This is a genomic window from Rhodanobacter soli (genome assembly GCF_040548735.1).
In the GTDB taxonomy this organism is placed as follows: domain Bacteria; phylum Pseudomonadota; class Gammaproteobacteria; order Xanthomonadales; family Rhodanobacteraceae; genus Rhodanobacter; species Rhodanobacter soli_A.
This window is the reverse complement of the sequence record NZ_JBEPSD010000003.1, coordinates 285,263-342,933: the sequence shown is the minus strand read 5'-3', so window position 1 is coordinate 342,933 and position 57,671 is coordinate 285,263. Positions and strand designations below refer to the sequence as shown.

General features: G+C 68.3%; 43 protein-coding genes (2 of these 43 running past the window's edge). 17 read left to right on the top strand and 26 right to left on the bottom strand.

Annotated features, from left to right (window positions below):
* The 7 genes from ABIE04_RS15565 to ABIE04_RS15535 all read right to left on the bottom strand — a co-directional run.
* On the bottom strand, positions 1–623 hold the 5' portion of the coding sequence (locus tag ABIE04_RS15565) for a class I SAM-dependent methyltransferase (RefSeq protein WP_354552226.1). 250 nt of this gene lie to the left of the window's left edge; only the first 623 of its 873 coding nucleotides appear in the window; it begins with the start codon at positions 621–623; its stop codon lies off the left edge, out of view.
* A gap of 46 nt (positions 624–669) precedes the next feature.
* Positions 670–1,362: a tRNA (adenosine(37)-N6)-threonylcarbamoyltransferase complex dimerization subunit type 1 TsaB gene (gene tsaB / locus ABIE04_RS15560; protein ID WP_354552222.1), complete on the bottom strand. Its 693-nt coding sequence runs from the start codon at positions 1,360–1,362 to the stop codon at positions 670–672.
* The gene (gene creD / locus ABIE04_RS15555; RefSeq protein ID WP_354552218.1) at positions 1,359–2,708 is read right to left on the bottom strand and encodes a cell envelope integrity protein CreD; all 1,350 of its coding nucleotides are present in this window, start codon (positions 2,706–2,708) and stop codon (positions 1,359–1,361) included. Before creD ends, tsaB begins: the two co-directional genes overlap by 4 nt.
* Positions 2,709–2,876: 168 nt before the next feature.
* Positions 2,877–3,581, bottom strand: coding sequence for an alpha/beta hydrolase (locus ABIE04_RS15550; protein WP_354552214.1), 705 nt, complete (start codon positions 3,579–3,581; stop codon positions 2,877–2,879).
* Entirely contained in the window at positions 3,578–4,390 is an 813-nt protein-coding gene (locus ABIE04_RS15545; RefSeq protein WP_354552210.1) for a dioxygenase family protein, read from the bottom strand. The genes ABIE04_RS15550 and ABIE04_RS15545 overlap by 4 nt, the downstream gene beginning before the upstream one ends.
* A gap of 72 nt (positions 4,391–4,462) precedes the next feature.
* Entirely contained in the window at positions 4,463–4,852 is a 390-nt protein-coding gene (locus ABIE04_RS15540; RefSeq protein ID WP_354552206.1) for a DoxX family protein, read from the bottom strand.
* Between the two features lie 40 nt (positions 4,853–4,892).
* Entirely contained in the window at positions 4,893–5,525 is a 633-nt protein-coding gene (locus ABIE04_RS15535) for an NADPH-dependent F420 reductase (RefSeq protein ID WP_354552204.1), read from the bottom strand.
* A gap of 123 nt (positions 5,526–5,648) precedes the next feature.
* On the opposite strand from ABIE04_RS15535, the gene ABIE04_RS15530 reads away from it, so the two are divergent.
* A complete protein-coding gene (locus ABIE04_RS15530) occupies positions 5,649–6,563 on the top strand; it encodes a LysR family transcriptional regulator (RefSeq protein WP_354552201.1) in 915 nt (304 codons plus the stop codon).
* 211 nt (positions 6,564–6,774) lie between these two features.
* Complete coding sequence (gene lepB / locus ABIE04_RS15525) at positions 6,775–7,449, top strand: signal peptidase I (protein WP_354552199.1); 675 nt, start codon at positions 6,775–6,777, stop codon at positions 7,447–7,449.
* Positions 7,450–7,647: 198 nt separating this feature from the next.
* On the opposite strand, the gene ABIE04_RS15520 is transcribed toward lepB, so the two are convergent.
* The gene (locus ABIE04_RS15520; RefSeq protein ID WP_354552196.1) at positions 7,648–8,085 is read right to left on the bottom strand and encodes a DUF4440 domain-containing protein; all 438 of its coding nucleotides are present in this window, start codon (positions 8,083–8,085) and stop codon (positions 7,648–7,650) included.
* Positions 8,086–8,219: 134 nt separating this feature from the next.
* The gene (locus ABIE04_RS15515) at positions 8,220–8,489 is read right to left on the bottom strand and encodes a metal/formaldehyde-sensitive transcriptional repressor (protein ID WP_354552194.1); all 270 of its coding nucleotides are present in this window, start codon (positions 8,487–8,489) and stop codon (positions 8,220–8,222) included.
* 55 nt (positions 8,490–8,544) lie between these two features.
* On the opposite strand from ABIE04_RS15515, the gene dmeF reads away from it, so the two are divergent.
* The gene (gene dmeF, locus ABIE04_RS15510; RefSeq protein ID WP_354552770.1) at positions 8,545–9,480 is read left to right on the top strand and encodes a CDF family Co(II)/Ni(II) efflux transporter DmeF; all 936 of its coding nucleotides are present in this window, start codon (positions 8,545–8,547) and stop codon (positions 9,478–9,480) included.
* Positions 9,481–9,510: 30 nt separating this feature from the next.
* Here dmeF and ABIE04_RS15505 read toward each other — a convergent pair whose 3' ends face one another.
* On the bottom strand, positions 9,511–9,879 hold the full coding sequence (locus ABIE04_RS15505; protein ID WP_354552191.1) for a VOC family protein: 369 nt from the start codon (positions 9,877–9,879) through the stop codon (positions 9,511–9,513).
* A gap of 46 nt (positions 9,880–9,925) precedes the next feature.
* Positions 9,926–11,875, bottom strand: coding sequence for an ATP-dependent DNA helicase (locus ABIE04_RS15500; protein ID WP_354552189.1), 1,950 nt, complete (start codon positions 11,873–11,875; stop codon positions 9,926–9,928).
* Positions 11,876–11,986: 111 nt separating this feature from the next.
* Here ABIE04_RS15500 and ABIE04_RS15495 point away from each other — a divergent pair, with 111 nt between their 5' ends.
* From ABIE04_RS15495 to ABIE04_RS15485, 3 genes are all read left to right on the top strand, one after another.
* Positions 11,987–12,535, top strand: coding sequence for a redoxin domain-containing protein (locus ABIE04_RS15495; RefSeq protein ID WP_354552187.1), 549 nt, complete (start codon positions 11,987–11,989; stop codon positions 12,533–12,535).
* Positions 12,536–12,607: 72 nt separating this feature from the next.
* On the top strand, positions 12,608–12,997 hold the full coding sequence (locus tag ABIE04_RS15490; protein ID WP_354552185.1) for an MAPEG family protein: 390 nt from the start codon (positions 12,608–12,610) through the stop codon (positions 12,995–12,997).
* Positions 12,998–13,193: 196 nt separating this feature from the next.
* Positions 13,194–14,192 carry a hypothetical protein gene (locus ABIE04_RS15485; RefSeq protein ID WP_354552183.1) on the top strand — a complete coding sequence of 333 codons (999 nt, stop codon included), beginning with the start codon at positions 13,194–13,196 and terminating at the stop codon, positions 14,190–14,192.
* Positions 14,193–14,216: 24 nt separating this feature from the next.
* On the opposite strand, the gene ABIE04_RS15480 is transcribed toward ABIE04_RS15485, so the two are convergent.
* The 5 genes from ABIE04_RS15480 to ABIE04_RS15460 form a co-directional block, all read right to left on the bottom strand.
* Positions 14,217–14,741, bottom strand: coding sequence for a tetratricopeptide repeat protein (locus tag ABIE04_RS15480; protein ID WP_354552180.1), 525 nt, complete (start codon positions 14,739–14,741; stop codon positions 14,217–14,219).
* 2 nt (positions 14,742–14,743) lie between these two features.
* Positions 14,744–17,092 (bottom strand): penicillin-binding protein 1B, encoded by a 2,349-nt coding sequence (gene mrcB / locus ABIE04_RS15475; RefSeq protein ID WP_354552178.1) that lies wholly within the window; start codon positions 17,090–17,092, stop codon positions 14,744–14,746.
* Between the two features lie 107 nt (positions 17,093–17,199).
* Complete coding sequence (locus tag ABIE04_RS15470; RefSeq protein ID WP_354552176.1) at positions 17,200–18,039, bottom strand: SDR family oxidoreductase; 840 nt, start codon at positions 18,037–18,039, stop codon at positions 17,200–17,202.
* 7 nt (positions 18,040–18,046) lie between these two features.
* On the bottom strand, positions 18,047–19,750 hold the full coding sequence (locus tag ABIE04_RS15465) for a hypothetical protein (RefSeq protein ID WP_354552173.1): 1,704 nt from the start codon (positions 19,748–19,750) through the stop codon (positions 18,047–18,049).
* 86 nt (positions 19,751–19,836) lie between these two features.
* Positions 19,837–21,975, bottom strand: a complete 2,139-nt coding sequence (locus ABIE04_RS15460; protein WP_354552171.1) for a bifunctional (p)ppGpp synthetase/guanosine-3',5'-bis(diphosphate) 3'-pyrophosphohydrolase — start codon at positions 21,973–21,975, stop codon at positions 19,837–19,839.
* Positions 21,976–22,127: 152 nt separating this feature from the next.
* Here ABIE04_RS15460 and ABIE04_RS15455 point away from each other — a divergent pair, with 152 nt between their 5' ends.
* Together ABIE04_RS15455 and ABIE04_RS15450 are read left to right on the top strand one after the other, a co-directional pair.
* Complete coding sequence (locus tag ABIE04_RS15455) at positions 22,128–22,667, top strand: hypothetical protein (RefSeq protein ID WP_354552169.1); 540 nt, start codon at positions 22,128–22,130, stop codon at positions 22,665–22,667.
* Positions 22,668–22,797: 130 nt separating this feature from the next.
* Positions 22,798–23,274, top strand: coding sequence for a hypothetical protein (locus ABIE04_RS15450; protein WP_354552167.1), 477 nt, complete (start codon positions 22,798–22,800; stop codon positions 23,272–23,274).
* Positions 23,275–23,283: 9 nt separating this feature from the next.
* Here the strand turns inward: ABIE04_RS15450 and hrpA are convergent, their stop codons facing one another.
* A complete protein-coding gene (hrpA, locus tag ABIE04_RS15445) occupies positions 23,284–27,414 on the bottom strand; it encodes an ATP-dependent RNA helicase HrpA (protein WP_354552164.1) in 4,131 nt (1,376 codons plus the stop codon).
* 144 nt (positions 27,415–27,558) lie between these two features.
* On the opposite strand from hrpA, the gene ABIE04_RS15440 reads away from it, so the two are divergent.
* Positions 27,559–28,026, top strand: coding sequence for a Dps family protein (locus ABIE04_RS15440; protein ID WP_214557607.1), 468 nt, complete (start codon positions 27,559–27,561; stop codon positions 28,024–28,026).
* Positions 28,027–28,078: 52 nt separating this feature from the next.
* Here the strand turns inward: ABIE04_RS15440 and ABIE04_RS15435 are convergent, their stop codons facing one another.
* Positions 28,079–29,959, bottom strand: coding sequence for an LTA synthase family protein (locus ABIE04_RS15435; RefSeq protein WP_354552161.1), 1,881 nt, complete (start codon positions 29,957–29,959; stop codon positions 28,079–28,081).
* A 479-nt stretch (positions 29,960–30,438) separates the two neighbouring features.
* On the opposite strand from ABIE04_RS15435, the gene ABIE04_RS15430 reads away from it, so the two are divergent.
* The 4 genes from ABIE04_RS15430 to ABIE04_RS15415 all read left to right on the top strand — a co-directional run bounded on the left by ABIE04_RS15430 (position 30,439) and on the right by ABIE04_RS15415 (position 40,949).
* Positions 30,439–33,039: a glycosyltransferase family 2 protein gene (locus tag ABIE04_RS15430; RefSeq protein ID WP_354552159.1), complete on the top strand. Its 2,601-nt coding sequence runs from the start codon at positions 30,439–30,441 to the stop codon at positions 33,037–33,039.
* 158 nt (positions 33,040–33,197) lie between these two features.
* The gene (locus ABIE04_RS15425; protein WP_354552156.1) at positions 33,198–34,973 is read left to right on the top strand and encodes an autotransporter assembly complex protein TamA; all 1,776 of its coding nucleotides are present in this window, start codon (positions 33,198–33,200) and stop codon (positions 34,971–34,973) included.
* Positions 34,974–35,046: 73 nt separating this feature from the next.
* A complete protein-coding gene (locus ABIE04_RS15420) occupies positions 35,047–38,796 on the top strand; it encodes a translocation/assembly module TamB domain-containing protein (RefSeq protein WP_354552154.1) in 3,750 nt (1,249 codons plus the stop codon).
* Between the two features lie 101 nt (positions 38,797–38,897).
* Positions 38,898–40,949 (top strand): M13 family metallopeptidase, encoded by a 2,052-nt coding sequence (locus ABIE04_RS15415; RefSeq protein WP_354552152.1) that lies wholly within the window; start codon positions 38,898–38,900, stop codon positions 40,947–40,949.
* Positions 40,950–41,050: 101 nt separating this feature from the next.
* Here the strand turns inward: ABIE04_RS15415 and ABIE04_RS15410 are convergent, their stop codons facing one another.
* The 6 genes from ABIE04_RS15410 to ABIE04_RS15385 all read right to left on the bottom strand — a co-directional run bounded on the left by ABIE04_RS15410 (position 41,051) and on the right by ABIE04_RS15385 (position 50,211).
* The gene (locus tag ABIE04_RS15410) at positions 41,051–42,220 is read right to left on the bottom strand and encodes a lipase family protein (protein WP_354552149.1); all 1,170 of its coding nucleotides are present in this window, start codon (positions 42,218–42,220) and stop codon (positions 41,051–41,053) included.
* A 30-nt stretch (positions 42,221–42,250) separates the two neighbouring features.
* On the bottom strand, positions 42,251–42,802 hold the full coding sequence (locus tag ABIE04_RS15405) for a DUF6795 domain-containing protein (RefSeq protein WP_354552147.1): 552 nt from the start codon (positions 42,800–42,802) through the stop codon (positions 42,251–42,253).
* Positions 42,803–42,942: 140 nt separating this feature from the next.
* Positions 42,943–44,298 carry a UDP-N-acetylmuramoyl-L-alanine--D-glutamate ligase gene (gene murD, locus ABIE04_RS15400; RefSeq protein ID WP_354552144.1) on the bottom strand — a complete coding sequence of 452 codons (1,356 nt, stop codon included), beginning with the start codon at positions 44,296–44,298 and terminating at the stop codon, positions 42,943–42,945.
* The gene (gene murL, locus ABIE04_RS15395) at positions 44,298–45,638 is read right to left on the bottom strand and encodes a UDP-N-acetyl-alpha-D-muramoyl-L-alanyl-L-glutamate epimerase (RefSeq protein ID WP_354552142.1); all 1,341 of its coding nucleotides are present in this window, start codon (positions 45,636–45,638) and stop codon (positions 44,298–44,300) included. The genes murD and murL overlap by 1 nt, the downstream gene beginning before the upstream one ends.
* A gap of 152 nt (positions 45,639–45,790) precedes the next feature.
* A complete protein-coding gene (locus ABIE04_RS15390) occupies positions 45,791–48,406 on the bottom strand; it encodes a bifunctional aspartate kinase/diaminopimelate decarboxylase (protein ID WP_354552140.1) in 2,616 nt (871 codons plus the stop codon).
* Between the two features lie 287 nt (positions 48,407–48,693).
* Complete coding sequence (locus tag ABIE04_RS15385) at positions 48,694–50,211, bottom strand: fumarate hydratase (RefSeq protein ID WP_354552137.1); 1,518 nt, start codon at positions 50,209–50,211, stop codon at positions 48,694–48,696.
* Between the two features lie 323 nt (positions 50,212–50,534).
* On the opposite strand from ABIE04_RS15385, the gene ABIE04_RS15380 reads away from it, so the two are divergent.
* From ABIE04_RS15380 to ABIE04_RS15365, 4 genes are all read left to right on the top strand, one after another.
* A complete protein-coding gene (locus ABIE04_RS15380) occupies positions 50,535–51,416 on the top strand; it encodes a PhzF family phenazine biosynthesis protein (RefSeq protein ID WP_354552135.1) in 882 nt (293 codons plus the stop codon).
* A gap of 72 nt (positions 51,417–51,488) precedes the next feature.
* Positions 51,489–52,808, top strand: a complete 1,320-nt coding sequence (locus ABIE04_RS15375; RefSeq protein WP_354552132.1) for an APC family permease — start codon at positions 51,489–51,491, stop codon at positions 52,806–52,808.
* 51 nt (positions 52,809–52,859) lie between these two features.
* Positions 52,860–53,393 (top strand): (2Fe-2S)-binding protein, encoded by a 534-nt coding sequence (locus ABIE04_RS15370; protein ID WP_354552130.1) that lies wholly within the window; start codon positions 52,860–52,862, stop codon positions 53,391–53,393.
* The gene (locus ABIE04_RS15365) at positions 53,390–55,648 is read left to right on the top strand and encodes a xanthine dehydrogenase family protein molybdopterin-binding subunit (protein WP_354552127.1); all 2,259 of its coding nucleotides are present in this window, start codon (positions 53,390–53,392) and stop codon (positions 55,646–55,648) included. The genes ABIE04_RS15370 and ABIE04_RS15365 overlap by 4 nt, the downstream gene beginning before the upstream one ends.
* Positions 55,649–55,657: 9 nt before the next feature.
* Here the strand turns inward: ABIE04_RS15365 and ABIE04_RS15360 are convergent, their stop codons facing one another.
* Positions 55,658–55,906, bottom strand: coding sequence for a DUF1272 domain-containing protein (locus ABIE04_RS15360; RefSeq protein ID WP_354552125.1), 249 nt, complete (start codon positions 55,904–55,906; stop codon positions 55,658–55,660).
* A gap of 465 nt (positions 55,907–56,371) precedes the next feature.
* Positions 56,372–57,671, bottom strand: the 3' portion of a protein-coding gene (locus tag ABIE04_RS15355) for a hypothetical protein (RefSeq protein WP_354552123.1). 299 nt of this gene lie beyond the right edge of the window; 1,300 of the gene's 1,599 nt are visible here — the last part of the coding sequence; the start codon falls outside the window, past its right edge — the gene reads right to left on this strand; its stop codon occupies positions 56,372–56,374.

Here is a 57,671-nt window from a genome sequence, read left to right as displayed (position 1 = left end):
TCGAGGTTCAGCGCCTGCGCACAGCGCCGCGCAGATTCGACATAGGCCGCTTCCCATTCGATGCCGATGCAGCGTGCGCCGGTGCAGATGGAAGCCAGCAGTGGGACATGGCCCAGCCCCGAGCCCAGATCGATCAGCACGTCATGCTGATCGAGTGCGCTGCGCGCAAGCATGTCGAAGATATGCCGTGCCGGCGTGGGCTGATAGAACACCATCTCCGCCGCCAACCCGACCAGTGGGGACTCCGGTTCGTCGATCTGCAGGACACCGCTGACCAGCGCATCGAGATGGTCGTAGCTGTCGCCGCGGGCGTGCGCCTCAGCATCGCGATCCGGATCGGCTGCACGCACCCATTCAAGCAGCCTGTGCGCACCCGCGCCATGCGGGATGTCCTGGCGAATGCCCTGGTAAAGCCGGCCATCGATGGCTTCGAACTCGGCGCACAAGGCCTCGACGCGATCACGCAGTCCCGCTTCCACGGCAGGCGCATCAGGCGGCTGCCCGCAGAAACGCCAAGTCTCAAGACGCTCGAGCACATCGCTGCGCTCGCGCAATCGACTCGGCTCGCGCAGCGCACGGTCCTGCTCCAGCGCGCTGATGAACGCCTGCAGCGCGCGGCTCATCCGTCGCCCATTCCCGCGCCCGGCGGGGGACAGGACAACCGGCAACTCACGCCTTGCCCTGTTCCACCAGCGTCAACGCCACCTTGTCGCGCAGATACACCGGAAGCGCCAGTTCGGGCGCCTGCATGTGGCCGGCCTGGAACTCGCGCAGCGCCAGCTCCGCGACGTGGGCGGCCTGCGGGTAGCGCAGGCCATCGGCAGAATGCAGGATGCCGGTGAGGCGCTGGCTCAGCGCGGTGGCATAGGTGGCCCAGCCGGTGCCGACCACCTGCCACGCGGCGGCATCCGGCAACAGCAGCGATTCGGCGGTGCAGATGCGTTCGTCGTCCAGCGCGATCAGGCCGCCGCTGTCGTCGCGGCGGTAGCAGGCGGCGTAGATCTCGCCCATGCGCGCGTCGATCACGGCGAGGATCGTGGTGCCCTCCTCCTCCGGAGCCTCCAGCGCCAGTGCCGCCAGCGAGGAAATGGTGATCACCGGCAGATCGAGCGCCAGCGCCATGCCTTGCGCCAGCGAGACGGCAAGGCGCACGCCGGTGAAGGCGCCCGGTCCGCGGCCCACCGCGATCGCGTCCAGCGCATGGCGGCCGATGCCGGCTTCGGCCAGCAGCTCGTCGGCCATCGGCAGCACCAGTTCGGTGTGCCGGCGCGGCGCGATCTGGCTGCGGGCGATCAGCTCGTCGCCGTGGATCAGGGCGACGGAGCAGGCTTCGGTGGCGGTTTCGATCGCAAGCAGGTTCATGGTTGCTCCATGATAGCGGCTGGCGGCTCGGTCGACGTGGGTACGTACGCGTACCAGTCGATACGGCGGGTCAGGTACATCATCAAGCCGACCATCGCCAGCAGCACCAGCGCGCCGATCAGCAGCGCGTACTGTTCGGCCGCGATCAGCCCATACAGCATCGCGTAGATCAGCCCCAGCACGCCGCCCAGCAGCAGGCCGGCACGCCGCGCGCGCAGCACCGCCATCGCATAGCCGCCGACCAGCACGGCGACTGCCGCGGCCGCCAGCGCGTAAGCCGGGCCGAAACCGATCTGCTCGGACAACGCCAGCAGCACCACGTAGAACGTGGCCAGCGCGGCGCCCACCAGCAGGTACTGCACCGGATGCACGCGCAGCCGCTTGAGCACTTCGAACAGGAAGAACGCCACGAAGGTCATCGCGATGAACAGCAGCCCGTATTTCCCCGCACGCACGTTGCGCTGGTACACGTCGACCGGCTGGTAAAGCTGCACGCCGAAGGTGGATGCCTGCAGCGCGGCGCTCATGTCGCTGTCGACGTCCGTCCAATGCTGGCCGTAACTGCGGTTGAGGTCGAGCAGGTGCCAGTGCGCGCTGAAGCCGGCGGCGTCGATCTTGTGCTCCAGCGGCAGCGCGGCGCCGATGAAGCTGGGATCGCTCCAGGACGCGTGCATCGTCACGTCGGTACTGCGTGCCAGCGGCAGCAGCTGCAGCGCTTCGGTGCCGGCCAGCTTCAGCGTGATCTGCACGTCGATCGGCCGATCGCTCAGCGTGTCGAGGTCGACCGGCACCACCACGTTCGGCCACGGACCGAGCCGCTCGGCCGATGACTCGAAGCGCGCCGGCTGGCCGTTGATGCGCAGGTCGCTCACTTCCTGCAACCCGCGCAGGTCGCCGATCGGCAGGCGCAGCTCGGCCTTGCCGCCCTGCCATGGCGCATTGCTGGCGCGACGGAACTGGGCCAGATCCTGCGCGCGGAACTGGCCGCCGAGTTTCACCGTGGCGACGAACACCGGCGCGGCATAGATGCCGTAACTGCGCGTCTCCACCGCCATCGCCACGTCCAGCTTCAGCGCGTCGGCCAGCATGCTCTCGCTGCCGGCGCGCCACTGTGATGGCTGGTTCTCCGCCACGGCTACCTGTTGCAACGTGGGCACCACCAGCACCGGTCCGCCCAGCACCTGCTTGCCGCCCCAACCCTGCGCAATCTGCGCGATCGCACCCTCGCGCAACTGCTGACGCTCACTGACCAGGCCGCGCACCTGCAGCAACGGTATCGTCATCAACAACGCCAGCACACCGACGCCCAGTACCTTGGCGGTGACTGTCTGTGTCCACTTGCCCATAGCCCCAGCACTCCCTTGATCCGGAGTGTCGATCACAACAGCACCAGCGGCGCAGCAGCGGGCAGACACAGGCGAAACGCGGGCAGCCGGGCGACCATTGCCTGTCCGCACGCCGTGCCCGCCGCCGCGCTGAGCCTGCGATGGTGGGCGCGCTTGCCAGGTTTGGGTCTATTGCCCGATGCCGGGCCGGTTCCAGCGCTGGTCGTTCCGGGCCAGCCAGGCGAGGAAATCGGCGCGCATCGCCGTGCCCAGTTCGTGCCCGGTTGGATAGAACTTCGTCAGGTGGTCGACGCCGAGGCGGTCGAGCCAGTCGCTGGCCCGCTGCGCCCAGCTCACCGGGAGTTTGTCGTCGTACGTGCCATGCGCGATGTAGCCGCGCAGCGCGGACAGGCGTCGCGCGTCGGCGAGCTGTGGCTCGAGTTCCGGCAGGATCCGGCCGGCCAGCACGGCAAACGCGGCGACGCGTTCGGGCGCGGTCAACGCCAGGCTGGCACTGAGGATGCCGCCCTGGCTGAAGCCGGCGACGACGGTATGCGCCGCGTCGATACCGTGCGCCTGCTGCAGTTGCCCGATGAAGTCGATCAAGGTGCGGCGGCTGGCGTCGGCCTCGGCTTCCACGATCTGCGGACCGTTGCCGGTGAAGGCGACGCGGAACCAGCCGAACGCTTCCGGCCCCAGCGTGATCGGACCGCGCGGCAACACCACCAGCGTGTCGCTGCCGGCCCCGGCGCCGAGTGCGGCGAGATTGCTCTCGTTGCCGCCCACGCCGTGCAGCAGCACCAGCAGCGACGCCGGCTTTTCCGGTGGCGGTTGCAGCGTGCGGAACGCCAGCGCGAAGGCGGGATCGAGCGACAGCGGTGACAAGGTCTTCATGCGGCATCCTCCAGCGCGGTATGGGCCGCCTCCGGAAGGCCGAACGCGAACGAATCCATCGACAGCACGCCGTAGGTCATGCCGCCTTCGACCAGGCGCGCCGCGTCCGTGCCAAAGCTTGCGCCCGCGGCCACCAGCAGCGGCAGGTAGTGTTCCTCGGTCGGATGCGCGCGCTCGGCATGCGGCGCGCGGCGACGGTAGTCGACCAGCGCCGCGACATCGCGCGCGGCCACGGCATCGCGAACCCAGTCGGCGAAGTGCTGCGCGTACTCCGGGTCACGGATGTGCTGGCGGAATTCGTACAGGTTGTGGGTGAGGCTGCCGGAACCGACCACCAGCACGCCGCGCTCGCGCAGCGGCGCCAGCGCCTGGCCCAGTCGCAACGCGCCGGCCGCATCGATGTCCTGCGGCAGCGACACCTGGAACACCGGCATGTCGGCCTGTGGAAACAGGTAGCGCAGCGGCACCCACGCGCCGTGGTCGAGGCCGCGGCGTTCGTCGAGCGTCACCGCGAAGCCGGCCTGCTCGAGCAGGCGCGCGGCGTCCTGCGCCGGTGTCGGCGCGCCCGGCGCGGGGTATTGCAACTGGTACAGCGGCGCGGGGAAGCCGCCGAAGTCGTGGATCGTCTCCGGCGCGGCACTGGTGCCGACGCGCACGCCCCGGGTCTGCCAGTGCGGCGACACCACCAGCACGGCGGTGATGCCACGCAGCGCCTGGCCGATGGCGCGCAGGTTCGGACCGAGCTGGCCCGGCTCCAGTGCGAACATCGGCGAACCGTGGGAGATGAAGAGCGAGGGGGCGGTGGTCATGGCGGCTCCTGCTGGGGCAGCGGGCGTGGTGCGCCCGCTGCGGTGGAATGGCAAGGATCGACGCAGCGGCGGTCAGGCGTCGCGGCGTTTGTTCCAGACATGGTCGAGGCTAAGCATGCCGGCACCGTGGGCGGCGAGCATCAGGAAGCCGCCGGCCATCGCCACGTTCTTCCAGAAGTTGATCGCCTGCGCGGCATCGCCGAAGTTGGCGTGAAACAGCGCGGCACTGGCAAGCGAGAACGCGGCGAGCGCGAGCGCGATCCAGCGGGTGAACGCACCCATGAGGATGGCCAGGCCGCCGCCGAGTTCGAGCGCGATCACCAGCGGCAGCAGCGCGCCAGGTACGCCCATCGCCTCCATGTACTGCTGGGTGGCGACGTAGCCGGCGATCTTGCCCCAGCCGGAAATGATGAAGATGAGCGAGAGGCCGATGCGGCCGAGCAGCGCGAGTGGAGCGTTCATGAGGATTCCTTGGAGATGGGAAGTGGGTGCTGCGGTCGGGTCAGGCCTTGCTGATCCAGGTCGGCGCGATCGCGGTGCCCAGGCCGGCGCCGTAGCCGAGATAGATGTTCAGTGCGGCCAGCGGCTCGAGGTAGCGCGCGTTCTTCAGCGGGCCAGCATCGACCGGCGTGAAACCGAGGCTTTCGATCAGCGCCTTCGCAGTCTGCTTCGCCCGTTCGCTGTCGCCGGCAAAGAACGCCGGAGCAACTTGGCCGTCGGCAAACTGCGGGCCGTCGGCCAGCACCTGCGCGAACAGGGTGTTGAACGCCTTGACCACCTCGGCTTCGGGCAGCGCCTTGGCGATCTCTTCGGCGGCCGAGGTGTCATAACCGAGGGTCAGGCCCATGAAATCGGCGGTCAGCGGGTTGGTGATGTCGATGACGACCTTGCCCGCCAGCGAACCCAGCGAACGCAGTGCCGGCACCGCATCGGCGTAACCGGTCGCAACGATGACCACATCCGAACCGGCCAGCGCGTCGGCGGGGACCGCGGCCACGGCGCCAGGGTTCGCGGCGGCGAGGGCCTGGGCCTTGGCCGGATCGCGAGCAGTGATGCGCACGACATGGCCGGCGCGGGTGAGTTGCTTGGCAAGCGCCGAGCCCATGTTGCCGGTGCCGATCAGGGTGATGTTCATGGAAGTCTCCGTCAGGTACCCGGGGTATCCGGGCATGGAGGTACCCTATTGATCAGCCAGATACGGATAAACTGACCTTGGATTGACTCACTGTCTCGCCAAACGAGGCAATAGGGCGACACCATGGACAAATTCCAGGAAATGGCCAGCTTCGTCGCCGTGGTCGAAGCCGGCAGCTTCGTTGGCGCCGCGGACGCGACCGGCCTGTCCAAGGCGGCGGTGTCGCGGCATGTCGCCGAGCTCGAACAGCGCCTCGGCGCGCGCCTGCTGCACCGGACCACGCGCCGTCTGTCGCTGACCGACGACGGCCAACTGTTCTTCACCCGGGCCAAGGAGATGCTGGCCGCGATCGACGAGGCGGAATCGGAAATCAGTTCGCGCAGCGGCGAGCCCAGCGGACTGCTGCGGATCAACGCACCGCTCACCTTCGGCGTATTGCACCTGGCCCCGCTGTGGGGACGCTTCGCGCAGCTGTACCCGAAAGTGTCGCTGGACATCGAACTGAGCGATCGCGTCGTCGACCTGGTCGAGGAGGGTTACGACCTGGCCGTGCGCATCACCAACCTGCCCAACTCGCAACTGGTCAGCCGGCGACTCGCGTCGACCCGCATGGTGGCCTGCGCGTCGCCGCAGTACCTGGCGCTGCACGGCACGCCTGCGCACCCGGACGAACTGGCGCAGCACGAGGTCATTTCCTACAGCTACTGGGCGGCCAGGAACGAGTGGACGTTCACCGCACCCGACGACAGCCTGGTCACCGTGCGCACCCACGCGCGCATCCACGCCAACAACGGCGACACCTGCCGCGCGGCGGCGCTGGACCACCAGGGCATCATCCTGCAACCGGATTTCCTGGTCGCCGACGATCTGCGCCGCGGCGACCTGGTCGAACTGCTGCCGACCTACCGGGCGATGACGCTCGGCATCCACGCGGTGTACCCCTCGCGCAAACACCTGCCGATCAAGACGCGCCGGCTGGTCGACTTCCTCGTCGAGGCGTTTGCGGCGCCCGTCTGGGACACACTGCCAGCCGCCTGAATGTCCGCTCCCGCCGTCGAAAGCAGACGGCGGGCAACAAGTCAGCTGCTATCAAAGTGGGTCAGCGTGAGATGGCCTGGTTGGCTTCGGCACTGCTGCGGACAATGGCAGAGCGGCAACGGACCGCAAGAAGGCGCACCGCTGACGGCGAAACTTCGCATCAGTGGCGCGGTCACTACTGGACCGGCCATCCGGCCGCAGGGGGAATGCCATGCGCGCGATCGCGAAATTCCTGCTCCGCAACCGTGGCTTCATCACCTTCTTGCTGTGCATGATCGTGTTCCGCAGCGCGGTGGCCGACTGGAACGTGGTGCCGACCGGCTCGATGCAGCCCACCATCCGCATCGGCGACCGCATCCTGGTCGACAAGCTGGCCTACGACGTGCGCCTGCCGCTGACCCACATCTCACTCGTGCACCTGGCCGACCCGCAACGCGGCGACATCGTGGTGCTGGATTCGCATGCCGCGCGCGAACGCCTGGTAAAGCGGGTGATCGGCCTGCCCGGCGACCAGGTTGCGATGCGCGGCAACGTGCTCTTCATCAACGGCCATGCGGCGCGTTACGTCACCGGCAGCTATAGCGGCATCCATGACGATATGCGCGATCCGGCGCACTACGAAATCGAACATTACGGCGTGATGCGCCACGCGATCCGCCTTTCCGACTACCGCCCCAGCGCGGCCAGCAACTTCGGCCCGGTGCAGGTACCCGCCGGCCAGTACCTCCTGCTCGGCGACGACCGCGACAACAGCATGGACTCGCGCTACTTCGGCTTCTTCCCGCGCAACGCGATCGTCGGCCGCGCCCGCCACGTGGTTGTCTCGCTCGATCCCGAACATCACTACCTGCCGCGTGCGGACCGCTTCGGCGCGGCGCTGGACTGACGCGGCCACCATCCGTCAGGGAATCCCGAACCGCCATGTTTCAAGCCGGCCGTCCCGCATAAGGCAGGGGCCCGGGGAATCCAGAGTCATTGAAGTGCAACGGCGATCCCTGCTGGCGACGCGTCGCGAGCAAGGGTCATCTTGCGCCTGCTGACCGTTGGCGGGAGCACACGTCGAGCAGCGGGCCAAAGGCGGTCCCTAAAGTACCCTGACCAGCGTCCCCTGATGGAACACGATCTGCCACTCGTCGCCTGCGCGCCGCCAGACCGTACTCCGCCGGCTCACCCGCTCGCCCTGCTCCAGGGTGTAGGTGAGCAGGTAGGTATCCGGCCCGAGTTCGCGGCAGTGGAAATCGCGGGTTTTCCAGCTGTGTTCGGCGGGATCGGGGGCGCGGTGTTCCAGTACGTCGAGGACGTGGGCGCGGCTGTAGCGGCGGCCGGAAGCGCCGATTTCCCAGAATTCGGTGGCAGCCATGCGTTCGAATTCGGCGCGAGTACTGCCGAACTCGGGGCGATGGAAGATCGGCTCGCGCCGGCGCAGCGCTTCCAGCACGGGCAGCAGCCCGGGTGGCGTGACCAGTTCGGGTTCGGCGGGATCGGACGCCTGCTGTCGATCGCGATTCGATGTTCGGCTCACGGCTTCTGCTCCGCTGCGACGAAGACGCCCGCTACTTTGACCGGTGCCGCGGCCCGATGCGAGTGCCTTGGCGTCGATGATCCGTCGGCACGCTCCCCGGCAGACGGACTTCCTGCCGGCAAGCCGATCGGCAGCTACTTGAGATAGCTCTTCAGCACGGCAAGCACCGGCAGCAACTCGTCCTGCTGCTTCGTGTTGCCGGCGTCGGCCACGTGGGAGCGCAGGTGGCCCTCCATCACCTGGAGGATCAGGCCATTGACCGCGCCGCGCACGGCGGCCAGCTGTTGCAGCACGGCGCCGCACTCTTCGTCGCCTTCGATGGCGCGTTCGAGCGAAGCCACCTGGCCGCCGATGCGGCGAACCCGGGCGACCAGTTTCTTCCGATTTTCCTGGATGTGGGACATGGCGACGGCCTGGTGGTCATATACTACGGGGGAGTATATGACCCGAGAACGAACCATGCCCGCCCCCGACGTCTCGCCATTCACGCACAGCCACCAGTTCAACCACGTCGACGCGAAGGCGGAGCGCAATACCCGGCGCGTGGTGTTCATCACCGCGGCCATGATGGTCGTGGAAATCGCGGGCGGCTACTGGCTGAACTCGATGGCCCTGCTGGCCGATGGCTGGCACATGAGTTCGCACGCGCTGGCGATGGGGCTGTCCGTCATGGCCTACGTGTTCGCCAGGCGCTACGCGAAGGACCGGCGCTTCGCCTTCGGCACGTGGAAGATCGAGATTCTCGGCGGCTACAGCAGCGCCTTGCTGCTCGCCGTCGTCGCCGCGCTGATGATGATCCAGTCGATCGAACGGCTGTTCGCGCCCGCCGCGATCCACTACGACGAGGCCATCCTGATCGCGGTGATCGGCCTGGGAGTCAACCTGTTGTGCGCCTGGCTGCTGAAGGGAGAGCACGGGCACGAGCATGGCCACCATCACGGGCATGGGCACGACCACGGGCACGACCATCACCATGATGTGAACCTGCGCGCAGCCTACCTGCATGTCATCGCGGACGCGGCAACCTCCGTGCTCGCCATCGTCGCGCTGGTCGGAGGGAAGCTTTACGGCGCCTCCTGGCTCGATCCGGTCATGGGCATCGTGGGTTCGATCCTGGTGGCGCGATGGGCCTGGGGCCTGCTGCGCGAGTCCGGCAAGATTCTTCTGGACGCCGAAATGGACCAGCCGGTGGTCGAGGAAATCCGCGATGTGGTGAAAGAGCATTTTTCGGCGGCGGCCGTCAGCGACCTGCATGTCTGGCGCGTCGGTCGCAACAGCTACGCCTGCATCCTCGGACTGGTCGCCAGCTCGGCCATCAGCGCCGAGGAAGTCCGCCGGCAACTGGCCATCCACGAGGAGCTGGTGCACGTGACGGTCGAGGTCGCGGTGGCCTGATCGACCGCACGACAGGGCGGGATCGCCTTGCTACGCAGGCGGCTGCCACAACTCGATGCGGGTGCCCTCGGGGTCGACGATCCAGCCGAAGCGGCCGAACTCACTCTGGTCGATGCGTTCGTCCACCTCGACGCCGGCGACGCGCAGTTGCGCCAGCAGCGCGTCGAGGTCGTCGACGCGGAAGTTGATCATGTAGGGCTGTGCGCCGGGTCCGAAATAACCGGTGTCGGCGGCGAAAGGGGACCACAGGGTGTAGCCGGGGCGCTGGGCGTCCTCGTTGAAGCGGACGCCACCCCACTCTTCGACGTTGAGGCCGAGGTGCCGTGCGTACCATGCGCCGAGCGCGGCGGGGTCGCGTGATTTGAAGAAGATGCCGCCGAGTCCGGTGACCTTGGCCATGTTGCTGTCCTCTCTCGATCGGGTTTGCCGGCGGGCTGCGCTACGCTCAGGACGAACGGGCTTCTGCAGTATCGAAGAACGCCTGCACATCCGCCAGCTCGCGCGTGCGCGGCATCGGCGGCAGGCTGGCGAGGAAAAGCTTGCCATAGCCCTTGCTGGTGAGGCGCGGGTCGCACAGCACCAGCACGCCGCGATCGTGCATGTCGCGGATCAGGCGGCCGGCGCCCTGCTTCAACGCGATCACCGCGCTGGGCACTTGCCAGCCCATGAAGGGATTGATGCCGGATTGTTCCAGTGCGGCGAGGCGCGCCATCAGCACCGGATCGTCGGGCGCGGCGAACGGCAGCTTGTCGATCACCACCACGCTGAGCGCCTCGCCGACCACGTCGACGCCTTCCCAGAAACTGGCCGCGCCGAGCAGCACGCCGTGGCCGCTGGCGCGGAATTCCTCCAGCAGTCGTGGACGCGGCGCGGTGCCCTGCACGAACAGCGGCCATGGCACCTTGTCCTGCAGCAGTTCGGCGGCGCGGCGCAGTGCGCGATGCGAGGTGAACAGCAGGAAGGCGCGGCCGTTGGAAGCGTGCAGCACCGGCAGCACGGTCTCGATCACCTGCTCGGTGTAGTCGCGGGCGTTCGGATCCGCCAAGCCCGACGGCAGGTAGCACAGGCCCTGGTGCGCGTAGTCGAACGGGCTCTCCAGGCTCAGTGTCTGCGGCTCGTCGAGGCCGAGCTGGCGCGCGAAGTGGTCGAAGTTGCCGGCCACCGACAGCGTGGCCGAAGTGTGGATCCAGGCCGCCTGGGTGCGTTCGCGCAAGCCGCGCATCGGCACCGCCAGGTCCAGCGGCGTGGCGTACAGCGCGAAGCCGCGCGGGAAGGTTTCGTACCAGCGCACGTCGTGGTCGCCATGCGATTCGACGATGCGGTCCAGCCGCTCGGTGAACAGCTCGGCGCGTTCGTGCAGGTTGGCGAAGCCACGTGAGCGCTCGGCCTGCGAGGCGAGCAGTTCGGCCAGCGTGGCGAGCAGTTCGCGCGCGTCGTGCAGCGAGGTGCGCACGTCGGTGCGGTCTTCCAGCAGATGGAATGCACCGCGCGCGGGCAGCGGCTCCAGCGCCAGGCGCAATTTGCGCAACGCGTCCTGCAGCGCTTCCACCGGTTCCAGCAGCAGGCCGATCGCGCCGGTGACGCCGTTGCATTCGGTCAGCGCATCCTGCGCCAGCTCGGTCAACTGGCGCGCGCTGATGCTCTGCGAGAAGAACTGGCCAGCCAGCTCCGGGATCTGGTGCGCCTCGTCGAGGATGAACGCCGCGGCGCCCGGCAGGATCTCGCCGAAGCCTTCCTGCTTCAGCGCCAGGTCGGCGAACAGCAGGTGGTGATTGACCACCACCACGTCCGCTTCCAGCGCTTCGCGGCGCGCCTTCACCACATGGCAGTCGTCGAAGAACGGGCACTCCACGCCGAGGCAGTTTTCCGGCGTGGAAGTGACACGCGGCCACAACGGCGATTCCTCCGGCACCTCGGCCAGCTCCATGCGGTCGCCGCGGCGCGTGCGCGCGGACCACGCGCGGATCGTCGCCAGCTGCGCTGCCTGCGCGCGCTCGAAGGTGGCGCCCTCGCGCACGGTCTGGTCGAGCCGATACAGGCACAGGTAATTCGCGCGCCCCTTCAGCAGCGCGGTCTTCAGGCGCGCGCCCAGCACCGAACGCACCTTCGGCAGGTCGCGGAAGTACAGCTGGTCCTGCAGCGCCTTGGTGCCGGTGGAGATGATCACCCGTTCGCCCGACAGCAGCGCCGGCACCAGATACGCATAGGTCTTGCCGGTGCCGGTGCCGGCTTCGGCGATCAGCGTGTCGCGTCCGGCAATCGCCTTCTGCACCGCGCGCGCCATCGCCTGCTGCGCCAGCCGCGGCGCGAAGTTCGGCAGTTCGCGCGCGAACGGGCCGTCGGCACCGAGCAGGGCGCCGACGTCGCCGGACTCGGTGTCATCGAGGTCGTTCATCCGTCAAGTATGGCGGAGCGGCAGCGCTCGACAAAGCGGCAGCGGGAACCTCGGCCGGCGCCGGCGCATCAACTTGGCAGCCATGCGCCCGCCTACCGAAGGAGAACCGACATGAGACTGTTCGCACCCGAGCCGGCACCCGCGCTCGACCTGGTCGACATCCATGGCCAGCCGATCATGACCAGCAGCCGCGGTCGCCTCACCCTGCTGTCGTTCTTCCGCGACGCCGCCTGCCCATTCTGCAATTTCCGCATCTACGAACTGACCCATCGGCACGCGGAACTGGCCGAGCGCGGACTGGACATCGTCGCCGTGTTCAGCGCCTCGCAGGCGGACGTGCTGCGCTTCGCCGGACACCGGCCGCGCCCGTTCCAGATTGCCGCCGATCCCACTTCGAGCGCACACGAGCTCTACGGCATCGAGCGTTCGCTGTGGCGCAAGCTGAAGGCGATCGTGACGCGCGCGCCGACCCTGCTCAAGGGCATGCGCCTGGTCGGCCTGGCCGGCCTCAACACCGGCAACCTGATGCCGGCCGACTTCCTGGTCAACGAGCACGGCCGCATCGTCGAGGCGTACTACGGCCGCGATGCCGGCGATCGCATCCCGCTGGAGCGGGTCGAACAGTTCCTCTCCCGCCCCCGGGCCAGGCGCGCGGCGTAGCGCCCGCCGCGGCTACTGGCGGCAGCACCGGTCATGGTTCACCATGCCGGCACCGCCACGGGGAGACGCATCATGACGACCGAACTGTGCATGCTGGTGTGGAGCGTCGTGCTGGGACTGGTGCAGGTCGCGATTACCGCGACCTGCATGGTCGGCCAGCGCGGACTGGGCTGGGCCGCCAGCCCGCGCGACGAGATCAAACCGCCGCTCAGCGGCATCGGCGGCCGGCTGGACCGCGCCCGCGCGAATTTCCTGGAAACCTTTCCGCTGTTCGTCGCCGTGGTGCTGGCCGCGCACCTGCTGCAACGCCACGACAACATGACTGTGCTCGGCGCCCAGCTCTACTTCTGGGTCCGGCTGGCCTACGTACCGGTATACGCCGCCGGCATCCCCTACCTGCGCACCCTGCTCTGGGCGGCGAGCATCGCCGGCATCGTGCTGGTGCTGATCCGCCTGCTCTGACGGCCGCATCACCGCCGGCGAGCATGACGCGCGAAACCGGTCCGTCGATTTGTCGGGATAGCCGCACACGTCGAGCGGTCATGCGCTGACTCATTGCACTCGCGGCTCCGTGCTAAAAAAGCGAGCGAGGCGCGTCTCCCGAATCCGCGTCGCACCAATTGGTCATCCGTCATTCTCTTGCCGGCGAGAACCTCCCATGATTGCGGACGCGTCCTTTTACGACTACGTGCATCCCGGCCACTTCATGCTCTTCGTCGAGGCGGCCAGGAAGTTCGACTGCCATATCCTGGTGCGCAAGACCGGGGCCGCTTCGATCAGCTGGATGGGCAAGCCCGGCTACACCGGCAAGCGCGGCGATCTGAAGGCCAAGACCGCCGACCTCAAGGCCGGTCGCCATCCGGTCGCGGGGCTGGTCTGCTCGCCGCTGCTACGGCCGGATGCGTTCACCTCGGATCGACTGAACACGGCCAGGAAGCTGTGGATGGAGAGCCGCTACCTGATCACCGAGACCGGCGACCACGCGGGTTTCGACGACCGGCAACAACCCACCGGCTGCCGCACGCCCTACCTGGTGCAGACCAACCCGAACCATCCGCACTACGGCTGCGTCGCGCTGGTGGAAAGCGGCCTGTTCGCGCCCCGCTACGTGCACGGCGACTACGACCTGTTCGCGATCATCCCCGCCGGCAAGCCGTTCGATGTGGAGAACGCCCACCGGCATGCCCACGAAGTCCGCATGGGCACGACCGTGGCGCCGGGTCAGATGGGCCTCGCGCAGCGCGAGAAGCGGCTGGCGGCAAATTTCGAGGGGCCATTGGTCTTCAGGGTGTCGACCTTCCTCAACGTCCGCATCGCGGCAACCCATCCCGACCCTGGCGCGCTGATGGTGAACCACGGCGAGGTGGTCAGCTGGCGAAAGAAGATGCCCGACCCCACCGCGGTCTACCTCGCGAACGGACGGCGCAACAAGGAAGACATCCTCGAGCCCGCGGTCAAATGGCGAAAGAATGCAAGCGTGCCCGACCCCACCGCGATCTATCTCGCGGACGGGCGACGCAACAAGCCGGACATCGAGGTACCCGCCGAATACGAGGACGTGCTGGCGGTCATGCCGCGCATGGTCAACGGCCAATGGGGCACGATCCTCCCGAAGAACAGCCAGCAGGCGTTCGAGGACTTCTACCTCGACGCCTGATCCGGCGCTGCGGCAAAGCTCGCCTCAGTAGCGCGGAATCCCCGCCTTGTGGCACTGCCCCACCCACTTGCGGGCCGTGGCGGCGCCGTTCGCATCGCGTGCCTGCAGGCGCATCTCCACGATGGTCTGCCAGTTGCGTGCGCACAGCGGACCCAGCCTGGGGCCGAGTGACCAGGACTTGTGGGCCAATTTTTCGGCCGCGGAGAAATCCTTCAGGCGCACTGCCATCTCGGCGCGTTCCTGCAGCAGGTCGGGCGAATCCGGGTTGAGCTTCAGCGCCTGATCCAGCTTGGCCGCGGCGTCAGCGTACTTGCCGGCCTGCTCGTCGCGCTGGGCGGCGTCCTGCAGCGAGGTGATGCCGGGATCGCGCAACGGGCTCACGTCGATGATGGATTTCTCGCGGTCGCCGGCGGCGCGAATGGCGGCCACTTGGTCATAGGTCGGCAACGGTGGACGCGTATCCGGCGGCGGCGTGGTGGCGAACATGCCGCAGCCGGCCAGCAGGCCCGTCGCCAGCAACAGGGAAAAACCTTTGCCCAGGGAGTGCATGATCAATTTCCGCTCGGTGCGCCGGGCGCGGCAGGTACGGCGCCGGAGGCAGATGGAGGTGGATTGTCGCTGCCGCCGAACAGGCTCTGGATGCCCTGCCAGAAACAGCCTTCGGTGTCGGCCGACACGGTGCCGGCGATCACCGGCACCTGCTGCGCGCCTTCGCACTGCGGTTCGGTGCGCCTGCCGCTGACCGGGTTGATCCAGGCCATCTCCAGCCCCTCGCCGGGCGCGGCCGACAACGGCCGGCTCGGCAGCTTGGCGAACAGGTCGCGCCATGCGCGCAGGCCGCCGCTGGCGCCGAACAGGGTGGTCGGCTTGTTGTCGTCGCGGCCCATCCAGAACACCGCCAGATGCTCGCCGGTGAAGCCGGCAAACCAGCTGTCGCGCATGTCGTTGCTGGTGCCGGTCTTGCCGGCGGCGTGCAGCGAAGCCAGCGCGGAATTGCCCAGCGCGCTGGCGGTGCCGTACTCGGCCACCTGCTGCATCGCCCAGGTGGTCAGGCGCACTGCGTCCTGGTATTCACCGCGACCGCTCTGCACCTGGTAGCGCTTGATCGTGCGGCCGTTGCCGTCGAGCACGCCGCGCACCGCCACCAGCGGCAGCGCGTGGCCGTCGGCGGCGAGGTACTGGTACAGCTGGGTCAGCTGCAGCGGCGCCAGATCGAGCGCGCCGATCAGCAGCGACGGGCTGGGATTGATGTCGCCGATGCCGAACGATTTCAGGAACGCCTGGATCCGCGGCAGGCCCACCTGCAGCCCGAGGTGGATCGTCGCCAGGTTCCACGAGTGCGCCAGCGCGTCGACCATGATCAGCGGATCGTGGCTGCGGTGGTCGTCGTTCTGCGGTGTCCAGTAGCTGCCGTCGGGCTGGCGCAGGCTGATCGGGCCGTCGTCCATCATGCTGGCCAGGTTCCAGCGCTCCGGCTGGGTCAGCGCGACCAGGTAGACGAACGGCTTGATCGTCGACCCGATCGGCCGGCGCGCATCGAGCGCGCGGTTGAAGCCCGGGTCGCCCGGGATCTTGCTGCCGACCACGGCCAGCACGCTGCCGCTGTGCGCATCGGTCACCACCGCGGCTGCCTGCACGCCGTCGCCGCGCTTGCCCAAGCCCTTCAACGTGCTGGTGATCGCCTGCTCGGTGTACAGCTGCGCGGCCGGATCGAGCGTGGTGAAGATCGAGAGGTTGCCCTCGCGCAGCGCCTGTTCGTCGAAGTCGGCGGTGATCTGCTTGCGCACCAGGTCCACGAAGGCGGGGAAGCGGTTGTGCGGCAGCTGGCCGTTCTTGACGATGTCCAGCGGCGCCGCCTGCGCGGCATTGAGTTGCCCCGCGCTGATCAGGTTGGTCTCGAAGAATTCCTGCAGCACCAGGTTGCGCCGGGTCAGCGCGCGTTGCGGCGAGCGGCGCGGGTCGTAATAGCTCGGTCCCTTCACCATGCCTACCAGCAGCGCGATCTCTTGCGGCCGCAGGTCTTCCAGCCGGCGTCCGAAGTAGAACTCCGACGCCGCCGCGAAACCGTGCACCGCCTGGCCGCCCTGCTGGCCGAGGAAGACGTCGTTGACGTAGGCCTCGAGAATGCGCCCCTTGCTGTAATGCGCCTCCAGCAGCAGCGACATCAGCGCCTCGTTGATCTTGCGCGTGAGGTTCTGGTCGCGGCTGAGGAACAGGTTGCGCACCAGCTGCTGGGTCAGCGTGGAGCCGCCCTGCACGGTATGCCCGGCGCGCAGGTTGGCGAACGCGGCGCGAGCGATCGCGCTGACGTCGATGCCGATGTGATGGTTGAAGTCGCGGTCCTCGACCGCCTGCAGGCCGCTGACCAGCAGTGGCGGCACGTCGGCCAGGCGCACGAAGCGGCGTTCCTCCTGGCTGGCGCCGTACAGGGTGGCGATGCGCGCCGGGTCCAGGTGGGCCAGCTCGATCGGCTTGCCGCTGGCGGCGTCCTGCACCGACTGCACCATGCCCCGACCCAGCGTGACGCGGATGCGCTTGGGCAGCTCGCCGCCATCCGGACCGGCGTAGCCGCGCGAGGCGATCGTGTAGCGCGCGCCCTGCTTCACCCAGCTGCCGGCGACCTGGCCCTTGCCGTCATTGCTGTAGCCGGCGAAGGTCAGTTCCAGTTCCAGCGCCGCCGGCGTCATCGGCGTACCGGCGGCCAGCGGCAAGGGGCGTGCGTAGACCTTGGTGGGCACCGCGAACACCAGCTCGTTGAAGCGGTCCTGCACCCGCTTGTTCAGTACCAGCGTGTACGGCAGCACGAAGCCGAACAGCAGGCCCATGCCGATCCAGAACGGGATGCGCAGCCACGGCCAGCAGCGGCGCGCAAACGAGCGAGTACGGGTCATCAAGGCCAACGTGGGGGAATCCGGCTATCGGGTGGTCGATCATAGGGCCTGCTACCCGGCGGGCATATGAACGCAGCGGGCGGTTTCGGGGCGAAACGCGGGCAAGTGACGCATGGCTAGCGCGGCGATACCCACATCGCGGGGTCGGGGCGGAACGGTCGCGGACGGATGCCGAGCAGGCGCTGCAACTCGCCATTGTCGGCGACCAGGTCGCTGTCGAGCCGGCTCAGCGGGCCGCGCAACGGCGGCAGCGCGCGCTGGCCCAGCCGCAGCAGCCAGGCCGGCAACGGCAAGGGCACGGTGCTGCGCGACAGGCTGCTGCGCACCCGCGCGAACATCTCGCCGGAGCGCAGCCGTTCGCCGCCGCCGATCGGCAGGATCCTGCCGGCCGCGGCCTGGCATTCCAGCGCGGCCAGCACCGCCTGCGCGATGTCGTCCGCGTGCACCGGCTGGCGCAGGCCGCGCCCGGCCGGCAGCGGAAACAGCCGCAGCCGCATCGCACGCCGGGCGATCGGGGTGAGGCTCTTGTCCAGGCCGGCGCCGTAGACCAGGGTCGGCCGCAGCACGGTCCACGCGCAGCCGTGCCGCTCGCAGGCGGTGGCCAGCGCGGCCTCACCGTCGCGCAGCTGGCGCGCAAGGGCGCGCTCGGCCGGCACACTGGAATCGCGTTTGGTTTCGGCGCTCATCGAACTGGTGGCGATCACCCGCGGCGCGTCCGCCAGGGTGGCCTGCGCCAGCCAGTCGGCCAGCCCCTGCAGCGGGCCGAAACTGATGATTGCCGACAGCGGCGGCAGCGCCGGCACGCGGTCGGGCAAGGTTCCCTGCAGCCATTCCACGCCGGCTTGCGCCGGTCGCGGCTGCCGGCTCAAGGCCAGCACCGGCTCGCCGCTGGCGAGCAGGCGCGGCAACAGGAAATGGCCGATCTGGCTGCTGCCCCCGAACACCAGTACCGTCATGCCGCGCTCACCCGCCACCCTGCAGGCGGGCGCCGAGATCCAGCACGCGCGGGTTGGAAGGGGACAGCTTGCGCGCGCGCTCCAGCGACTGGCTGGCGCCGATGCGGTCGCCGCGCGCCAGCTGCTGCTCGGCCTGGTCGAGCCATGCGCTGGCCAGGCGGTTGCTCAATGCGTCCTGCACGGCATCGCCCGGCGCCAGCTCGGCCAGGTTCGCCAGCATGTCGCCGGCCTTGCCCAGGTTGCCGGCGGCGAGCGCCTGGTTGAATTGCTGTATGACCTGCCTGGGCAAGGTCTGCAGGCCGTGCAGAGCCGCTTCGTTGTTGCCGTCGATCGCCAGCGCGCTGCGGTACAGGTCGTACGCGCTGCCACCGGGCGGCATCATGATGTCGCCGTTGCTCGTGGCCACCTGCGCACGCTGCACCAGTCGCGCCACTTCCGCACTCTGCTGGGGCGACACGACGGGAGCCGACGGCTCCGGCTCCCGCTCCGCGGCCGCGGGTGCGGGTGCGGCGGGTGCGGCCGGCGTCACCGACACCTTGTCCAGGCGCGCACGCGCCGCGGCGAGGTCGGCCGATTTCGGCGCCAGTTCCGCCGCCCGGTCGAGCAGCTTGGCCGCCTGCTGCTTGTCGCCGTCGTCGAGCGCGGCATTCGCCTGCACGGTCAGCGCCTGCGCCACCTTGCCGAGGCCGGCGCGGGCCTGCGCGTTGTCCGGATCGAGCTTGAGCGCGGCCTGGAAGCGGGCCAGCGCGGTGTCGTCGCCGCTGCCGTCGATGCGGCCGGCGCGCAACGCATCCTGGCCGGCGTTGAGCACCGCCTCCAGCGCGCTGTTGTCCTGCTTGCGCGTCTGCGCCTGCAGCGCGCGCAGTGCCGGCAGCGCACCGTTGTTCGGCTGCAGCGCGGCCAGTTGCTCGATGCGCGCATCGGCCGTCGTGCCGTCCTTCGCATCCAGCGCCGTGCGCGCCTGCACCGCCAGCGCATAGCCGACCTGGTCGAGCCCGTGTGCCGCCACGGCATTGTCGGGATCGGCGCGCAGCACGCGCTGGTACAACGCACCGGCGCCCTCGGGGCCGTCCAGCTTGCCGGCGGCCAGCGCCTGCTGCGCCTGGTCGACCAGGTCCACCGTGTGCACCTGCGCCCCGCGGGCGCTGGCGATCGCGCGATCGAGCCGGTCGATGTCGGTGCCGCCGCCGAGCAGTTCGCGGGCCACCGCCGCCTGCTGCGCGGCCTGGCCCAGCTGGCCGGCCTGCAGCGCGGCATCGGCCTGCGCCAGCATGGCCTGGCCAACCTGGCGCAGACCCTCGCGGGCGCGGTCGTTGTCCGGCTCCAGCGCCGCGGCGGCCTGGAACAGCTCGCGCGCACTGGTGCCGTCCTGGCCGTCCAGACGGCCATCCTGCAAGGCCTGCTGCGCCTGCACCAGCACCGTGTTGAAGTCGGTACGCGGCAGCATCCCGCGCAGGCGGTTCTGGTTGAGCCACAGCATGCCGACCGCCGCGAGCGCCAGCAGCAGCAACAGCAGGGCGCCCCTGCCGCGGCGATGCTTGTGCCGCCGCGACCCGGTCGCCTTGGCATGCGAGCGGCGCGGTTCGACCGATACCTGCGGCAGGCCGTCCATGCTCGGCGCGCGCGGAGCATCCAACCGGTCGAAGTCACCCAGGGTGGGCTCGGTGCGAATCGGTGGATGTTCGTCGTGCTGGTCTCGGCTTCCGCTCATGATCCGTGGCTGTAAAGACTGTTGGTGCAGCTTAACATCGGCCCGCCAGCCGCCGTTCCGCCCGCTGGCGGACATTGCGCGGTCATTCAGCCGACGCCGACCCGGCGCGCGTCGATCACGTTCGGCAATGCCAGCAGCTTGCCGAGCAGGGTCGACAGCTGCTCGAAATCGCGCACGCGCAGGGTGAAGCGCATTTCCACCTCGCCGGTATGCACGAACAACCGGCTGGACGAGGCGATGATGTGGGTGCCGGCGTTGCTGACGACGCTGGTGACGTCCTTCTGCAGACCCTTGCGGTCGTAGCCGCGCAGCTCGATGTCGACCTCGTAGGCCTGCGCGGCGGCGCTGCCCCAGCTCACCTCGATCACCCGGTCCGGGTCGCGCCGCGCCAGCCGCGCCAGGCTGCCGCAGTCGGCGCGATGCACCGAAACGCCGCGGCCCTTGGTGATGAAACCGCGCACCGGGTCGCCGGGCAGCGGCTGGCAGCAACGCGCCAGCGTGGTCAGCAGGTTGCCGATGCCTTCGATGCTGAGCGCACTGTGGTCGAGCGTGGCGTGGCGCGAGGCCACCGGCGCGCTCGACTGGGTGACCTCCGGTTCCGGCGGCTGCGCCGCTTCCTGCAGCACGCGGGCGATCTGGCCGGGAGTGATCTCGCCCAGCGCCAGCGCGATCAGCAGCTCGTCCTGGTTCTTCAGGTGGAAGTGCGCCGGCAGCTTGCCCACGTCCGCGTTCGACAGAGCGAGCCGCTTCAGCTCGCGCTCGAACATGCCGCGGCCGACCGCGAGGTTCGCGTCGTGGGCGATCCGGCGGAACCACGCGCGCACCTTGTCTTTCGCCCGCGCGGTGTTGAGGTAGCCGTGGTGCGGCGACAGCCAGTCGCGGCTGGGCTCGGCCACCTTCGCGGTGAGGATCTCCACCCGGTCGCCACTTTGCGGCTGGAACGTCAGCGGCACGATGCGGCCGTTGACCTTGGCCCCGCGGCAACGGTGGCCCACCTCGGTGTGCACCAGGTAGGCGAAGTCCAGCACGGTGGCGCCGCGCGCCAGGTCGAACACCTCGCCTTTCGGGGTCAGCAGGTAGACGCGGTCTTCCAGCAGCTCGGTCTGCAGCTCGGCGGCCAGCGTGCTGTCGTCCTCGCTGCGCGTATCCAGCAGCTTGCGCATCCAGGCGATCTTCGCCTCGAACTCGGCGTCGCTGCTGCCGCCTTCCTTGTAGCGCCAGTGCGCGGCCACGCCCAGTTCGTTGGCGCGGTGCATCTCGTGGGTGCGGATCTGCACTTCCAGGGTCTTGCCGGCCGGCCCCAGCACCGCGGTGTGCAACGACTGGTAGCCGTTCGCCTTGGGCCGCGCGATGTAATCGTCGAACTCGCCCGGCAGGTGCGGCCACAGCGAATGCACCACGCCCAGCGCGGCGTAGCAGTCGGTGATGTTGTCGACCAGCACGCGCACCGCGCGGATGTCGTACAGGTCGGAGAAATCCAGCGACTTGCGCTGCATCTTCTTCCAGATCGAATAGATGTGCTTCGGCCTGCCGGCCAGCTCGGCATGGATGCCGGCCGCTTCCAGCGCGCGCTGCAGTTCGTCCAGCGAGTCGCGGATGAACGCCTCGCGATCGGTGCGCCGCTCGTCGAGCAGGTTCGCGATGCGGCGGTAGGTTTCCGGCTGCAGGTAGCGGAACGCCAGGTCTTCCAGCTCCCACTTCAACTGCCAGATGCCGAGCCGGTTCGCCAGCGGGGCATGGATGTCGCGGGTCAACCGTGCCAGCGCCTGGCGTTCGGCCTCCGGCGCGGTCGCCGCCGCGCGCATCCGCGCCAGCTGCCGCGCCAGCAGCACGAACACCACGCGCAGGTCGCGCACGATCGCCAGCAACAACCGGCGCAGGCCCTCCGCCGCACCCTGCGGCGGCCGCTGCGCATGCAGCGCCCATACCTGCTCGGCCGCCTGCTGGCCGTCCACCAGCCGCTGCAGCTCGGCCGGCAACTTCGCGCGCCGCTCCGCCCACCATGCCGGGTCGACCCGGGCCAGCTCGAACCACACCGCCGCCGCCTGGGTCCGCGCGTCGCAGCCGAGCATGCCGAGCAGGTCCAGCACATCGGCGCACTCGGCCTGATCCACCGCACGGGTGGCGCAGGCATCCAGCGCGTCGGCCAGTACCGGCGGCAGCGTGCCGGCGCGGTCGCGCCATGACTGCAGGCCAGGAGTGGCGATGGAAACAGCTTGAACCATGAAACGATCTTCCTCACCGGCCCGCGGCACCGCAGGCATTGCGCTCGCCGCGACTGGGCTGGCTGGCATGTTCCGCCAATGCCTGGCGCACGGCCAGCTTACCGCGCAGAATCGGCGTTCACCCGCGGCACGCCGCCCTACGGATTCGCATCATGAAACCACGCCCGCTCCTGCTGTTGCCATTCCTGCTGGCCCTGTCGCTGGGCTGCACGTCGCTGCATGCCCAGCAAGCCATCGTGCTGCAACAACAGATGGGAACCGCGGATTTCAGGCAAGCCGGGCTGGACAAGCTGAACCCGGCCGAGCTGCAGCACCTGCAGCAATGGCTGGCGAAGCATGCGACGGAACTGGCGGCGGCGGTGCCCGCGTCCGAGGCGGCCTCCGCTAACGTGGCAGCGGACAAGCGACCCAGCCGCAGCAATGGCTGGTTCGGGCACACACCGGATACCGCCGGCAAAAAAGCCAACCACACCGTCATCAGTCCGCTTGCCGGCAGCTTCAACGGCTGGCGACCGGGCAGCATCCTCACTCTGCAGAACGGCCAGAAATGGCGGGTCAGCGACGACAGTTCGCTGACCGCGACCAGGCCTGTCGACAGCCCCGTGGCGACCGTGAAGCCCGGCGCGCTCGGCGGCTGGATACTCAAGATCGAGGGTTACAACACCAGCGCGCGGGTCGAGCCGGCGAACTGAGCCCGGGATGCATCGGAGACGCCGGCTGCTGTGCGGTTGAACCAACAGCCACGGCCACCGCGATGTCTGGCCGGGGAGCGGTTTATCGCGCAGAATCGTTCCGCCTGTTCCCTGCCCGGAGGATGCACCCATGTCGACCCGCCCGCGTCACCTGATCCGGTCGCTGCTGCTGGCGCTGCCGCTGTGCTGCCTGTCCGTGCAGGCGCAGCAGGCCGACCTGCAGCAACGCATGAGCAGCGCCGAATTCAAGGCGGCCGGACTGGACAAGCTGTCGACGCAGGAACTGCAGAACCTCGACGACTGGTTGCGCAAGCACGACAAGCCCGTCACCAAGATGGTCGACGCCAGCGGCAAGCCGGCGTTCTATTCGGAGACGCAAAAGCGCAGCAAGATCAACGCGCATATCGCCGGCCACTTCGACGGCTGGCATGGCCATAGCCAGTTCATGCTGGACAACGGCCAGATGTGGGAGCAGGTCGGCACGGACACGCCCTCCTGCATGAGCTCGGACAACCCCGCGGTCAAGGTCAAGCCGTCGATGCTCGGCAACTGGCTGATGTACGTGGACGGCTGCAACGATTCTGCCCACGTCAAACGCGTGCGTTGACCGGAAGATTCAGCCCAGCGCCGCCAATGCCTTCGCCAACCGCTTTGCCGAGACCGGTTCGGCGGTCTTCAGTTCCTGCGCGAACAGCGATACACGCCACTCCTCGATCAACCAGCGCAGCTCGGCCAGGCCTGTCGCATCGGCACCGGCAGCGCGGTGCTGCAGGTACGCGCGCCAGTACGGCATCACCTGCAGCATGCGCTGCTGGTCTTTCGCCGGATCCTGGCGCAGGCGTTCGGCGCGCAGGCGCATCGCCTTGAGGTAACGCGGGTAGTGCGCCAGCCGCGCCGGCGGCAATTCGCGCAGGAAGCCGGGCGTGAGCAGCGCGTCGAGCTGTTCGCGCAGGTCGTCGTAACTGGCACGGGCGAAGCCCAACAGCGGCGGCTGCAGCCACGGTTTCAGCTCGGCCTGCGCCTCGATCACGGGTTCGGCCAGTTTCAGCCGTTCGACACCGGCGCCGAATAGCTCGCGCGAAAACTGTGTGCGCAGCTTCTCGAACGCAGCGGCGGTGCGCACGTCCAGCTCGTGCTGTTCGAGCAGGTCGCCGAAGCCGCCTTCGAGCAGGTCCTCGCGCAGTCCGTCCACGCCGCCAAGCGGCGCGTACTTCAAGGCCAGCGCATTGCCGATCGGCAGACGCCGACGCGCCTGCTTGGCGTCACTGGCCAGCGCGTTGCGCAGCAGCCGCACCACGCCTTGCCGGTGTGCCGCGCGCGCCTCGTCGCTGCGCTCGAACACGCGCAGCGCCACCGCCTCGCCCAGGTCGACCAGCGCCGGGAACGCGGCGAGGCCGCCGTCGGATCGCACCTGCGCGGGAACCTCCTCGAAATCCCAGCTGGTCACGTCTTCGCGGGTCAGCTCGATATCGGTCTTGCGCGAGAACGCCTCGCGCGCCTGGCCTTCCCACTGCCCGCGCAATGCGGCCAGGTCGCGACCGCTGGCCAGCGTCTTGCCGCGCTCGTCGTGCAGGCGGTAGCGCATCAGGAAGTGCGGCGGCAGTTCGACGGCGGCGAATTCGCCCGCGGCTATGTCGACGCCGGTGGTGCGCTTCAGGAACGTGGCCAGCACCTTCGCCAACGGCTCGTCGCGCGCTACCTCGGCTTCGACGAAGGCGCGCGCGAAATCCGGCGCGGGCACGAAGTTGCGGCGCAGCGCTTTCGGCAGGCCGCGGATCAGTTCGGCCACCTTGTCGGCGAGCAGGCCGGGCACCAGCCATTCGCAGCGGGCCGGCGGCAGCGCGTTCAACATTGCCAGCGGCAGGTGCAGGGTGACGCCATCGGCTTCGTCGCCAGGGACGAAGCGGTATTCGAGCTTGTAGTGTTGTGGCGGTATCTCCAGCGGCCGCTCTTGCGCGTCCTGCGCTCGCGGCACTCGGACATCCATGTCCAGCGCTGCGGGAAACGCCTTCGCATCCAGCCCCGCGCCACCGACCATCACGTCATCCAGCGACCAGCGCAGCGCGGCCTGGTCGGCGGGGCGCGCCTTGCGGTACCACGCATCCAGCGCGCGGCTGCTGGCGATCTCTTCGGGTAGCTTGCTCTCGAAGAAGGCGACCAGATCGTCCTCGTGACGGATCAGACCCTCGCGACGCTGTTTAGCCTCGATGCCGAGCGCTTCCTCCAGCACGCGCTGATTCGCGCGCACGAAATCCGTCTTGCTGTCGATATCGCCGCGCACCAGCGCTTCGCGGAGGAAGATCGCGTGGGCCAGCGCGGGGTCCTGCTGCTGGAAGGTGACCGGCCGCTTCTCCACCAGCACCAGGCCGAACAGGCCGACCTGCTCGTACGCCACCACGCAGCCGCGCTTTCTCGACCAGTGCGCGTCGCGGCAACTCGTGCGCAGCAGGTGCGCGGCCTGCTGCTCGATCCACAGCGGCTCGACGCGCGCATTCGCCATGCCCCACACGCGCCCGCCGACGTCGAGGATCTGCGCGGAGAAGATCCAGTTCGGCGGCACCTTCGCCAGCGCCGAACCGGGAAATACCTGGAACTTGCGTTCGCGCGTGCTCTGGTAAACGCCCTTCTCGTCCTTGCGGCCGACCTGGGTGGGCAGGCCGGCGAGCAGGCTGCGATGGACGGATTCGTACAGCCGATCGGCATCGCTCTCGCTTCCTCCCCTGCTCGCCCCAAAGGGACTTCCTTCGGTCGCAGCGGAGGGCTGGGGTGGGGTTCGCTTTTGACTTTTTGCAACAGCGCGAAGAGCTTCACCCCCTCCCAACCTCCCCCTGCGCGCAGGGGGAGGAGCAGAGCCTGCAGGCTGCACTTCGCTCCCGGTGGCGGACGAAGCATCCAGCTTCCACCCCAGCTCCTGCACCACCAGCAACAACTGCCGATGCAGTTCGCGCCATTCGCGCATGCGCATGAAGCTGAGGAAATGCCGCGAGCACCAGTCGCGCAGCTTCGACTGGGTCAGCTCCTCGTGGGCGTCGTGATAGGCGCGCCACAGGTTCAGCACGCCGACGAAGTCGGACTTCGGGTCGGCGAACACGGCGTGCGCGGCGTCGGCCTGCTGGCGTGCGTCGCCCGGACGCTCGCGCGGATCCTGGATGCTGAGGAAGGACACGATGGTGAGCAGCTCGCGCAAGGCATGCAGCTTCTCGCCTTCCACCAGCATGCGTGCCAGCTGCACGTCGATCGGCAGCCGCGCCAGGGTGCGGCCGACCGCGGTGAGCTTGCGCGCGTCGTCGATCGCGGAAATTTCGGTGAGCCGGCGGAAGCCGTCGGCGACCACGCGCGGGTCGGGCGCCTCCAGGAACGGAAACTCGTCCACCTCGCCGAGCTGCAGCGCCAGCATGCGCAGGATCACGTTCGCCAGCGACGAGCGCAGCAGTTCCGGGTCGGTAAACGCGGCGCGGCCGGAAAAATCGGCCTCGTCGTAAAGGCGATAGCAGACGCCCGGCCCCACGCGGCCGCAGCGGCCCTTGCGCTGGTCGGCGGCGGCCTGCGACACCGGCTCCACGTGTAACCGCTCGAGCTGGCTGCGTTGGCTGTAACGCTTGACCCGCGCGGTGCCGGTGTCGATCACGTAGCGGATCCGCGGCACGGTCAGCGAAGTCTCGGCCACGTTGGTGGCCAGCACCACGCGGCGTTTCACGCCGGGTTTGAACACGCGATCCTGGTCGCCGGCGGAAAGCCGCGCGTACAGCGGCATGATTTCGGTCTCGCGGTATTGCCGGCGCGACAGCAACTGGTGCGCGTCGCGGATCTCGCGCTCGCCGGGCAGGAAGATCAGCACGTCGCCGCGCGGATCGTCGTGGGTGATTTCGTCGAGCGCCGCGGCGATGTGTTCGGCGCTGCCTTGCTGCATGTCCTTGCCGCGACCCTGTCGCGCGGCGATCTCGTCCAGCGAGCGCCAGCGCAACTCGACCGGGTACGCGCGCCCCTCCACCTCGACCACCGGCGCGCCATCGAAGTGTTCGGCGAAGCGCGCCGTATCGATCGTCGCCGAGGTGACGATGATCTTCAGCTCCGGCCGCTTCACCGCCAGCCGCTTGAGGTAGCCGAGCAGGAAGTCGATGTTGAGGCTGCGCTCGTGCGCCTCGTCGATGATGATGGTGTCGTATGCAGAGAGCCACGGGTCGCCCTGGGTCTCGGCGAGCAGGATGCCGTCGGTCATGAACTTGATCAGGCTGCGCTCGGACACCTGGTCGTTGAAGCGCACCTGGAAGCCCACGACCTCGCCCAGCGGCGTGCCCAGTTCCTCCGCCACGCGGCGCGCCACCGAGCGCGCGGCCAGCCGGCGCGGTTGGGTGCAGCCGATCATGCCGGCCTCGCCGCGGCCGGCGGCCAGGCACAGCTTGGGCAGTTGGGTGGTCTTGCCCGAACCGGTCTCGCCGGCGATCACCACCACCTGGTGCTCGCGGATCAGCTTGACGATGTCCTCGCCGCGCGCGCTGATCGGCAGCGATTCGTCCAGCCGGATCGGCGGCTTGGCGGCCACCCGGGCGCGGCGTTTGGCCGCGGAGCGCTCGATATCCGTCACCAGCGCCCCCAACTTGTTCTCGTCCGGCCGGCGCGACAACGCACGCCAGCGACCCAGCAGGCGACCGAAGTCGCGGCTGGACACCGCATCCAGTTGCAGGCGCAGCTTGCGCAGGCCGGGATCGGCGGCGGGATCGGTAGCGGGCGGGTGGGCATCATTCATCGGACCGCACATGATAGCCGCTGGCGACCCGCTGACCTGATAGTCCCCGGCTATCGGCTGCATCGGAAGGATTCATTTCACCGCCACCGACCGACCCGCTACTGTTTGCCCATGCCGTCAACCCATCACAGGAAGGAGCAGCACATGGCCATTTCCATCGGTATCGCCAAGAAAGATCGCGAGCAGGTCGCCAAGCACCTGTCCAAGCTGCTGGCCGACACCTATTCGCTGTACCTGAAGACCCACAGCTTCCACTGGAACGTCACCGGCCCGCAGTTCAACAGCCTGCACACCATGTTCGAGACCCAGTACAACGAACTGTGGTTGGCCGCCGACGAGGTCGCCGAGCGCATCCGCACCCTGGACGTGTTCGCCCCCGGCTCCTACAGCCAGTTCGCCAAGCTCAGCTCGATCAAGGAAGAGCCCGGCGTGCCGGAGTGGAAGGAGATGGTGGGCCAGTTGGTCGAAGGCCACGAGGTCGCCGCCGCCACCGCCCGCGACGTGCTGAAGGCCGCCAATGCGGCCGGCGACGACGGTACCGCCGACATGGTCACCGGGCGCCTGAAGGAACACGAGAAGACGGCGTGGATGCTGCGCTCGCTGCTGCGTTGAGCGCCGCCGGCAACGCCACGAAGAAACCCGGCATCACGCCGGGTTTCTTCGTTTACAGCTGTCGTGTCACGCAACATGGCACCGGTTCCGCCAACCCGGGCACGCTCGCGGCCGGCGCTGGCGCAGGCTGCATGGTCCTGGGCGGCAGCACGTAGCGCTGGTTGAAGTACGCCCAGCTCGGCCACAGCGCATGAGCCAGCGCCAGCCTGTCCAGGGCGGGATCCACCGGCACCGGCGTGAGCGTTTCGCCGTCCACCTGATACTGGAACTGCTCGGCAGGCTGTCCCGGCTGCAGCACCAGCAACTGGTCGTGCTTGAGATAACCGTAGTTGTCGCCGTACTGCATGATGGCGCGGTCGGGATAGTGCACGGTGAGGTCGGCGCCCAGCATCGGGTGCACGCTGCTGATGCCGATCAGCGACAGCAGCGTCGGTGCCAGATCGATCTGGCTGACGATGTGTTCGTCCCGCTGCACCGGCACGCCGGCACCGAGGATCAGCGCCGGAATGTGGAAGTGCCGCACCGGCACCAGGCTGGCGCCGAACACGCGCGAATCGTGGTCGGCCACGACCAGGAACACCGTGTGTTCCCAGTAAGGCGACTGCTTCGCGCGGGCGAAGAACTGGCCGATCGCCCAGTCGGCGTAACGCACGGTGTTCTGCACGCTGGCCGCCGGTGCGCTGGCCCGGATGCGCCCGGCGGGATATTCCCACGGCGTGTGGTTGGAGACGCTGAAGGCCAGCGTGAACTGGCGCGTGTCGCCATCCTTCATCAGCCGGTGGTGCAACTCGTTGAACATGTCCTCGTCGGAAGCACCCCACGAACCGACGAAGGTCGGCTTCACCTCGAACTTCGGCTGATCGACCACCTCGTCGAAGCCATTGCCCAGGAAGAACGACTTCATGTTGTCGAAGTGCGCCTCGCCGCCGTAGATGAAGCGCGAGCGGTAGCCGAATTCGCCCAGCAGGCCGGCCAGGGTGAAGAAGCCGTGCTGGCTGCGCGGCAATTTCAGCACCGCCTCGGCCGGGGTCGGCAGAAAGCCGGTATTGACCGCCTCCAGCCCGCGCACCGAGCGCGTGCCGGTGGCATAGGTCCGCGCCAGCAGCCAGCCCTCGTTCGCCAGCGCATCGAACTGCGGCGAAAGCTTTTCCCCGCCCAGCGTGCCGATGTACTGCGCGCCCAGGCTCTCCTCCAGGATGATCACCAGGTTCAGCGGCTTCGCCGGTTTCGCCGCGGCCTGCTGCTGATGCATGCTGGGGTATCGCGGGTCCTGCATCGGCCCATCCAGTCCGGCCGCCTGGCGCACGAGGCGTTGCATCTCCGGCTCCGGCATCGGGCCGTAGACCGTCGCTGCCGAACGCTCGTTGCTCATGCCGCGGATCGCGTTGATCACGTTGTAGAGCGAGTTCAGCGGCAGCGAGTTCACCATGCTGTCGTCGCTGAATGCCACTACCGAAGCGTTCAGCGGCCGATGATCGAGCGTGCCGCGCGCAGCCAGAAACAACACCACGAACGCCGCCGCCGTCACCAGCGGCCGCAGCCAGAACTTCATCCGCGCATCGACCATGTGCGTGCGCAGCCACCGGAAACCGAGCCAGCCCAGCAGCACCAGCGCGACCAGCGCGACCAGCAGCACGCCCTTGTAGCCATGCCACAGCATCGCCGACACCTCGTGCGGACTGTCGAGGTACTCGACGTACAGGCGATTCGGGCGGGTGTCGTATTCAAGGATGAACTGCGGCGTGGACACCTCCAGCAGCACGAACAGCAGCCACCACAACCGATACCACCAGGCCGTGATGCGTGTGGGCCAGCGCCGGTGACCCAGCCACGGCGACAACAGGGCCGGCCATGCGCAGACCATAGCCAGCAGGCACAGGTCGATGCGCCAGCCGCCGAAAAGAACCGGCCACAGACCGTCCGTCGGCTGCACCCGCGGCCATAGCCACAGGCAAAGACCAAACCGGCTCAATGTGAGAAAAACGAAAGTGAGTAGCAGGAACCGCCAGGTAAGCTGTCGCAAAAGTGACCCCAAACAGGAAACGCTCTGCCCCCGAGACCGAGCGGCTACCGCTGACGCCGTCGATTCGGCGCGGGCAACCAGCACGACTCTAGCCTAAAAGGCCTGCCGACTGCCCGGCGGATGCGTCCCAGCGACCGACAGTTCGTCGAACAGCGGACCTTCACGGCTTTGCAACAGTCGGATGCCGGGCCGGGCGGAGCCTTGTCAGCATCGGACTACGGCTCGCCGCTCCCGCTGCCGTAGCCCGCGGGCCCTGCCGCCCGAAAACTCCCGCCCCGGCTGACCTTGCGCTGACCGCACCCGACGATCTTTATTGAGCCTGATGCCATGGATTGGTTAAGCTCCTCGGGCTTTACCGCCTGTTGCGCAGGCTTCCTCCGGGGATTTTTTTGAGCGCCACCGCAGCAAACCACAACAGCCGGTACCCGCTGCTCACGGCGATCATGCTCGCCCTGATCGTAGCCGCGATGAACATCGGGCTGTGGTGGTACGGCAACCTGCCGCATGGCCCGGACGACTGGCACGGCAAGATCGGCGGTTTCTCGCTGTCGGTATTCCAGCGCTACCAGAGCCCGTTCAAGCAGGATTATCCCAGTAGCGACGACATCGCCGCCGACCTGAAGCTGCTGCACCGGTACAGCGACCGGGTGCGCACCTATACGATGCAGCAGAACCCGCAGTTGTACGGGCTGGCGCAGAAGGAAGGCCTGAAGGTGATGGCCGGCGCCGAGATCGACAAGCGCCTGGACAACAACGAGCGCGAGATCGAGCTGCTGATCGCCAAGGCGCGCGCCTACCCCGACACCATCACCCGCGTCATCGTGGGCAACGAGGTGCTGTTCCGCAACGACCTCACCCCCGAACAGATGATGCTTTACCTGGATCGGGTGCGCGCCGCCGTGCACCAGCCGGTATCGATCGCCGAGCCGGACTACATCTGGCTGAAGTATCCCGAACTGGCCCAGCACGTGGATTTCATCACCATCCACCTGTTCCCGTTCTGGAACGGCATCGCGCGCAAGGACGCCGTTCCCGCCGCGCTGGGCGCCTACCAGCAGATCCGCCAGCGCTATCCGGACAAGCCCGTCGTGGTCGGCGAGATCGGCTGGCCATCGAACGGCGACCGCCACGAGTACGCGGATCCCTCGGTCTCCAACGAGGCGATCTTCATTCGCGACTGGATGAACGCGGCCAAGGCTCAGCACATCGATTATTTCCTGCTCGAAGCGTTCGACCAGCCATGGAAGGAAGCTCTGGGCGAGGGCCGCACCGGCGCGTACTGGGGCATGTTCAACGCCGACCGCCAGCTGAAATTCCCGCTGACCGGCCCGGTCACCGAAGACACCGCATGGCCCTGGAAGGCGCTGGCGGCGAGCCTGCTGGCCTTGTTCCCGATGATCTTCTTCGCCCGTCGCTTCAGCCGCTTCAAGCTGATGGGCCGGCTGTTCTTCTGCATGCTGATCCAGCTTGCCTGCGGGCTGATCACCTGGTCGGCCACGCTGCCGTTCAACTTCTACCTGAGCTGGGTCGACTGGACCATGCTCACGCTGCTGTTCCCGGCGCAGATCGCGATCCTGGCGATCCTGCTGATCAACGGCTTCGAGTTCACCGAGGTGCTGTGGCGGCGCGAGTGGATCCGCCATGCCGGCATGCTGAAACCCGATCCGCCCGAGAAGCAGCCGTTCGTGTCCATCCACCTGGCCTGCTACAACGAGCCGCCGGAGATGGTGATCGTCACGCTCGATTCGCTGGCCGCGCTGGACTACGCGAACTTCGAAGTGCTGGTGATCGACAACAACACCAAGGACCCGGCGGTGTGGCAGCCGGTGCAGGAATACTGCGAGAAACTGGGCAAGCGCTTCCGCTTCTTCCACCTGGCACCGTGGCCGGGCTTCAAGGCCGGCGCGCTGAACTTCGGCCTGAAGGAAACCGACCCGCAGGCCGACGTGGTGGCGGTGATCGATGCCGACTACGAAGTGCGTGCCGACTGGCTGGCCACGCTGACCGGCTACTTCCACGACCCGAAGGTGGCCGTGGTGCAGTGCCCGCAGGCGCACCGCGAGTTCGAGCACAACGCGTTCCGCCGGATGACCGCGTGGGAATACGACGGCTTTTTCCGCATCGGCATGCACCATCGCAACGAGCGCAACGCGATCATCCAGCACGGCACCATGACGATGGTCCGGCGCAGTGCGCTGGAAGGCACCGGCGGCTGGTCCGAATGGACGATCTGCGAGGACGCCGAGCTGGGCCTGCGCCTGATGCACGCCGGCTACGAACTGGTCTACGTCGACGAACTGATGGGCAAGGGCCTGACCCCGGCCGACTTCAAGGCGTACAAGAGCCAGCGCTACCGCTGGGCGTTCGGCGCGATGCAGATCCTCAAGGGGCGCTGGAGCTGGATGACCGAGCGCGGCCCGCTCAGCGCCGGCCAGCGCTTCCACTTCCTCACCGGCTGGTTCAGCTGGTTCGCCGACGCGCTGCACCTGATCTTCACCCTGATGGCGCTGTTCTGGACCGCCGGCATGGTCGCCTACCCGCAGTATTTCAGCCTGCCGATGCAGCTGTTCCTGATCCCGGTGATCGGCTTCTTCTTCGCCAAGGCGATCTTCGGCATCGTGCTGTACCGCGCCCGCGTGCCGTGCGGCTGGTACGACACCTTGATGGCCTCGCTGGCCAGCATGGGCCTGTCGCACGCGATCGCGCGCGGCATCCTGCACGGACTCACTCGAGAGAAGACCTCGTTCGTGGTCACCGCCAAGAGCCGGCGCCTGGGTGGCAGCAACTTCGCCGCGTTCGCACCGGTGCGCGAGGAGCTGCTGATGGCGATTGCGCTGGGTTTGTGCATCGTCGGCATGGCGCTGGGCTACGGCACGCGCTACATCGAAGGCACCTTGTGGATGTTCATCCTCGCCGCGCAGTCGATCCCGTACGTCTCGGCGGTCATCGGCGCGTGGATCGCGCACAGGGCGGGCGACAAGGCCGGTTGATGCGGCCTGCCGGTGCGGCGTCAGCCGCACCGGCAAATCAGGCCTGACGCTTTGGCTCTGCCGCCGAAGCAGTGAGCGCCATTCATACCCAGCCAACATCCAGTTGGGTAAGCTGCCCTCACCCCGTGAAGCTCCCCGCAAGGACGGAACCCCCACGCATGCGCCGAATCCCCCGACGCCTGAGTCTGCTGCTACTGCCGCTGGTGCTGTTGTCGACACAGGCCCGGGCCGGCGTGCAGCTGACGGTGGATGGCGTCGAGGATCCGCTCAAGGCGGCGGCGATCGCCGGCGTGGAGTTGTCGCAATACGCGACCCGCGAAGTCAGCGATGCGCAGGTGCGGCGCCTGTACGAGCGCGCTCCCGGCCAGGTGAAGTCCGCGCTGGAGCCGTACGGCTACTACGACGCCACCGTCAGCGGCGACCTGCAGCAAATCGGCAAGGACTGGCGGGTGACCCTGCACGTGCAACCGGGCGAACCGGTCAAGGTCACCGCCGTCGACGTGCAACTGGACAAGGAGGCAGCGCAGCTCGCCCCGCTGCGCCGCGCGAAACGCGCGATCGAACGACTCAAGGACAAGCCGCTGAACCACGGCGCCTACGATGCGGCGCGCGACGCGCTCAGCGCGCAGCTCACCGCCAACGGCTTCCTCGACGCCCGCCTGCTCACCCACCGGGTCGAAGTCACCCGCGCCAACCACAGCGCGGCGATCAAGCTGGCGTGGCAGGCCGGCCCGCGTTACCGCTACGGCAAGGTGCACTTCGACGGCTCGCAGTTCAAGGAAGGCTTCCTCGACCGCTACGTGCCGTTCAAGTCCGGCGACTACTTTTCGCAGAACCAGCTGCTGGAACTGCAGCAGGCGCTGAACGGCGCGGACTATTTCGCGGTGGTCAACGTGCTGCCGGACGTGGACGCGGCGAAGAACGGCGTGGTCGACGTCACCGTGCAGCTGGCGCCGGCCAGGCGCACGATCTACACCGGCGGCCCGTTCATCGGCACCGACACCGGCTTCGGCGTGCGCGGCGGGATGGAGCGGCGCTGGGTCAACCGGCGCGGGCACAAGTGGAAGAACGAACTGGTGGTGGCGCAGAAGCTGAAGACGCTGTCCACGCTGTACTCGATCCCGCTGCCCGGCGACAACCAGCGCAGCTACAACGTCGGCGCGAACTTCCGCGACGCGAATACCGCCACCTCGCAATCGCGCACGCTGGAACTGGTCGGCAACGAGACCCGCCAGTGGCACGGCTGGACCCGCACCCTGGGCGTGCATGCGCTGTCCGGCACGTTCACCGTGGGCAAGCGCGGCAATGAACCGGACAACACGCCCGGCATCGAACACGGGCAAAGCACGCTGGTGTTCGGCGAGGCCGCGCTGACGCGCAAGCAGGCCGACAACCCCGATTTCGTGCGACGCGGCTGGCTGCTCAGCGTGGCCGCGCGCAGCACGGCCAGCAGCCTGCTGTCCGACGCCAGCTTCAGCGAACTGATTGCCGACGCGAAGTGGATCCGCGCGTTCGGCACGCGCAGCCGCAACCGGCTGATCCTGCGCGGCAGCGCCGGCATGACCTGGACCAACGACTTCGCCGCGCTGCCGCCGCAACTGCGCTTCTTCGCCGGCGGCGACCGTTCGGTGCGCGGCTACGGCTACCAGTCGATCGGCCCACGCAACAGCACCGACCGTGTGATCGGGGGCAAGAACCTGCTGGTCGCCAGCAGCGAGATCGAACACTACTTCACGCGCAACTGGGGCATGGCCGCCTTCGTCGACGCCGGCAACGCGTTCAGCGGCACCGACTATCGCCCGAAGATCGGCGCCGGCCTCGGCCTGCGCTGGCGCTCGCCGGTGGGCATGATCCGCGTCGACCTGGGCACGCCGATCCACGACGATCGCGCGCACGGCATCCAGTTGCACCTGGTGATCGGACCGGATCTGTGACGGGCCGGGAATCGCGAATCGGGAAAGGCCTCTTGCGGGCATGGTTTGAAGGCAAGCGGAGCAAGCTGAGAGCATGAAGTGGTTCAAACGCATCGCCATCGCATTCGCCGCACTGCTGCTGGTCGTGGCAGCGGCGCTGTGGTGGCTGCTCGGCACCGGCGCCGGCCTGCGCTTTGTGTTGGCACGGGTCCAGTCCGCCACCCACGGCGCGCTGCAAGTACAACAGGCACACGGCCGGCTGCTCGGCCCGCTCGACCTGGCCGGCATCCGTTACGACGACGGCAAGGGCACCGTGGCGAGCGTGGCGAAGGCGCATCTGGATCTGCGCTTCTGGCCCCTGCTGGCCAGACGCCTGCATGTACTCGCGCTGGACGCCGATGGCGTCGAGGTGGCATTGCCCAAGTCCGCACCGGATGACACCTCCCGCTCCGGCGGCTTCTCGCTGCAGCCACCGATCGAACTGATCCTCGACCGCGTGCATGTGGGCACGGTGAAGCTGACGCGGGACGGCCAGTCGCTGTTCGCCTCCCATCAACTCGACCTAGCCGGCAGCTGGACCGACCGCGGCATCGAACTGCGCCGGCTCGTGCTGCAGGCGCCCTACGGCCACGCCAACCTCGATGGCAAGCTGGCGATCGGTACGCGTTACCAGGGCAATGGCAAGGCCGCCTTCGCCTGGAAAATCGGCGACACCCGCTACGCCGGCAGCCTCGATGCGCACAGCGATGGCAAGCGGGCGCAGCTCGACCTCCGGCTCACGGCGCCGGCCGTCGCCCGACTGCAGGTGGACCTGGTCCAGTCCGGCGACTACGCCTGGACCGGCCGGCTCGACGCACCGCGCTTCGACCCGGAACCGCTGCTCGGTGACAGTTCGCTGAAGGCGCTGGCGATGGCCGTGCAAGGTCATGGCGATCGCCACGGCGGCACGCTCGACGGCCGGCTCGACCTCAACGACTACCAGCTGCTGCTGCAGCCGCTGCGCGCGCAATTCAGCGATGACTTCAACACGCTGGCCCTGCAGCAGCTCAAGCTGGGTTCGCCGCAGATCAAGGGCAGCGTGGAGGCCAGCGGCATCGTGCAACTCGCCGCCAAGCCACTCAGCGCCGCACTGGACATCCGCTGGAACGACCTGCTGCTGCCGGCGGACCTGGCCGGCCAGGCGCTGGCCAGCCGTGGCGCGCTCAAGGCCAGCGGCAGCGCCGACAAGTACCACGCCGAAGGCGACGTCGACATCGGCCCGCCGGGCAAGCTCGCGAAGCTGGCGCTGAACCTGGACGGCACCGCGCAGCTGATCACCCTGCACACGCTGGCACTGAAACAGGCACAAGGCGGCCTGCAGGCGCACGGCACGCTGACCCTGCAGCCGAACCTGGCATGGCAGGCCGAAGCGAGCGCCGACAAACTCGACCCCGGCCAGCTGTTCGCCGGCTGGAACGGCGCCCTGGATTTCGACATCGCCAGCAACGGCAGCCTGCCGCAGAACGGCCCGGATGCCACGCTGGAGATCCACCGGCTGGCGGGCAAGCTGCGCGAACGCGCGGTCAGCGGCCACGGCAAGCTGCACCTGTCGCCGGACGAAGTGGTCGACGGCCGGCTCGATCTCGCCTCGGGCGGCAGCACGGTGAAACTGGATGCCCGCCCCGGCACCAGCAACGATGCCGACCTGCAACTGGCGATCGCCTCGCTGGGCGACTGGCTGCCGGATGCGAGTGGCCGTCTGGACGGCCATTTCAACATCCGCGGCCGGCGGCCGCAGCTCAGCATCAACGGCCAGCTGCACGGGCAGTCGCTGGCCTGGCGGCAGCAGAAGGCGGATACGCTGCAGCTGATCGTGGGCATTCCCGACATCAGCCATCCGGCCGGCAAACTCGACCTGCAGGCCGGCAACGCGTACCTGCAGGGCCTGCTGTTCCAGCACCTCGATCTGCTGGCCGAGGGCAGCCAGGGCAATCATCGACTGACGCTCGACGCGCGCGGCGGCCAGCTCTCCGGCCGGCTCGCGCTGCACGGCGCGCTGAAGGGCCCGGCCTGGAACGGCACGCTGTCCACTCTCGACCTCGAACCGCAGGGCATGCCCGGCTGGCGTCTGCAGCAACCGTCGCAACTGAGCTACAACGACGGCGCGATGAGCCTGTCCGAGCTGTGCCTGACGGCCGGCGACCCGCGGCTATGCGTAACCGCCAGGCAAGACAAGCCGGGCAACCTCGATGCCAGCTATCGGCTGCAGGCGCTGCCGCTGGCGCTGCTGCTGAACGCGACCGGCAACGCCGACCTGCCGATGCGCGCCGATGGCGTCATCGAGGGCAGCGGCAAGATCCGCCGCAGCGCCACCGGTGCGCTCAGCGGCAACGCCTCGCTCAGCTCCGCGCAAGGCACGATCAGTTACACCGACCGTGCCGACGAGCCGCTGCTGCGCTACGAGCAGTTGCGCGTGGACGCCGACCTTGCGCCGACCGGCCAGCGCATCGCCGTGCACGGCGGGCTCGACGCCGGCGGCCGCATCGACGGTCAGGTCACGATGAGCGGCGCGCAGCAGACCCTGGACGGCCAGCTCGACCTGCGCCTGAACAGCCTCGCCTTCATCGAGCTGTTCAGCAGCGAGGTGGCCGGCGTCAAGGGCGGTGTCGACGGCAACTTCCGCTTCGGCGGCACGCTGAAGCAACCCGCGGTCACTGGCCAGGCGAACGTGCGCGGCTTCGCCGCCGAGGTACCGTCGGCCGGACTCAAGCTGAGCCAGGGCCAGCTCACGGTCAGCACCACGGACGCGCGGCAGTTCCTGATCCACGGCAGCGTGCAATCGGGCAAGGGCAGCGTGGCGATCGACGGCAACGCCGGCCTCGGTGCGGACGCCCGGGCCAACCTCACGCTCAAGGGCAGCCAGTTCACCGCCGCCGACATTCCCGCCGCCAGGGTGGTGATCTCGCCCGACCTGACCGTGAAACAGGACGCCAACGGCATCGACATCGGCGGCGCGGTCAGCATCGACAGCGCCGACGTGAATGCCGAAAAATTGCCCGGCGCTGGCGCCACCCAGGCCTCGCCCGACGTGGTGGTGGTCGATGAGAAACAGCAGCAGCAGGCCGCCAGCAAGCTGCCGATCCGTGCCCTGGTCAAGGTGGATCTCGGCCGCAAGACGCACGTCGTCGGCATGGGTCTGGACGGCCGCGTCAGCGGCGTGCTCACGGTGGCCGAACGCCCCGGCCGCGCCACCACGGGCCAGGGCCAGATCGCGGTGAACGGCACCTATCGCGCCTACGGCCAGAACCTGCAGATCCAGCGCGGCCAGCTGCTGTTCGCCAGCACGCCGATCGACAACCCGGGCCTGAACATCCGCGCGGTGCGCAAGCTCAACCCGAACGCCACCATCGATGAAGGCCAGGAAGTCGGCCTGCTGGTCTCCGGCACCGCGCAGCGGCCGGTCCTCACCGTGTTCTCCAACCCGGTGATGGAGCAGTCCGACGCGCTGTCCTACCTGGTCACCGGCAAGCCGCTGTCGCAGGTGAAGGGCGGCGAAGGCGACATGGTGGGCGCGGCAGCGCAAGCGCTCGGCTCGGCCGCCGGCGACCTGCTGGCCAAGAGCATCGGCTCGAAGCTGGGCGTGGACGACGTCGGCGTGTCCAGCAACGAGGCGCTCGGCGGCAGCTCGGCATTCACCGTGGGCAAGTTCCTGTCGCCGCGGCTGTACCTCAGCTACGGCGTGGGCCTGTTCGAGCCGGGCGAAGTGATCACCCTGCGCTACCGCCTCAGCAAGCGCTGGAACTTCGAGGCGCAGCAGGCCACCGAGTTCAGCCGCGCCAGCTTCAACTATCGCATCGAAAAATAATTGCGCGGGCATCGGCGAGCGCGGGTGATAGTCCATAGGTCATGCACACAAGGCCGCCGGGGCGGACTATCGTGGACGTTTCCAAAGGCAAAGGAACGACCATGCAACGCATGCGATGGGTACTGACGGCGGCGATCCTGTGCAGTCCGGCGGCATGGGCGGCGACGCCGGCGAGCCAGCCTTCCGGCATCGACCTGGCCGGAATCGACCACGGCGTGAAACCAGGCGACGACTTCTTCCGCTACGCCAACGGCGGCTGGCTGAAGACGGCGCAGATTCCCGCCGACCGCTCCAGCACCGGCACCTTCCTCAAGGTGTTCGAACAGGCCGAGAAGAACACCGCCGAGCTGATCCGCAACGCCGGCGCCAGCCGCCCGGCCGCCGGCAGCAATGCGCGCAAGATCGCCGACTACTACGCCGCCTGGATGGACACCGCGGCGATCGAGCGGCACGGCCTGGCCCCGCTCAAGCCGGAACTGGCACGGATCGACGCGATCGCCTCGCGCGCCGAGCTGGCGCGCGTGCTGGGCAGCCGCCTGCGCGCCGACGTCGATCCGGTGAACGCCACCAACTACCACACCGAAAACCTGTTCGGCCTGTTCGTGACGCAGGGGCTGGAAGACCCCTCGCGCAACCTCGCCTATCTGCTGCAGGGCGGCCTGGTCATGCCCAGCCGCGACTACTACCTGTCCGACGACACCCACATGGTCGCGACCCGGGCCAAGTACCTCGCCTACATCGGCGCGTTGCTGAAGCAGGCCGGCATGGCCGACGCAGAAGCGAAGGCAAAAACCGTCCTCGATCTGGAGACGAAAATCGCCAGGGCGCAGGCGAGCCTGCTCGACAGCGAGGACGTGCACAAGGCGAACAACCTGTGGCGCATGGCTGACTTCGCGCAGAAGGCGCCGGGACTGGACTGGATTGCGTATTTCAAGGCCGCCGGCCTGGACGGCCAACCGCAGATCGACGTGTGGCAGCCGGCCGCGATCACCGGCCTGTCCGCGCTGACCGCCAGCGAGCCGCTGCAGGCCTGGAAGGACCTGCTGCTCTTCCACACCCTGGACCAGAGCGCCCCGTTGCTGCCCAAGGCCTTTGCCGACCTCGGCTTCGACTTCCACGGCCGCACCCTGCAGGGCACGCCCGAGCAGCGGCCGCGCTGGAAGCGCGCGGTGGGCGCCACCAGCAACGACCTCGGCGACGCCGTGGGCCAGCTCTACGTGAAGCATTACTTCCCGGCTTCGTCCAGGGCGGAAGTGGAGCAACTGGTGAAGAACCTGCTCGCCGCGTTCGACGAGCGTATCGACACGCTGGGCTGGATGACACCGGCCACGCGCGCAAAGGCGAAGGCCAAGCTCGCCACGGTGCGCGTCGGCGTCGGTTACCCGGACACCTGGCGCGACTACGCCGCGCTGGAGATCCGCGCCGACGACGCACTCGGCAACCAGCGCCGCGCCGAAAAGTTCGAATACGAACACCAGCGCGCCAAGCTGGGCCGGCCGGTCGATCGCGCTGAATGGTGGATGACCCCGCAGACCGTCAACGCGGTGAACCTGCCGCTGCAGAACGCGCTGAACTTCCCCGCCGCGATCCTGCAGCCGCCGTTCTTCGACCCGAACGCCGACGCCGCCGCCAACTACGGCGCGATCGGTTCGGTGATCGGCCACGAGATCAGCCACAGCTTCGACAATATGGGCGCCGAATTCGACGCCGAGGGCCGCCTCGCGAACTGGTGGACGCCGGAAGACCTGGCCCACTTCAGGGCCGCCGGCAAGCAGCTGGCGAAGCAGTTCGACCAGTACGAGGCGCTGCCCGGCCTGCATGTCAACGGCGAACAGACGCTGGGCGAAAACATCGCCGACGTCTCCGGCCTGACCATCGCCTACCTGGCCTATCACAAGTCGCTCGGCGGCAAGCCGGCGCCGGTGATCGACGGCCTCAGCGGCGACCAGCGCTTCTTCCTCGCCTATGGCCAGGCCTGGCGCTCGAAGATCCGCGACGCCGCCCAGCGCCAGCGCCTCGCCACCGACGTGCACGCCCCCGCCGACTTCCGCGCACAGACCGTGCGCAACCTCGACCCGTGGTACCCCGCGTTCGAAGTGAAGCCGGGCGAGAAGCTGTACCTGGCGCCGAAGGATCGGGTGAAGATCTGGTAGGTCGCGCATCGGGCAAAAACGACAGGGCCGTGATCCTGATGGATTACGGCCCTGTTTGTTTCGGTCTCGTGGCGGCGTAGCGGTGCCGGCCGGACCGTGGCTCAGCTCACCAGCATGAATGCCCGATTCGCGACTGTAACGAGAGCCTTGAACAACAGGCCGAGTACCCAGCGGATGAAGCTCACCGTCAGCGAGGCGCCAGCCGTAGCGGTACGGCCGAGAAAACGGAAGATCGCCGTGATGATCGCACCGACGTAGGACGAGACCTCGATGGACAGCTCGGCCCCTTTGCTGAGCAGCCATGCCAGCTGATCGAGCACCGTCATCCCCATGGTAAATTGCAGGCCAAGTGCGTTGAGCGCCAGTGTGCCGATCTTGCCCATCAGCCAGTTCAGCGCCTTGCCGATCATCATCAGGCCCCATGCACCACCCATCAGAATACCGCCGCCGCCTGCGCTTACCTGATCCAGCCAAAGCTGGGCATTCATATCGTCTTCCCCGCTCACGCCACGGCGTGCCAGCGCCTGCCAACTGTCCCGGCCAACACCGGGGACATAGCTCAACTCCATCGAATGCGCATCGGTGTTGATCAACCCCGACGGACCTGCGGTCAGCTGGTACCCCGGCTCCGCAGTCGGCACATGGATGAATGGAAACAGGGGAATCTTCGGAACCGGATCGGAGCGATGATGCACGCGGTACATGTTCTGTCGGCCGACCCGGCGAGTCAGGCTGCGCGCGAAAAATGCTCCGCCGGCGCGTGGCGAACCGAAGGTATACAGCTTCACCTCGGCTGCTCCGATACTGGAGAAGTAGTCGGCATTGAGCGTGGCCAGCGCACCGCCAAGGCTGTGGCCCACGCAGTGGATCACCGTGGGGTTGCGTCCTCGCAGGAAGTTGGCCACATCCACGGAGAACGATTTCCATACTTCATGGAAGCCGGCATGGACGAGTTGCCCACCGGGTCCCAGCTGCATGCCTATGTTGAAATTGCTGAGCCAGTCATACATCGTTTCGGTGCCACGCGTGGCCACCAGCACCTCGTTCTGGTACGAACCGGTGCCCGCCGCGATGTAACCGAAACCACTGAGCTGCTTGACCGAGATCAGCCCGCCGGAGCGGCCGGTGAACCGTGAGCTGCCGTCCACAGCAAACATGTCCTCGCAGCCGAGCTTCACGCCCCGATCCGCCGACTGACTGACGGTACGTTCGCGCAGGCTATAGACGCCACCGGCGATCAGGGCAGCCTGATGAGGCATAAGTGTGCTCATGAAACCCCTCCTTGTTGGGTAAACACAGCGTCACTGCGGCTCGCAGATGCCGTAAACCTTGCCGTGATGTACGACCTCTGCTTCCAATCGGCAAACCAGAGAAACCGGACGCCCCCCGAGTTCGCCGTTTTCGTTGTAATTGCGCTTGTCCAGCATCCACGCCTTATAGGTATTGCCGGCGTGGTGAATCAGGATCGTCTGTTCCACGAAGGGTTCGTGCGGCAACAGCGACCCGAGCAGCGAGCGTCCCCATATCGCAGGCAGCGCGAATGCCCCCTGCGCGTCGGTGGTGGCCTGATCACTTCCACCCTCGTTCTTCCAACTCCATTTGTAGCTGCGCTCGATCCGCGCCCCCTCGACCGGCTTGCCGTGATCGAGCACCACTCCGCGTACCGCCGAGAAAAGACACATCTTGCCCATGGCATTCGCCTCGTCAGCAGTCGTCAACAACAGCGCACACACAAGCAGCCCGGGCAATAGCCTTGGCCCGATGCGTGAAAAACGCCAGAAAGACTTTCCCCCCAGGAACGCCGCCGTCCCGCACCCGTTCGCGGCATCCCGCTCGCTCCGCTGCACTTCCATTGCCACCCCCGTGGCCAGCTTCCATGGAACGTCAAAGCAGCCTGAATAGCAAAACTGGCGACGCGCCACAAGTCGGCCTTCGCCGCGTCCGCCCGTTATGCGCTGGCGATCACTGTATTGCCCGGTGCATTCATCCGGGATCAGCCGATGCCCAGGCCTTCGATGCCGGTGATCGCGACATCGAAACCAGCCAGCGCGGCGAAGCGGCGGCCGCGTTCGGCGTAATCCTTGAACTGATCGAAGCTGGGCGCGCCGGGAGAGAGCAGGATCACGCCGCCATGCGGAGTATGCGTCTTCGCCTCGGCCACGGCGCCGGCGAGATCGGCGACGCGCATGATCGGGCAAGCTATTTCCGCGCTGCGCAGTGCTGCTTCGATGCGTGCGCCGTTGCTGCCCATGCAGACGATCGCATTGGGTGGCGTGCTGCGCATGGCGTCGACGAACGGCGTCCAGTCCAAGCCGCGGTCGTGGCCGCCGACCAGCACGGTCACCGCGCGGCCATGCAGGCTTTCCAACGCGGCCAGCGTGGCCAGCGGCGTGGTGCTGATCGAGTCGTTGACCCAGTGCCATCTGTCGCGCTCGCCCAGCGGCTGCAGGCGATGCGGCAGCGGACGGAAGTGCGCCAGCGCGGGCGCGGCGGCCAGTGCGTCCATGCCGATGGCTTCCAGCGCAGCCAGCGCAGCGCAGGCGTTGAGTGCGTTGTGCAGGCCGGGCGCCGCCAGCGCGGCGGTGTCGAATACCGCCTGCCCGCCGCGGCGGATCGCGCCGTCGCGCACGTGCCAGCGTTCCGGCGTGCCGAACAGCAGGCGATGCGGGTGCGCGGCGGTACGTTCCAGCAAACCCGGCTGCTGCCCGTTGACCAACAGCGTACGCGCGGCGTCGGCCAGCTTCAGCTTGTCGGCCACGTAGCGCTCGCGCGAGCCGTGCCAGTCAAGGTGTTCCTCGTACAGGCTGGTGACCACGCCCAGCTCCAGCGGGCCGGCTTCGCCGGTCTGGAAGCTGGACAGCTCGATCACCCACAGCTCGGCGCGCTGGTCGAGCAGCTCCAGCAGCGGCAGGCCGATGTTGCCAGCCAGCGCGGAGCGCATGCCGAGTGCGCGCGCCAGGTGCGCGACCAGCGCGCTGGTGGTGCTCTTGCCCTTGGTGCCGGTGACCGCGATCACGCGTGCATCGGGGTACTCGCCGAACCACAGCGCGGTGCCCGAAATGAACTGCGTACCCTGCGCCTGCGCGGCCAGCAATGCCGGCTTGTAGGCGGAGATGCCGGGCGACTTCACCACCACGTCGAACCGGCTCAGCGTTGTGGCGTCCGGTTCGCCGACGACAATTTCCAGCGAGGCGTCGAACGTGCGCGCCGCATCGACTTCGGCGTCGCTGCAGAACAGGGTCAATGGTTGCGCCGGCAGACGCATGCGCAGGGCCTTGATGACCGCGTGGCCCTCGCGACCGAAACCCCATATCGCCACACGGCGACCTGCCAGGTCGGCAATACGCATCAACCGATCGCCGCCAGCGCAGGCTGCAGTCGGGCCGGCACGCGATGTTCGGCGGACGGCTCAAGCCACGGCTCCAGCGCCAGCTGCGCGACGTCGAGCTGCGGCAGGATCTCGCTGCGGAAGCGCTCCACCAGTGCGTCTTCCTGCCACTCCGGCCGCTGGCTCAGCGCCTGCATCGCGGCGCGCGCCTCGGCGCCCTCGCCCACGCACTCGAACGGCTTGTGGTCCTGGTATTCCAGCAGCGCGTCGAAGCCGGCGGCCTGCGTCTCGTCGTCCAGCAGGTTGCGGCCGAAGATCGCCAGCAGCCGCGGCTTGGGCAGGAACGGCGCCAGCGCGAGGAACACGAAGTGGCATTTCGGGCACTGCCCGCACCAGCGGTCGACCGGCTTCGGGCCGAGCAGCTTGAAGTTGCGGTTGCAGCTGGAGAACACGTCGAAGTACGGCGTCAGTTTCGCGAAGGCGCGGGTGATCGCCAGTTCCGAGTACGGCCGCAGCAGCGAGCAGTAGTCGAGGTCGGCGGCCACGTGGGTGTGCAGCCAGTCGCCGAGCAGGCGCTCGAATGCGAGGCTCTTGCTCCATTGGTGGTTCACCTGCTGGCCGTCGTACTCCAGCGTGGCGGCGGAGGCGGAACGCTCGTTGGCGAACGTGATCGAATCGTAGCCGTACAGGATCGCGGCCACGGCGAGGATCGCCGAATTCACTGCGGTCACCGGGATGTGCCCGTTCCACGCACCGAGCCGGTTCAACTCGAACAGGCCCGGCGCCAGTTCGCGCTGGATGTTCAAGGTGGGCAGGCCGGTGCGTTCGGCGCAGGCCGCGATCAGCGCGGAATTGCCGACCCACACCGCGGTCGCCTCGCCGCCGATCGACTTGATCGCCTCCACCGCCACAAGCGAATCCTTGCCGCCGCCGATCGGTACCAGGGTGCGTTTCGGCAGAGCCAGCGCGCCAACCGCGGGCGCCGCGCCGCCACGCGGAAACGAAATCCGCCCGCGCAAGTCCAGCCCGTTGCGGTAGGCGAATTCGGCCAGGCCGTGCAGGTACAGCTGGTCCAGCAGCTCGGCGGTGGCGTCGTCGAGCGGGCCATCGGCCAGCTCGATCCGCGGCGGCACGCCGGCCTTGTAGTAGCTGACGCCCGCGATCAGGTGCAGCAGTTTCAAGGCGGCGTCGAACGCCGCCGCACGCGCGGCCGGGATCGCCGGCGCATGCGGAAAGCGGATCCGCTCGACCAGTTCCTCGCCATCGTCGAACGCGTACGCCAGCTCGGCCACGCCGTCGGCGTAGCTCGCGCGCACGAAGCGGAAGACCTTGGTGAGGCGCGGTTGGATCGTGTTGCTCACATCTTTCTCCATCGCCCGCATCACGGGAGCGAACAGGCTGATTCTAGCTTCGAGCGGTGCCGGTCCGATGGCTTTCGGCGGGCAAAAGGCGGTGCAGACGACGATCCCGCAACTTTCGCCCTGCCCGCATCCCTGGGCAGGCGCGTTCCGGATCAGGCGTCGATCACCACCTCGTCAGCCTCGTCGCGCAGGTTGTAATGCGAGGACATCACCTTGCCATAGGCGCCAGCCTGCGCGATCAGGATCACATCGCCCTCCTGAGCCTCGGGCAGGCGGCGGTCGGTGCCCAGCACGTCGCCGCTCTCGCAGATCGGGCCGACCACCTGGTACAGCGCGGTGGCCGGCTCGCCGAGCCGGCTGAGGTTGACGATCTTGTGCCAGGCGTCGTACAGCGCAGGACGGATCAGGCTGTTCATGCCGGTGTCCACGCCGAGGTAGCGGAAGCCGCCCTTGTCCTTCTGCTGGGTCACCCGCGTCAGCAGCACGCCGGCGTCGGCCACCAGGTAGCGGCCCGGCTCCATCCACAGCTGGTACTGCGGATAGACGGCCTTGACCTCGCGCAGCGCACGGTCGAGCGCGGCGATGTCCAGCGGCGCTTCGCCCGGATGCGCCGGCACGCCGAGGCCGCCGCCGATATTGAGGAAGGTGACGCTGGCGATGCGCTCGGCCAGACTGGCCAGCTGCGCATACACCTCGCCCCAATGCGCGGCATCGAGCACGCCCGAGCCCAGGTGCGCGTGCAGGCCGCGAACGCTGACGCCATGCGTCTCGGCCAGCTGCAGGAACAGCGGAAGCTGATCCAGCGGCAAGCCGAACTTGCTGCCGCTACCGCCGGTACGCACCTTCTCGTGATGGCCCAGGCCGCGGCCCAGGTCGATCCGCAGCACGATCTCGCGGCCGCGGAACAGTTCGCCCCAATGCTGCAGCGGGTGCAGCGCGTCGAGCGTGACGGTGGCGCGGGTGCCCAGCGCATGGACGTAATCCCCGCGCGGCGCGAAGTTCGGCGTGAACAGCAGCGGCACCGACTCCGCCACCACCGCGGCGACCGCCTTCAATTCACCCGGCGACACGCACTCGAACGCGAAACCCTCCACCGCCAGCGCGCGCAGGATCGCTGGATGAGTGTTCGCCTTCACCGCGTAGTGCAGCCGGTCCACCGCCGCCAGCGACTTCAGCTCGCGTGCCTGCTGGCGCACCGTGGGCAGGTGGTAGACGTAGCGCGGCGTGGCCTCGGCGGCCAGCTCCAGCAGGCGCGGCCGCTGCGCCTCGCGCCACCACGCCGGTACGGCGGGAACGACCTCTCCGCCGCCATACAGCATCTGCCAGCTGGGGCCGAACAGCGCGCTGTCGTCGGTGCGCAGGGCGCCTGCGCCGATCAGCAAATCGTGCAGGTGCGGCAGCAGCGCATCGACCACTTCCTCGTCCACCACGAAGGTGAGGTTGAGGTTGTTCGACGACTGCGAAATCATGTGCACGCGCAGCTGGCCGAACTCGGCCAGCACGCCGGACAGCGTGTGCAGCAGCGAGCGCATGCCGCGGCCGACCAGGGTGATCGCCGCGCACGGCGCGATCACCTTCACGCGGCACACCTTGGCCAGGTCGCTGGCCAGCGCGGCGATCGCGTCGGAGTCGAGCAGGTTCTCGGTGGGATCGAGCGAGACGGTGACATTGGTCTCGGCCGAACCGATCAGGTCCACCGACAGGCCGTGCTGCTTGAAATGCGCGAACACGTCGGCGAGGAAGCCGACCTGCTGCCACATGCCCACCGACTCCATCGACACCAGGGTGATGCCCTTGCGCGCGCTGATCGCCTTGACGCTCGGCGCGTGCGCGCGCACTTCGGGGCCGATCACGGTGCCTTCGAGTTCGGGCCGGTTGGTGTCCTTGATCAGCAGCGGCACGCGCGGTTCGCGCAGCGGCGACAGGCAACGCGGGTGCAGCACCTTGGCGCCGGTGGAGGCGATTTCCTGCGCCTCTTCGTAATCCAGCCGCTGCAGCAGGCGCGCGCCCGGCACCTGGCGCGGGTTGGCGGTGAACATGCCGGCCACGTCGGTCCATATTTCTACCCGCGACGCCTTCAGCAGCGCGCCGAAGTACGCCGCCGAGGTATCCGAACCGCCGCGCCCCAGCAGCACGGTGCGGCCATGCTGTTCGCGCGCGATGAAGCCCTGGGTGATGAACACGTCGCCGAGTGCGGCCAGGCGCGCGTTCAGCGCCGGATCGGGCTTCGCCTCGACCATGGCCGAGAGCAAGCGGGTGCGCTCGTTCTGGTTCGGCAGCGCGACCGCCGCCAGGCAGTCGCGCGCGTCCAGCCACTGCGTGGGCAGGCCGCTATGGCTGAGGAAGGCCGCGCCGAGCGCGCTGGACATCAGCTCGCCGTGCGCCTGCACCTGCGCCTGCCAGGCCAGCTCGCCGCGCGGCGCCGGGCCGTCGGCGGCCATCCCGGCCAGGTCGGACAGACGCGAGCCGAGCGTGTCCGGCAGCGCCAGCTGCATGTGCTCCAGCAAGTCGTAGTGGCGTTGCGCGATCGCGCCGGCCGCCGCCTTGCGCTTGTCCTGCCCGCCCTCGCCGCACAGCTGTTTCAGCGCGTCGGTGATGCCGGTCAGCGCGGAAACGACGACCAGCACGCGCGCGCCTTCGGCGCGGCGGCTGGCGACCAGCTCACGGATGTTCTGCCAGCGCGGCAGCGTGGCGACGCTGGTGCCGCCGAACTTCATCACGATCCAGGGAGCGTCGGCGGGCAGCGGCGCGGAGGTTGGCGAGGTCACGGGAGTTCGCTGTCAGGGGAAAATGATTCGGTCAGTGTTGCGCTGCGGCATTGGAATTGCAAATGGTTTCTGTGTGGATTTCGTTTGGACGTATGGACGGCTGAATGGATTATGTCGCTCGGCCGGCAAAGAGGGCGCAGGCGATCGAGGATCCCTCCCCTGCTTGCAGGGGAGGGCTGGGGTGGGGTGCTTTTTTGATCGCGGGGTTTGCGGTGACCCTGCGCTAACCCTCCTCAATCCTCCCCTGAGAGGGGAGGAGGCAAACGCGTGCGCTGCGCGCACCCCTTTCATTGAACAACCACGGGGATCTTCCCGATCCTTGCCTGCCATTCGCGGGGACCGGTCTGGTGCACCGAGCTGCCGCCCGAGTCGACCGCCACGGTGACGGGCATGTCTTCCACGGTGAATTCGTAGATCGCCTCCATGCCCAGGTCGGCGAAGCCGACGACGCGCGAGGCCTTGATCGCCTTGGAGACGAGGTACGCGGCGCCGCCCACGGCCATCAGGTACACGGAGCGGTGCTTCTTGATCGCCTCGATCGCGGCCGGACCGCGTTCGGCCTTGCCGACCATGCCGAGCAGGCCGGTTTCGCTGAGCACCTGTTCGGTGAACTTGTCCATGCGCGTGGCGGTGGTGGGGCCGGCCGGGCCCACCACTTCCTCGCGCACCGGATCGACCGGCCCCACGTAGTAGATGAAGCGGCCGTTGAAATCCACCGGCAGCGGCTCGCCCCGGTTGAGCATCTCGACCATGCGCTTGTGCGCGGCATCGCGGCCGGTGAGCAGCTTGCCGTTGAGCAGCAGGGTCTCGCCCGGCTTCCAGCTCGCCACTTCCTCGCGGGTCACCGTGTCGAGGTTCACCCGGCGGCCCTTGGAGGCGTCGTAGGTGAGCTTCGGCCAGTCTTCCAGCGACGGCGGGTCGAGCATCACCGGGCCGCTGCCGTCCAGCACGAAGTGCGCGTGGCGGGTGGCGGCGCAGTTCGGGATCAGCGCCACCGGCAGGTTCGCCGCGTGGGTCGGGAAATCCTTCACCTTCACGTCGAGCACGGTGGTGAGGCCGCCCAGGCCCTGCGCACCGATACCCAGCGCGTTGACCTTCTCGTACAGCTCGATGCGCAGTTCCTCGGCACGGTTCCGCGGACCGCGCGCGATCAGCTCCTGGATGTCGATCGACTCCATCAGCGCTTCCTTCGCCATCAGCATCGCCTTCTCGGCGGTGCCGCCGATGCCGATGCCGAGCATGCCCGGCGGACACCAGCCGGCGCCCATCGTGGGCACGGTCTTCAGCACCCAGTCGACGATCGAGTCGGACGGGTTGAGCATGGCGAACTTCGACTTCGCCTCGGAACCGCCGCCCTTGGCGGCCACGATCACCTCGACGGTGTCGCCGGGCACGATCGACATGTTGACCACCGAGGGGGTGTTGTCCTTCGTGTTGATGCGCTTGCCGGCCGGGTCGGCCAGCACGCTGGCGCGCAGCTTGTTGTCCGGGTCGTTGTACGCGCGGCGCACGCCCTCGTTGGCCATGTCCTCCAGCGACATGGTCGCGTCGTCCCAGCGCACGTTCATGCCCACCTTGAGGAATACGGTGACGATGCCGGTGTCCTGGCACAGCGGCCGGTGGCCTTCGGCAGCCATGCGCGAGTTGATCAGGATCTGCGCCATCGCATCCTTCGCGGCGGGCGATTCCTCGCGCTCGTACGCGGCGGCCAGGCTCTTGATGTAGTCGACCGGGTGGTAGTAGCTGATGTATTGCAGCGCGTCGGCGACGGACTGGATCAGGTCTTCTTGCTTGATGGTGGTCATGGGGTCTGGACAGGCAGCTTCGATTCGGGAATCCAGGCGCCGGCGAACGGCTGTTCACGGCGCATAACCCTCTTATTGTGCCGCAAATCGCCTCCTTGCCCGAAACCGCACCGACGCGCCATGCCGTGAACGCCGTGATCCTGCGAGGCGTCCCCCACTGCGCAGCGGCAGCGGCCAGCGCTCTGGCCGTGTTCTCCGGCGCGTTCCGATCGGCATGTTCCGACCGTCCTTGCGGGGCGGTGCTGTCGCCCGCGCGGGTCGACCACTTGCCCGGGAACACCCGCCGGTGCAATCGTCGGCGATTGCCCGCCCGGAAAACCGCCATGCCCCGCAGCCGCCGCTTCATCCAGCTCGACGTGTTCTCCGGCAAGCCGCTGCTGGGCAATCCGCTGGCCGTGGTGATCGACGGCGACGGCCTCGACGACGCCACGATGCAGGCGTTCGCGCGCTGGACCAACCTTTCCGAAACCACCTTCCTGCTGCCGCCGAGCAGCGCTGCGGCGGACTACCGCGTGCGCATCTTCACCCCGCGCCGGGAACTGCCGTTCGCCGGCCATCCCAGCGTGGGCAGCGCGTATGCCGCGATCGAGTCCGGGCTGGTACCGCCCGACAAGCGGCAACTGCTGCAGGAATGCGCGGCCGGGTTGCTGCCGGTGCGCGTCGAGGGCAGCGGTAGCGGGCGGATCATCCACGTGCAGGCGCCGCGGGCCAAACTGCGCGCCGTGGCAGCACACCAGCGCGCCCTGCTCGGCCAGGCCGTGCATGCCGACCTGGCGGAAAGCCAGCTGCGCCTGGTCGACAACGGGCCGCTGTGGTTCGTCTGCGATCTGCGCGAGGAGGCCGCGGTGCGGCAGTTGCAGCCCGACCTGGCCGCGATCGGCGCGCTCTGCGAAGCCGCTGGCGCCGTTGGCGTCAGCGTGTTCGGCCGGCAGCGCGCGGGCGAGGCGAGCATGGCGGTGCGCGCGTTCTGCCCGGCCGACGGCATCCCCGAGGACCCGGTCACCGGCAGCGCCAACGCCGCGATCATGGCCTTCCTCGCCGACAGCGGCGATCCCGCCGGTTACGGCCTGCGCTATCGCGCCAGCCAGGGCCGCGAGGTGGGTCGCGACGGCTGCGTCGAGGTGGTGCGCGATGCGACGGACGACAGCATCACCATCGGCGGCGCCTGTGCCGTGGGCATCCGTGGCGAGCTTCAGCTGGACTGAGAGTCTCCGAACGCTTGCCCGTCCACGCGGCGCCCGCCAAGCTACGGCTCCTTCCGCCAGCGACCTCCCTGCATGAACGACACCTCTCCCGGCTATGTGCGCAGCCTGCGCCCGTGGGACGCGGCCCTGATCGTGGTCGGCGGCATCATCGGCGGCGGCATCTTCCTCAACCCCGGCATCGTGGCGCAGCGCACCGAATCGGGGCTGGCGCTGCTGCTGATGTGGGTGGCCGCCGGCGTACTCACCCTGATCGGCGCGCTGTGCTACGCCGAGCTCGGCGCGCGCCGGCCGCACGCGGGCGGCACCTACGTCTACCTGCGCGAGGCGTTCGGGCCGCTGGCCGGTTTCCTGTTCGGCTGGACCATGCTGCTGGTGATCTACTCAGGCTCCAGCGCAGCGGTGGCGACGATCTTCGCCAGCTACGCCGCCGCGCTGTTCGGGCTGCCGCCGGCCTGGGCGCTGCCGCTGACCGTCGGCGCGCTGGTCTTCGTCGGCGGCATCAACCTGTTCGGCATCCGCCTCGGCGCGCAGATCCAGAACCTGTTCGCCCTGCTCAAGCTGCTGGCGGTGGCGGTGCTGGTGATGTGCGGCCTGTTCCTCGCCGGCGCCGGACACGGCCAGGTGCTGGCCGCCGATCCGGCGCGCAGCGGCGTGGGCTTCATGGGCGCGGCGCTGCCGGTGCTGTTCGCGTATTCCGGCTTCACCTACCTCAACAACCTTGCCGGCGAAGTGCGCGACCCGCAGCGCACGCTGCCGCGCGCGCTGACCCTGGGCATGGTGCTGGTGATCGGCGCCTACGCGCTGGTCAACGTGGCCTATCTCGCCGTGCTCGGCCACGCCGGGCTCGCCGCCAGCACCGCGCCGGCGGCGGACGTGATGCAGCAGGTGGCCGGCCCGGTCGGCGCGAAAGTGATCGCGCTGGGCGTGGCAATCTCCACCCTCGGCTTTTGCAACATCACCCTGGTCGCCGGTGCACGGGTGCTGCAAGTGATGGGCGAGGACGGACTATTCTTCCGCGCGGTGGCGCGGCTGCATCCGCGCTGGCGCACGCCGAACACCGCCCTGCTGCTGCTCTCCGGCTGGGCGATCGTGCTGGCGCTGTCGGGCAGCTACGGCCAGTTGCTGGACTACGCCACCTTCGGCGACTGGCTGGCCTGCGCGATCGGCGTGGGTACGCTGTTCTGGTATCGCCGCCACGACCGCGCATCCGGCGGCTTCCGCGTGCCCGGCTACCCGTGGCTGCCGCTGCTGTTCATCGCCGCGGTGACGGTGGTGGTGGTGCTGTCGCTGCGCGACAACCCGCGCAACACCGGTATCGGCCTGCTGATCATGGCGGCCGGCGTGCCCGTCTACATGGTCTGGCGCCGCCTGTTCAGCCGCACGCTGCCCTAAGCGGGCGGCAGCAATGCCACAATGTGCGGATCGACTTCAAGGAGATGATGGATGGTGCCCGTGCAAGCCCAGGTTCTGCCGATCAGCCAGGAAAGCGGCATCGTGGCCGAGAAGGTACGTGACGGCATCGACCTTGAGGTCAACGGCGAGCACTTCCGCCACACCGGCGATGCGCAGATGCCGCTGCTGTGGTACCTGCGCGACGTGCTGCGGCTGACCGGCACCAAGTACGGCGGCGAGCATGGCGAGAACGGCGCCGACCTGGTACTGCTCGACGGCAAGGCGGTTTCCGCGATCACCGTGCCGCTCGCCGGACTGGCCGGCAAGGCGGTGACCACGGTGGAAGGCCTGGCCGCGAACGACGGCAGCCTGCACCCGTTGCAGCAGGCCTTCATCGACGAGGACGCGATCGGCTGCGGCTACTGCACCCCGGGCTGGCTGATCGCCGGGGTCGACCTGCTGCGGCGCAAGCCCCATCCCAACGACGGCGACATCGATCAGTTGCCGAACCTGTGCCGCTGCGGTTGCCAGACCCGCGTGCGCCGCGCGATCAAGCGCGCCGCCGGCAAGGCGGGCCGGCCATGAGCGGCAACGGCATCCGTCTTTCGCGCCGCCGTTTCCTGCAGGTACTGGCCGGCAGCGCCGGCGCGCTCATCGTCGGCATCCGCATCGCCGACGCCGCCGACGCACCGCTGCCGCCGGCCATGCTCGGCGACAACCTCTACAACCTCGGCGCCTACGTGCGCATCGACGCCGACGGCAACGTGCTGATCGGCGCGCGCGACCCGGACACCGGTACCGGCGTGGCCACGGCGCTGCCGCGGATCATCGCCGAGGAACTCGACGCCGACTGGAACCGCGTCGGCGTGGTGGCGCTCGGCCTCGGCGTGAGCAGCGACAACGGCAAGCCGCGCTGGACCTACGGGCGCCAGGTCGGCGGCGTCGGCGGCTCGATTCCGGCCGCGTGGAACGAGCTGCGCCAGGTCGGCGCGGTGGCGCGCTGGCTGCTGCTGCAGGCGGCAGCGCGCCGGCTCGGCGTGCCGGCCAGCCGCCTGCGTTGCGACGCCGGCATGGTGATCGCCCCGGACGGCCGCCGCTTCGGCTACGGCACCCTGGCCGCGGATGCCAGCAAGATCGCGCTGCCGGATCGCGTGCCGCCGCTGAAGAATGCGGCCGACTACAAGCTGATCGGTCACGGCACCGGAGACGTCGACGCGCGCGCGATCGTCACCGGCCAGGCCCGCTACGCGATCGACCACCACTACGGCGACGCGCTGGTCGCCGTGCTGGTGCACTGCCCGTGGCCTGACGGCACGCTGGCACGCATCGACACCACCGATGCGCTCGCCGTCCAGGGCGTCGTGAAAGTGGTGCAGCTGAAACCCGAACCCGGCCAGCCGCCGGGCAGCACGGTGATCGCCCCGGCCGTGGCGGTGCTGGCCGAGAACACCTGGGCCGCACTGCAAGGCCGCGACAAGCTCAAGCTCGAATGGAAGCCCGGCGCCAGCGCCGGCGAAAGCAGCGCTGGTCTTGAGCAGCAGGCCACCGCCCTGCTCGCCGACGACACCGCTGCCCCCACCACCCGCGTGCGCAACGACGGCGACGTCGACGCCGCCGGCAAGAAGGCCGCGCGCCGGCTCGACGCCACCTATGTGCAACCGTGGCTGGCACACGCCACCGCCGAACCGATGAACTGCCTGGTGCGGCTGGACAAGGATCGCGCCAGCCTGGTCGTGCCGACCCAGGCGCCGCAGAAAGCCTGGGCCGTGGTGCAGCGCCTGACCGGCCTCGCCGCCGACCAGATCGACATCCGCGTGCCGCGCGTCGGCGGCGGTTACGGCCGCCGGCTCGACCACGACTACGTCGCCGAAGCGGTGATGCTGGCCAAGGCCGTCAACAAGCCGGTGCGCCTGATGTGGACGCGCGAACAGGATTTCGGCCACGACTACTACCGCGCCGGCAGCGTGCACCAGATCCATGTGATCATCGACCGCAAGCGCCAGCTGCTGGCCTGGAACCAGCGCATGGCCAGCGCCTCCGCGCTGGTCCATCGCGGCATGCCGGACGACCGCCTGTGGACGTCCGAACTGCAGGCCGACCAGTTGCCCGCCGCACTGGTGCCGAACTACCGCAGCGACTGGTACGCGCTGGCGTCGGCGACCCCGCGCGGCCCCGCGCGCGGCATGCCGCACCTCAGCAACGCGTTCGCGGTGGAAAGCTTCATCGACGAGATCGCTCACACGATGCGCGAGGACCCGCTGAAGACGCGCCTGCGCATTCTCGGCGAGCCGCGCGCGTTGCCGCTGAGCAGCGGCGGCACGCTGGACACCGGCCGCCTGGCCAACGTGCTCAAGCTGGTCGCCGACCGCATCGAATGGAAGAACTGGCTGCGTACCGTCAATGGCCTCGGCATCGCCTGCTGGCACGTCGACGGCGCCTACGTGGCGCACGCGATCGAAGTGGCGATGCAGGGCGAACAGTTGGTGATCGAGCATGTCGTCTGCGCCGTCGACGTCGGCCGCGTGATCAACCCGCTGGGACTGGAAGGCCAGGTGGCCGGCGCCACGCTGGACGCGCTGTCCATCGCGCTGAACGCGGCCATCACCATCAAGGGTGGCCAGGTGCAGCAGCACAGCTACAAGGACTACCCGCTGGCCAGCATGGCGCAGCTGCCGAACGACGTCGAAGTCATCACCGTCGCCGGCGACCGCGCGCCGGCCGGCGCCAGCTTCCTCGCCATGCCCACCGCCGCCCCCGCGCTGGCCAACGCGGTATTCCGCGCCAGCGCCGTGCGCGTGCGCCGGCTGCCGCTGATGAAGGAGCTGCTGCGGTTGCTGTAAGCGCCGGACTCAACCGGCCTTCGTGCAGCCATCCGGCTTGTACACGCGCTCCGCCGACGGCGGGTACTTGCCGAGCAGCTCCGCCGCACGCGGCGGGCGCGGGCTGAAACCGCCGCCGCAGTTCGGGCACGTTCCGTGCAGCACCGTTTCCACGCATGACGTGCAGAACGTGCACTCGAACGAACAGATCATCGCGCCTGCGGCATCCGCCGGCAGGTCGCGGTCGCAGCACTCGCAGTTCGGACGCATCTGCAGCATGGGATCCTCCGAAAACCGACACGTCGCCCACTCCCTGCCCCGTTCACCCCGAGCCTGGGCCGCAAGGCCAGAGTCGAAGGCCGCGCCACGGCACCGCTCCGATTCCATCACCAAGGCCATGGCGCCAGAGTGCCGCCGAATCGCGGGAACCATCCGGCCCGTTCAAGGAAGCCGTCAGATTTCAGCGCGGCGGGATTTGCCAGGCGACGGCAATTTCCACGCAAGAAAGCGAGCACACGATAGCCAGGTGGCTACGTCATTGCCAACCTTTCAAACGAGCCACCTCGGCTTGATGGCGCTTGCGGAGCATCCCGAGATGCATTCGTTCGATGTAACGAAATGGGAGTGACGGGCAAAGTGGGGACCGAGCCATCGGACAGCGACGAGCGTCGCCGTCCGGTGGCGGCCCCGTTCCGTACGACTCGCCGAGGCCGCCCGGCCTGCACGGCCGGGCGGCGCGTCGGGTTACTGGCAGGTCGGGAACTTGAACGACGCGATGCGCGTGTTCCAGTTGAACGCGCCGGTGCTCTTCAGGTACTCGGTGGTGTACCAGAAGGTACAGTCGTCGACCGGGTCGACCGTCATCGCGCTGTAGTCGCCCCAGCGCGACAGGTTGTAGCCGCTTTGCGAACCCAGGCCCTCGATGATGCTGCTCTCGGCCTGCATCGTGCTCGGCGTGTCGCTGGCCAGGCGGCCGGTGTAGCGGATCGCCGGGTGCAGCGCGCTGCTGGACACGCTGTAGCCAAGCGCCATGTTGCCCACCTTGTCCATCGCCACCGAGCCCATCCAGCGGTAGCTGGTGTCCGGCGAGAAGGTGGACTGCTGGTACACCACCGGCGTCGTGCCCGGGCTGCGGATCTCGTACCAGCGCACCCCGGTGTACGGGTTCTTGTGCGTGGTGCCGACCTGGACCGAATGGCTCACTACCAGCGACTCGTGATCGCCGAAGTTGCGGTAGGCCAGGCGGAACATCAAGCGGTCGGCCAGCGAGTCGAGCTTCTGGCTGACACCGGCCTGCGGGATGCAGGTGCCGCCGCCGCAGGCCGCGGCGAACGAGGCCACCGGGATGCTGATCGGCCCGGTCAGCGTGGTGTTGGCGGTGTTCGCCCAGTCGACGTGGAACTTCCACAGGTTCAGCTTGCTGGAGCCGAAGTTCATCAGGTAGTTCGGCGAACCGGCCGGCGGCGCCGTGGCGCCATCGAGGTCGGCCGGCAGCACGCCGCCGTAGCTGCTGGACAGCTGGAAGCACTGCTGCGTGGCCGCGGCGCCGCTCAGCATCGCATTGCGGTCGTAGGCGCACAGCTTCGCCCCGGCGAACGTGTTGCCGTTGAACATGTTGAACGTTTCGTAATAGGCATCCGGCCAGACGCCCATCTTCGGGTAGTCCGGGAAAATGCTGCCGTACGGGAACGCGTAGCGGTAGTAGGCACCGGTGGCGTCGCTGGTGGCCGATACCGCCACGCACTGGTAGTAAGGCGCGGCGGTCACCGCAAACTGGGAGACGATCCAGCGGCCGGCCGCCTTGTCGTACACCACGGTGGCGTCGCCGTCGTTGTCGGCTTCGCACGGACCGCCGAAACCGGACCACAGCGTGTTCGTCGTCACCGGGCCGTAGGTCACGGCCTTGGTCGACTTGTCGAACACCGCGAACGCGCTGTTGACGATCTGCACGTACTGGGTGGCGCCGACGGCACCGTTGGTGTCCGGTGGCGCGCTGTTGACGGTGAACGTACCCTGCGGGCCGCTGAAGCCCTGGCCCACGCCG

What these genes read in the sequence shown, in the direction of transcription:
- tsaB (WP_354552222.1), bottom strand. Translation starts at nt 1,362, where the DNA reads ATGAACCTGCTTGCGATCGAAACCGCCACCGAAGCCTGCTCCGTCGCC.
- creD (WP_354552218.1), bottom strand. Translation starts at nt 2,708, where the DNA reads ATGGGCAAGTGGACACAGACAGTCACCGCCAAGGTACTGGGCGTCGGT.
- ABIE04_RS15550 (WP_354552214.1), bottom strand. Translation starts at nt 3,581, where the DNA reads ATGAAGACCTTGTCACCGCTGTCGCTCGATCCCGCCTTCGCGCTGGCG.
- ABIE04_RS15545 (WP_354552210.1), bottom strand. Translation starts at nt 4,390, where the DNA reads ATGACCACCGCCCCCTCGCTCTTCATCTCCCACGGTTCGCCGATGTTC.
- ABIE04_RS15540 (WP_354552206.1), bottom strand. Translation starts at nt 4,852, where the DNA reads ATGAACGCTCCACTCGCGCTGCTCGGCCGCATCGGCCTCTCGCTCATC.
- ABIE04_RS15535 (WP_354552204.1), bottom strand. Translation starts at nt 5,525, where the DNA reads ATGAACATCACCCTGATCGGCACCGGCAACATGGGCTCGGCGCTTGCC.
- ABIE04_RS15530 (WP_354552201.1), top strand. Translation starts at nt 5,649, where the DNA reads ATGGACAAATTCCAGGAAATGGCCAGCTTCGTCGCCGTGGTCGAAGCC.
- lepB (WP_354552199.1), top strand. Translation starts at nt 6,775, where the DNA reads ATGCGCGCGATCGCGAAATTCCTGCTCCGCAACCGTGGCTTCATCACC.
- ABIE04_RS15515 (WP_354552194.1), bottom strand. Translation starts at nt 8,489, where the DNA reads ATGTCCCACATCCAGGAAAATCGGAAGAAACTGGTCGCCCGGGTTCGC.
- dmeF (WP_354552770.1), top strand. Translation starts at nt 8,545, where the DNA reads ATGCCCGCCCCCGACGTCTCGCCATTCACGCACAGCCACCAGTTCAAC.
- ABIE04_RS15505 (WP_354552191.1), bottom strand. Translation starts at nt 9,879, where the DNA reads ATGGCCAAGGTCACCGGACTCGGCGGCATCTTCTTCAAATCACGCGAC.
- ABIE04_RS15500 (WP_354552189.1), bottom strand. Translation starts at nt 11,875, where the DNA reads ATGAACGACCTCGATGACACCGAGTCCGGCGACGTCGGCGCCCTGCTC.
- ABIE04_RS15495 (WP_354552187.1), top strand. Translation starts at nt 11,987, where the DNA reads ATGAGACTGTTCGCACCCGAGCCGGCACCCGCGCTCGACCTGGTCGAC.
- ABIE04_RS15490 (WP_354552185.1), top strand. Translation starts at nt 12,608, where the DNA reads ATGACGACCGAACTGTGCATGCTGGTGTGGAGCGTCGTGCTGGGACTG.
- ABIE04_RS15485 (WP_354552183.1), top strand. Translation starts at nt 13,194, where the DNA reads ATGATTGCGGACGCGTCCTTTTACGACTACGTGCATCCCGGCCACTTC.
- ABIE04_RS15480 (WP_354552180.1), bottom strand. Translation starts at nt 14,741, where the DNA reads ATGCACTCCCTGGGCAAAGGTTTTTCCCTGTTGCTGGCGACGGGCCTG.
- ABIE04_RS15470 (WP_354552176.1), bottom strand. Translation starts at nt 18,039, where the DNA reads ATGACGGTACTGGTGTTCGGGGGCAGCAGCCAGATCGGCCATTTCCTG.
- ABIE04_RS15465 (WP_354552173.1), bottom strand. Translation starts at nt 19,750, where the DNA reads ATGAGCGGAAGCCGAGACCAGCACGACGAACATCCACCGATTCGCACC.
- ABIE04_RS15460 (WP_354552171.1), bottom strand. Translation starts at nt 21,975, where the DNA reads ATGGTTCAAGCTGTTTCCATCGCCACTCCTGGCCTGCAGTCATGGCGC.
- ABIE04_RS15455 (WP_354552169.1), top strand. Translation starts at nt 22,128, where the DNA reads ATGAAACCACGCCCGCTCCTGCTGTTGCCATTCCTGCTGGCCCTGTCG.
- ABIE04_RS15450 (WP_354552167.1), top strand. Translation starts at nt 22,798, where the DNA reads ATGTCGACCCGCCCGCGTCACCTGATCCGGTCGCTGCTGCTGGCGCTG.
- hrpA (WP_354552164.1), bottom strand. Translation starts at nt 27,414, where the DNA reads ATGAATGATGCCCACCCGCCCGCTACCGATCCCGCCGCCGATCCCGGC.
- ABIE04_RS15440 (WP_214557607.1), top strand. Translation starts at nt 27,559, where the DNA reads ATGGCCATTTCCATCGGTATCGCCAAGAAAGATCGCGAGCAGGTCGCC.
- ABIE04_RS15425 (WP_354552156.1), top strand. Translation starts at nt 33,198, where the DNA reads ATGCGCCGAATCCCCCGACGCCTGAGTCTGCTGCTACTGCCGCTGGTG.
- ABIE04_RS15420 (WP_354552154.1), top strand. Translation starts at nt 35,047, where the DNA reads ATGAAGTGGTTCAAACGCATCGCCATCGCATTCGCCGCACTGCTGCTG.
- ABIE04_RS15415 (WP_354552152.1), top strand. Translation starts at nt 38,898, where the DNA reads ATGCAACGCATGCGATGGGTACTGACGGCGGCGATCCTGTGCAGTCCG.
- ABIE04_RS15410 (WP_354552149.1), bottom strand. Translation starts at nt 42,220, where the DNA reads ATGAGCACACTTATGCCTCATCAGGCTGCCCTGATCGCCGGTGGCGTC.
- ABIE04_RS15405 (WP_354552147.1), bottom strand. Translation starts at nt 42,802, where the DNA reads ATGGAAGTGCAGCGGAGCGAGCGGGATGCCGCGAACGGGTGCGGGACG.
- murD (WP_354552144.1), bottom strand. Translation starts at nt 44,298, where the DNA reads ATGCGTATTGCCGACCTGGCAGGTCGCCGTGTGGCGATATGGGGTTTC.
- ABIE04_RS15385 (WP_354552137.1), bottom strand. Translation starts at nt 50,211, where the DNA reads ATGACCACCATCAAGCAAGAAGACCTGATCCAGTCCGTCGCCGACGCG.
- ABIE04_RS15380 (WP_354552135.1), top strand. Translation starts at nt 50,535, where the DNA reads ATGCCCCGCAGCCGCCGCTTCATCCAGCTCGACGTGTTCTCCGGCAAG.
- ABIE04_RS15375 (WP_354552132.1), top strand. Translation starts at nt 51,489, where the DNA reads ATGAACGACACCTCTCCCGGCTATGTGCGCAGCCTGCGCCCGTGGGAC.
- ABIE04_RS15370 (WP_354552130.1), top strand. Translation starts at nt 52,860, where the DNA reads ATGGTGCCCGTGCAAGCCCAGGTTCTGCCGATCAGCCAGGAAAGCGGC.
- ABIE04_RS15365 (WP_354552127.1), top strand. Translation starts at nt 53,390, where the DNA reads ATGAGCGGCAACGGCATCCGTCTTTCGCGCCGCCGTTTCCTGCAGGTA.
- ABIE04_RS15360 (WP_354552125.1), bottom strand. Translation starts at nt 55,906, where the DNA reads ATGCTGCAGATGCGTCCGAACTGCGAGTGCTGCGACCGCGACCTGCCG.